The sequence below is a fragment of the Polaromonas sp. JS666 genome (genome assembly GCF_900103405.1).
In the GTDB taxonomy this organism is placed as follows: Bacteria; Pseudomonadota; Gammaproteobacteria; order Burkholderiales; family Burkholderiaceae_C; genus Polaromonas.
Genome location: NZ_FNHX01000001.1, coordinates 1 through 56379, shown reverse-complemented (window position 1 = coordinate 56379; position 56379 = coordinate 1). Strand labels below are relative to the sequence as shown.

The window sequence follows — 56379 nt, the reverse complement described above, 5'->3', positions numbered from 1 at the left end:
GCGGCTCAGCTGGTTGGCGCCGGCTTTTTCGTCCAGGCCGACATTGCGGATGTACTCGCTGGGCTGGGTGATGCGCCAGCGCACGTACCAGTCGATCACGACACGCTGCTTTTCGGCCGTCAGCATAGGTTCGGCGTCGACGCTGTCGAGCACCAGCAGGCGCTTGTCGATGTACGAGACGTTCTGGAAAGGCGGCGGCATCTTGAAGTGCAGGCCGGGCTCGGTGACCACGTCCTTGATCTGCCCCAGGGCATAGACCACGCCGAACTGGCGCTGGTCGACCACGAACAGCGTGGAACTGAGCAAAGCCAGGACGACCAGCAGCGAGGAAACAATAAATCCAACTCTATTCACGATCGTCTTCCTTAGCGTGTTTCACGGTCGCGCGAGCGGGCGGAATCGCGTGAACGGGCATCGATGGGTGGCAGGCTGGAGGTGGGCGCGGGCACCGTGGACGACGAAGCCGAGCCGGGAGGAATCAGCGGGGTGTCGCCCGAAACGGCGGCATCGCCCTGGGCCGTCATCTGCATGATCTTGTCCAGCGGCAGGTACAGCAGGTTGCTGCCCTGGCGCGATTCGACCAGCACCTTGGTGACGTTGGTGTACACCTGCTGCATGGCATCGGTGTACATGCGGTCGCGCGTGACCTGGGGCGCCTTCTGGTATTCGGCCAGCACGGAACGAAAGCGCTGCGCGTCACCCTGGGCCTGCGCCACGATCTTGGCCTTGTAGGCCTCGGACTCTTCCTTCAGGCGCGAGGCGGAGCCGACCGCGCGCGGGATCACGTTGTTGGCATAGGCCTGGGCCTCGTTCTTGGCGCGCTCGCGCTCCTGGCCGGCCCTGAGCACGTCGTCGAAGGCCGACTGCACCTGCTCGGGCGGGCGCACGCCGCTTTGCTGCAGGTTGATGCCGACCACTTCCACGCCGACCTTGTAGCGGTCCAGGATGGTCTGCATCAGGGTACGCACGCGCGGCCCGATCTGGTCGCGCTCTTCAGCGAGCGCGGAATCCATCTTCATCTTGCCGACCACTTCGCGCACAGCGGTCTCGGCGGCCTGCACCACCGCGGCGGCCGGGTCCTTGCTTTCAAACAGGTAGGCGCGCGCGTCATTGAGACGGTACTGCACGGCGAACTTGATCTCGACGATGTTTTCGTCCTCGGTCAGCATGGCCGAGTCGCGCAGGCCGGTGGCCTTGATGATGACGTCGCGGCCGACATCCACGGAGCGGATCTGCGTGACGACGACGATCTCGTGGCGCTGGACGGGATAAGGCAGGCGCCAGTTAAAACCCGCGCCCACGGTGGAGTGGTATTTGCCGAACTGGGTGATGACGGCCTGCTGGCCTTCCTGGACGATAAAAAAGCCGGTGCCCAGCCAGATCAGCACGGCGACGCTGGCGATCAGGCCGACGCCTATGCCGGCGCTTTTCATGTCGGGCTGGAAGCCGCCGTTGTTTCCGCCGCCGCCATTGCCGCGGCCGAAACCGCCGCGGTTGGGGTTGTTGTTTTTGCCGCCGCCGAAAAGCCCGCCGAGTTTGCGGTTGAAGTCGCGCCAGAGTTCGTCAAGGTCGGGCGGGCCCTGGTTGGGACCCTGCCCTTGCGGACGGTTGGGCGGACGCTGCGGCTGCTTGTCGTCCCGAGGCGCCTCCGGCTTGCTGTCGTCGGACGAGGCTTTGTCGTCGTCCCGGCCCCAGCGCGGATCATTGAGGTTGAACATGCCTTGGGCGCGTTGCCTGAGCCGGCCCGGCAAGGTCGTCAAAGTCTGCAGCACGGGGTTCAGATTCATGGGATCAAACTCACTTTTTTTCATTACACCGACATTGTGCCTAATGAATTCGCCATATCAGACAAGGTCCTCGGCGGCCAGGGGGATTTCCTCGGCCGGCGGGTTGGCCGCGCAGGCAGCCAGCAAGGCACGCAAAAGCGGCAGGCCCTCGCCTGTCCGGGCGCTCACAAACACCCGTTCAGCGCTGCGGCTGGAACCCTCAAACGCATCCCTGAGCTCGAACATGTCCTGCAGTTGCAGGGGCAAGCTGTCCTTTTCAATGGCGTCCAGCTTGTTGAAGACAAGTATTTGCGGCACGTCGGCCGCACCTATCTCTGAAAGCACGCGCTGCACCTGCTCGATCTGTTCAAGGTAGTCGGGATTGGCGCCGTCCACCACATGCAGCAGCAAATCGGCGTCGGCGGCTTCCTGCAGGGTGGCCGCGAAGGCGTCTATCAGGCCGTGCGGCAGGTCGCGGATAAAACCCACGGTATCCGACAGCGAGACCGAGCGCCCGGCGTCGCCCAGGTAGAGCTGGCGCGTGGTGGTGTCCAGCGTGGCGAACAGCTGGTCGGCGGCATAGGCGCGCGCCTTGACCAGCGCATTGAAGAGCGTGGACTTGCCGGCGTTGGTATAGCCCACCAGGGAGATGGTGAAGGAATTGCGGCGCTCGCGCTGCTTGCGCTGGGTTTGCCGCTGCTTTTTGACCTTGGCCAGGCGCTCCTTGGTGCGCTTGATGGCGTCGCCGATCATGCGTTTGTCGAGCTCGATCTGCTTTTCGCCGGGGCCGCCGCGCACGCCGGCGCCGCCGGTTTGCCGCTCCAGGTGGGACCAGCGGCGCACCAGGCGCGTGGACATGTATTGCAGCCGGGCCAGCTCGACCTGCAGCTTGCCCTCGTGGCTGCGCGCCCGCTGGGCGAAGATTTCCAGGATCAGCAGGGTCCGGTCGTTGACCGGCATATCGAGGTGGCGTTCAAGGTTGCGCTGCTGGGCCGGGCTCAGGGACTGGTCGAACAGCACTTCGGTGGCGCCGGTGTCCAGCGCCAGCAGCTTGATTTCGTCGGCCTTGCCGCTGCCGATAAAAAGCGCGGCGTCGGGCGCCTTGCGCCTGCAGGTGACGCGCGCAACCGGTTGCAGGCCCGCTGTTTGCGCGAGCAAACCCAGTTCCTGCAGATCAGCATCAAAGTTCGGGAAACCGAGGTCCACCCCCACGAGAAGCACAAGGGGTTTCGGTTTCACCGGAGCATCGGACGAACTCAGCTGGCGGGGCTTTCTTCAGACTCGCTGGTCGCGAAATTCACCGCGCGGCCGGGAACGATGGTGGAAATCGCATGCTTGTAGACCATTTGGGTCACGGTGTTGCGAAGCAGAACCACATATTGATCGAAAGACTCGATCTGGCCCTGCAATTTGATCCCGTTGACGAGATAGATGGAGACAGGAACATGCTCGCGACGCAAGGTGTTGAGAAATGGGTCCTGCAAGAGCTGGCCTTTGTTATTGCTCACGATATTTTCCGTGTTCAAAAGTTAATAGAACCTGACCTTACCACAGCGCTAGCGCCGGGTCATGTAGTCCTAGGCCGATTCCTTGTCCTTAAAGGGGTTGTGCGAACTTTTCATCTGGATGCGCAAGGGGGTGCCGACCAGGTCGAACTCCTTGCGAAAACGCCCTTCCAGGTAGCGTTTATAGGACTCGGTGACATGTTCCAGCGAGTTGCCGTGAATGATGATGATGGGCGGGTTCATGCCGCCCTGGTGGGCGTAGCGCAGCTTGGGGCGGAACACACCGGAACGCTGGGGCTGCTGGAACTGCACCGCCTCGAGCAGCAGCCGTGTCAGCACCGGGGTGGACATCTTGCGGTTGGCCGAAGCATGGGCCTGCACGATGGACTTCCAGACCGGGCCCAGGCCCTGGCGCTTGATGGCCGAAATCGCGTGGATGGAGGCGAACTTCAGAAAACCCAGCCGGGTTTCGATGGAGCGCTCCAGCAGCTCGCGCTGGTAGGAGTCCACCGCATCCGACTTGTTGACGGCCACCACCACGGAGCGGCCGCTTTCCAGGATGTAGCCGGCGATGTGGGCATCCTGGTCGGTCACGCCCTGGGTGGCGTCCAGCAGCAACAGCACCACATTGGCGTTTTCAATGGCCTGCAGGGTCTTGACGACGGAAAACTTCTCAATCGCCTCAAAAACCTTGCCTTTGCGGCGCAGCCCGGCGGTGTCTATGAGCTCGTACTTCTGCCCTGCCCGCTCAAACGGCACCGAAATGGTGTCGCGGGTGGTGCCGGGCAGGTCAAAGGCCACCAGGCGTTCTTCGCCCAGCCAGGTGTTGATCAGCGTGGATTTCCCCACATTGGGGCGTCCCGCCACGGCCAGGCGGATGACGGAGGGATCCTGCGGCTCAGGCTCTTCTTCCGGGTCGGGCAGGTTGAGCGGCGCCAGCGCCGTGTCGACCAGCGTACGCATGCCCTGGCCGTGCGAGGCGGAAACCGGCAGCACCTCGCCTAGGCCCAGCTCGAAGAACTCGGACAGCTGCACGCCTTCGGTCATGCCTTCGGCTTTGTTGGCCGTCAGCACCGTGGGCTTGCCCAGCTTGCGCAGGTATTTGGCGATGTCGTGGTCCTGCGCGTTGAGTCCGGCGCGGGCATCGACCACAAAAACCACCACATCGGCCTCGGCGACCGCCTGCCGCGTCTGCTTGGCCATTTCCTTGTAGATACCGGAGGCGGCGTCGGGTTCAAAGCCGCCGGTGTCGATCACGATGTACTCGTGAGGCCCCAGCTTGCCGTTACCGTAATGACGATCCCGCGTCAGGCCGGCAAAGTCGGCCACGATCGCATCCCGCGTCTTGGTCAGCCGGTTGAAAAGCGTCGACTTGCCCACATTGGGGCGGCCGACTAGCGCAATGACAGGTTTCATCAATCAGTTTCAGGCGGGGCCGCACGGCCCCTTATTGGGGCTGGAAGCCGTAAACGCCGCCGCCCTGGGTCACGGCAATCAGCGTATTGCCCACCAGCACGGGGGTGGCGGCGATGGCTGTGCCGTCGGTGGGCAGGCGGTTGAGCAGGGAGCCGTCTTCACGCGACAGCAGATGCAGGTAACCGGTGAAGTCGCCGATGGCGATGGAACGCCCCACCACCAGCGGCGCGGTCAGGCCGCGGTAACGCAGGCGGTCCGTGGTCCAGGCGCGCTCGCCGTCGGTGCGGCGCCAGGCAATTACGTTGCCGTCGGCTTCGGTGCCGAACACAAAGCGGTCGTCGCCGTCCAGGCCCTGCACGCCATTGGCGGGCTTGGTCCAGAGCAGGTTGCCGCGCGCGGCATTGACGCAGCCGACGCTGGCCTGGAAGGCGCGCGCGCAGACAACGTCACCCTGCCGGCTGACGTGCCCGACCAGGTCGACCAGGCGCTCCACGTCATTGATGCCGCGCGGCGTCGCGATCGGGGCTTCCCAGCGGATGCTGCCGGTGGAAGGATTCAGGCCCGCCAGGCGGCCAGCCAGGCCCACCACCAAGGTGTCGCCGACGGCCAGCATCACACCGGACTGGCGCAGGATGAGGGGCTCATTGGGGCGCTGCTGGGCCCAGAGCTTGCGCCCGGTCTGCCCGTCAAAGGCGCTGACCGAGCGGTCCGCCGCCAGCACAAACACGCGCGCACCGGCCACAAAAGGCGCGGTGAAGGCCTGGGCGCCCAGCTTCTGGCGCCACATTTCACGGCCGTCCTGCAGGGCGACGATTTCATTGGCCTTGGTGACCACGGCCACGACCTTGCCGTCGTTGCCGGCACCCGCCGCCAGCGGCGTGTTGAGCGCAAGGCGCCACACGTCACGGCCGGTCTGGGCGTCGATCAGGGCGACGGTGCCGTCACCGCTGGCCACCGCCACGCTGTTGCCGGCAACGCCGGTATCCAGCGGGAAATTCACCTGCCCGACGCGCGTGGTCCAGGTCTGGCGGGCCGACACCAGGGCCGTTACCGGCTGGAGTTCTGCGGGCTGCGGCTTGGCGGGGCCGCTGCCGAACATCGAGCAGCCACCCACGGCGGCGGCCAGCAGGATGAGGGCCGGCACTCGCACGGCATGGGCCAGGGGCCTGAAAGACGGACGGATCATTTCTTCACCTCGGTAGTCGATGCTGCGGTTGCGGATTTGGCCTGTGCGGCCGGGTCTACACCCAGCGCATTGAGTTTGACTTCGACGAGACGGCGGTATTCGGCGCGCTCGTCGAGCTCCTTGTAGGCCTTCTCATACTCCGCCTTGGCTTCGGCCTTTTTGCCCTGGGCGGCGAAGATGTCGCCGCGGCGGTCGGCGGCCAGCGCCGTGAAACCCTTGGGGAAGCTGCCCGAAACCTGCTGGAGCGCCTCGTCGTAGGCCTTCTTCTCAAGCAGCAGGCCCGCCAGGCGCAGGCGCGCAATGGCCTGGTAGCCTTCGTCGGAGGCTTTTTCAGCCACCCAGTTCAGGGCGGCACGCGAAGCGTCGACATTGCCCTTGTCGTAGTACGCCCGGGCAGCCAGCAGGCCGGCCTGCTGGGCATAGGCGGTTCCGCTGAAACGCTCTTTCATGTCGGCCAGGGAACGGTCAATCCGGGCGACATCGCCCGACTGCACGGAACGCTCGACCTCTTCATACATGACCGCGGCCTGCGCCGCCTTGTTGCGCTGCCAGTACTGGTAGCCGTTCCAGGCCGCGAAGGCGCCCAACACGACAATCAGCGCCCAGGTGATCATGTCACCGTACTGTTTCCAGAAGTGCTTGAGCTCGTCAAGCTGTTCCTGTTCTTCCAAATCGAGGTGTTTTGCCATAAAAGTCTTCTTGTTCTGCCCGGTGACGGCGCGGATTGAGTTGGGGTGATTGTAGAGGCCAGCGAGAGGCGCCCCGCCGGGCGCGGCAGGCCGGTTCAGCCGCGCAGGGTGTGGGCCCAGGCCGCCACATCGTCCAGCTGCTGGAGCGCCTGGGCCTGCAGAGCCTGGTCTTTTTCGCCGCGCAGGTGCTTGACGGCGACCCGGCCCTGGGCCAGTTCGTCGTCGCCGAAAATCAGCGCATAACGCGCGCCGCTGCCGTCGGCTTTCTTGAACTGGGATTTCATGCTGCCCATGCCCTCGGCCGTGCCGCCGTGCATCTGCACCTTGATGCCGGCGCCGCGCAGGGCCTCGCAGGCCGCCATGGCGGCGGGCAAGGCCAGTGCCGACGGCAGGATGGCGTAGGCGTCGGGCGCGTTGTCGGGCGGCAGCACGCCGACCGCCTCCAGCAGCAGCAGCATGCGCTCCACGCCCATGCCCCAGCCGACTGCCGGCGTGGGCTTGCCGCCCAGCTGCTCGAACAGGCCGTCGTAGCGCCCGCCGCCGCAGACCGTGCCCTGCGAGCCGAGCTTGTCGGTGATCCACTCGAACACGGTGAGGTTGTAGTAGTCCATACCGCGTACCAGGCGCGGGTTGATGCGGTAGGCCAGCCCTGCAGCGTCGAGCACCGCGCGCACTGCGTTCAGGTGGGCTAGCGAGGCTTCGCCGAGGAAGTCCATCAGCTGCGGCGCCGCTTCGACGATGGCCTGCATGGCGGGATTCTTGGTGTCCAGGATGCGCAGCGGATTGCTGTGCAGCCGGCGCCTGGCGTCTTCGTCGAGCACGTCGGCATGCGCCTCGAAGTGCGCAATCAGCGCGGCGCGATGCGCCATGCGCTCGGCCGGCTGGCCCAGGCTGTTGAGCTCAAGCCGCACGTGCTCCATGGGAATGCCCAGGTCGCGCAGCAGCGCCCGGCACATCAGGATCTGCTCGGCGTCCACATCGGGCCCGGCAAAGCCCAGGGCCTCGACGTCGATCTGGTGGAACTGGCGATAGCGCCCCTTTTGCGGCCTTTCGTGGCGGAACAGCGGCACCGCCGACCAGACCCGCATGGGCCCGTTGTACAGCGCGTTGTGCTCGACCATGGCGCGCACGATGCCGGCCGTGGCCTCGGGGCGCAGCGTGAGCCTGTCGCCGTTCATCGAGTCCACGAAGGAATACATCTCCTTTTCGACGATGTCGGTGACCTCGCCGAGGCCGCGCACAAACAGCGCCGTCGGCTCGACGATGGGAGTGCGCACATTGGCGTAGGCATAACGCGCCATCAGCGCGCGCACCTTGGCCTCGAACCATTCCCAGCGCGCTGATTCGGGCGGCAGGATGTCGTTCATGCCTTTGACGGCCAGTAGTTTTTCCGTCTTCGCCAAAGCGGGCTTCTCCGCCGCGGCGGCAACTGTTTTTTCAGCCATGGGTGTCAGACAGCTTCAGCGACGGCGTGCGTGCCAAAGCGTTTTTCAATGTAGTTTTCAACGATGACCTGGAACTCCTGCGCGATGTTGTCGCCGCGCAGGGTCAGCTTTTTCTCGCCGTCGATGAACACCGGCGCGGCCGGTGCTTCGCCGGAGCCCGGCAGGCTGATGCCGATGTCGGCATGCTTGCTCTCGCCCGGGCCGTTGACGATGCAGCCCATCACCGCGACCTTGAGCCCTTCGACGCCGGGGTATTGCTCGCGCCAGACGGGCATCTGGGCGCGCAGGAAGTCGTCGATCTGCTTGGCCAGTTCCTGGAAGGTGGTGCTGGTGGTGCGGCCGCATCCGGGGCAGGCCGTCACGCTGGGGACAAAAGTACGCAGGCCCAGCGCCTGGAGGATCTCGGAAGCGATCACCACTTCCTGGGTGCGGGCCTCGCCCGGCTGCGGGGTCAGGGAGACGCGTATGGTGTCGCCCACGCCCTCCTGCAGCAGAACCGACAGCGCCGTGGCCGAGGCCACCGTGCCCTTGGTGCCCATGCCCGCTTCGGTCAGGCCCAGGTGGAGCGCGTGGTCCGTGCGCCGGGCCAGTTCGCGGTAGACCGAGATCAGGTCCTGCACGCCGCTGACCTTGCAGGACAGGATGATCTGGCTGCGCGGCATGCCCATTTCCTCGGCGCGCTGGGCCGATTCCACCGCGGAGGTGATCAAGGCCTCGTACATCACCTGCTTCGCATCCCAGGGCACCGCGCGCGCGCTGTTTTCGTCCATCAGGCTGGCCAGCAATTCCTGGTCCAGGCTGCCCCAGTTCACGCCTATGCGCACGACCTTGTTCCAGCGCATGGCGACTTCTATCATCTGGCCGAACTGGCGGTCGCGCTTGTCGCCTTTGCCGACATTGCCGGGGTTGATGCGGTATTTGGACAAGGCCTGGGCGCAGTCCGGATAGTCGGTGAGCAGGCGGTGGCCGTTGTAATGGAAGTCGCCGATCAGGGGCACGTCTATGCCCATGCGATCGAGCTGCTCGCGCACATAAGGCACGGCCTGGGCAGCTTCGGGCGTGTTGACGGTGATGCGGACCATCTCGGAGCCCGCCAGGGCGAGCTCCTTGACCTGGATCGCGGTGCCTATGGCGTCCACCGTGTCGGTGTTGGTCATGGACTGCACGCGCACCGGCGCGTCGCCGCCCACGGTGACGATGCGCGAACCCCAGGCGACCTGCGCCTGGAGGGAGCGCCGCGCCTTGGGAAAGGCGGACTCAATGGGAAGGCTGGCCTGCGGCACTATTTCACCTCGAAGCGGGCAACGTTATCCCTGGCGACGGCATTCAGGTCGAAGGCCTTTCCGCGCACCTGGACCTGCGTCAGATCGGCCTTTCCGACCACGGCGGCCAGCGGCAATACACCGGATGCGCCGGCGACCTCGCCGGCCGTCAGTGTGCGGCGCAGCACGACCGTGCCCCTGGCATCGGTCACCTCCACCCAGGATTCGCCCTTGGCGCTGAAGGTCACAATGCCCGCTGGCATGGGCTGCGAGGCGGCGGCGACGGGAGCCGGAGCGGCTGGCGCTGCCGGAGCCACAGGCGCCGCCGAAGCCGCAGGGGCGGCGGCAGGCGCGGAAACGCTGGCGGCTGGTGGCGCGGGATTGACCACCGCCGGGGGAAGTGCCGCGATGGACAAAGAAGCCGCCGGCGCAGCGGTGCCGGCAGCGGCATCGGACGCATTGGAGGGCTCGGCCGGGGCGGCGGGCTTGGCAAGGCCGGAGCCGGCAATGGCCACAGGCAAGGGCTTGCCCGCGTCAGCACTGCCCGGCGACAGGGTCGCGTCGGCGGTTTCGGCTTTGCCGTTGCTGCCGTCCTGCTTGACGGCCGGCAGGAAAATCAGGACCAGGGCCGCCAGCAGCAGGAGCAGGCCCGCCAGAACGGCCGGCCTGGAAACCTGGGTCCAGATCGAAGGCCCGGGGCCTTCACCCGGCGAGCGGAACGGGGCATTGATGCTCGTTCCCTGGTAGATCAGCTTGGGTGCGCTGGTCTGGGGCAGAAGGCCCAGCACCGGGGCTGCGTCGAGTTTGAGGGTACGGCACACGCTGGAGGCCAGTGCCCGCACAAAAACCGCATCGGGCAAAAGGTCGAAGCGGTCCTGTTCGAGCGCCTCGAGTTTCTTCACGGGAACCTTGAGCGACACCGCAAGCGCGGCAATGTGTATGCCCGCAGTCTCCCTGGCCTCGCGCAGCAGGCTACCCGCCGTCGCACCGGGAGCCGGCATGCCGCTGTGGCTGAAGCCGGAGGGCGCCGCTTCGTTGCTCGAAGGCCCCAGGGGTACCGGGTCAAGCTCACTCATTGAAAGCGCCCTTCTCGTAGGCCGCCGCTTCGCGGGACTGCGCAAAACGTTTTTTCAGCTGGTCGCCCAGCTGCAGCACTGCGCTCCGGTTGTTCAGCTTTTGTTCGGTCCTGATGCCCAGCCACAGGCTTTCGGCGTTGGCCAGGTCGCTGTTGTTGATCCGGCGAATGTAGAACTGGGCGCGGGTCAGTTCACCGCGCTCATACAAAAGATGGGCCAGGTTGTAGCCGGTGACGGGATTGCCCGCGTCCAGCTCGTAGGACTGCATGAGGCTTTGCTCGGCTTCGGCGCGCTGCCCCGCGCGAACCTGGCAGACCCCTTGCGTCATCAGCGTCTTGGCCCGGCCCCCGTAGTTGGGATTGGAGGACGCCTGGCCGAACATGCGCAGGGCATCGTTGTAGCGCCCTTGCTGGCACATCAGCCAGCCGTAGTTGTGCGCCGCGTCCGCATCGCGCGCATTCAGCGCGAGTGCTCGGCGAAAGCTGTCCTCGGCCATGGGCATGTCATTGAGGCGCATGTACACCAGGCCGCGCAGGTTATAGGCATCCCCGAAACTCGGGTCGGCCTGCAGCGATTGTTTGATTTCATCGAGCGCCACATTGGTCTGGCCCTGCTCGAAATAGCCTGAGGCCAGTTCAAGCCTGAGCCGCGCGCGCCGGCGGCCGTCGGGCTCGTCCGATTCGGTAACGATGTCGCTACGGCTGCTGGAAGCCCCGGCCGCACCGGCAGCGCCCTGCTGGTTGGCGCATCCCGCCAGCATCAAGACCAGCGCACACGCCGGCAACCAGATCACATTGGAGAAAAACCTCATACACCCATCCCCTTGGCCACAACGACTTTAATTCCCCCGAGCATACCTTGCCGCTGGGCGGCCATGCGCTGTTCCACACCCGTGCGGTCCTGCACGTCGCCCGCGAGTTGCCCGCAAGCCGCATCGATATCGTCTCCCCGGGTTTTGCGCACCGTGGTCACAATGCCCGCGTCCATCAGGATTTTCGCAAATGCGGCAACCTGCGGCATGTCGGAACGCTTCAGGCCCGAGGCCGGAAAGGGGTTGAAGGGAATCAGGTTGAATTTGCAGGACAGGCCGCGCGCCGCGTGCGCCTGGACCAACGCCACCAGCTGGCGCGCATGCGCGGGCTGGTCGTTCACGCCGTCCAGCATGCAGTATTCAAAGGTGATGAAGTCCCGGGGGGCCGAGGCCTGGTAGCGGGTGCAGGCCTCCAGCAACTCCGCGATGGGGTACTTTTTATTCAACGGCACGAGGTTGTCGCGCAGCGCGTCTTCGGGCGCATGCAGCGAGACGGCCAGGGCCACCGGGCAGTCGCCCGCAAGGCGGTCAATCATGGGCACCACGCCGGAGGTGGACACCGTCACGCGGCGCCGCGACAGGCCGTAGCCGTGGTCGTCCAGCATGACCTTGAGGGCCGGAACCAGTTGTCCGTAATTTTGCAGCGGCTCGCCCATGCCCATCATGACCACATTGGAGATCACGCGCTCTTCGCGGCCCAGGTGCTGGCGCAGGAAGTGCTCGGCAAACCACAGCTGGGAGATGATTTCCCCGGTGGTCAGGTTGCGGCTGAAGCCCTGGTGGCCCGTTGAGCAGAAACGGCAGCCCACAGCGCAGCCGGCCTGTGAGGAAATGCACAGGGTGCCGCGGTCGGTTTCCGGGATGAAAACGGTTTCAATGACATCGCCTGCGCCGACGTCAAACAGCCATTTGACGGTGCCGTCGGCGGAATCGTGGCGGGAGACCACTTTGGGTCCCTGGATATGGGCCGAACCGGTGAGCTTTTCGCGCAGGGACTTCGCAAGGTCCGTCATCTGCGTGAAATCGGTCGCCCCTTTTTGATGGATCCAGCGAAAAAGCTGGGTGGCGCGAAAGCGTTTTTCACCGAGCCGCTCGCAAAAGGCGGCCAAACCATCGAGATCGAAGTCAAGGAGGTTGGCCGTCATCGCAGCAAGCAAGCGGCTGAACCGCCCCAGGCAAGCGACAGCCCCGGCAAAGGGTAGCGAAGCATGGGGTCGGACATGGGTTTAACGCGAGTAGACGTTCATGCCGGGGAAAAAGAAGGCGATTTCCACCTTGGCGGTTTCCGCGGCGTCGGAGCCGTGCACGGCATTGGCATCAATGCTGTCAGCGAAGTCGGCGCGAATGGTGCCGGGAGCGGCCTTCTTCGGGTCGGTGGCGCCCATCAGGTCGCGGTTCTTCAGGATGGCGCCCTCGCCTTCCAGCGCCTGGATCATGACCGGGCCGGAAATCATGAAGGACACCAGGTCCTTGAAGAAGGGACGCTCTTTGTGCACGGCGTAGAAAGCCTCGGCTTCGCCTTGCGACAGGTGGGCCATGCGGGCTGCCACAACCTTCAGGCCGGCGGCTTCAAAACGCGCGTAGATCTGGCCGATCACGTTTTTGGCCACTGCGTCGGGTTTGATGATGGAGAGGGTGCGTTCGATAGCCATGAAAGTTCCTTAACTGAGATTTTTTGGATTTTTAAATTATTCAAAAATTGAATAAAGCCCATGATTTTAACCTGCGGGCTTTCTACCGCAGATCAACCCTGTGATTCAAAGTGCTTCTGCGGTGCTCAGCGGTTTCCGCCACGGTTTCCACCGCCGCGATTGCCGCCACCCCGGTTTCCGCCCCCGCCCCCTCGGCGCTGGCCGCCGGCATTGCCGCCGCCGCCCATGCCAGAGCCGCCGCGGCGCTGCTGGCCTTGACCCTGGCGTTGCCGCGTAAAGGTGTCCGCGCCTATATAGCCGAACGAGGTTTTCATGGGATCAGGCTGGGCGCCGCCGGGAAGCTTGTCGCCGCGGTCACCGCGGTCGTCACGCCGTTTTTGCCCCTGCATGCCATTGCCGGGGGGCGGCCCGTTGCGGGGGCCGGGACCGGCATTGCCGCCCTGGCCGCGGCCTTTTCCGCCACGGCGCCGGTTACCGCGAGGCGCGGAATCGTTTCGCGGTAGCGGCGGCTGCGAGTCGTCGGGCTCCTGGTCGGCACCGCCCTGCGCGGCGGCCCCGGAAGAAAGCTCCGCCGGTGGCGACGCAAAGCGGTCGCGCCCGCCGCGCGGCCGCTCGTTCCTGCGCGGGCCCCGCCCCTGGCGCGGCTCGCCGCCTTCGCCGCCCGGCGCGCCCGCCTGGGGGCCCGCAGTGGCTGCACGCGGATCGGCGCGGGACTCGGAACGCGCCACGGCATTGGTCAGGGCCCAGATGTCGCGCTCGTCCAGCTCAACAAACGCACCGCGCTTGAGGCCGCGCGGCAGCACCATGGCCCCGTAACGGATGCGGATCAGGCGGCTCACGGCGTGGCCGACCGCCTCAAACATGCGCCGCACTTCGCGGTTGCGCCCTTCGGAAATCGTGACCCGGTACCAGCAGTTGGCGCCTTCGCCACCGCCAGCCTCGATGGAGCCGAACTGGGCGACGCCGTCGTCCAGCGTCACGCCGTCGAGCAGGCGGTTTTTCTCTTCGTTGTTCAGGGCGCCCAGCACGCGGACCGCGTACTCGCGCTCCAGGCCGAAGCGCGGGTGCATCAGCTTGTTGGCGAGCTCGCCGGAGCTGGTCAGCAGCAGCAGGCCTTCGGTATTCAAGTCAAGCCGCCCCACCGACTGCCATTTACCCTGGAACAGCTTGGGCAGGCGCCGGAAAACCGTTGGGCGATTCTGCGGGTCGTCGTGCGTGACGACTTCGCCCGTGGGCTTGTGATAGGCGATCACGCGCGGCGGAGGCGGGTCTATGCGCACGCGGATGGGCTTGCCGTTGACTTTCACGGTGTCGCCGAACTGGATGCGTTGGCCGATGTGGGCCGGCTCGGCATTGACGGAAATCCGCCCTTCCAGAATCAGCTGCTCCATCTCCAGGCGCGAACCCAGGCCGGCCTGCGCCAGCACCTTGTGCAGCTTGGGGGTTTCGGGCTGCGGTGACAACACGCGCTTGGGCGGTGCGAGGGCGACGTCCTCCTCGTCGGCGTCAAACTGCCCCGTCACCACGTCTTCAAAGCGTATCGCGCCGGCGGCGGGAGCAGGGGCGGCGTTGCGTCCCCTGGCAGGCCGCGCGGGCGGCGGCGCATCGGTTTGCGCCGGCGTGATCAGCTCGGGAGCCTCCTGCGCGGGCTGCTCCTGGGGCAGCGTCTTGGCCTGGTCTTCACCAGTGGGCACGTCCACGGGTTGCGAGACGGGAGGATCTTGTTGGGTCATTTTTTACATTCGTACGGGGAAATCGACGTCATCCTGCCCGGAAGCCTCAGCATCACCGTCACCGGGAGCCTGGGTCTGCGAGGCCTCGGCCGCCGCTTCCACGGGTTCGGGCACTTCAATGTCAGCCGCCTCGGCGTCGCCGGCCGGTTCATGGGCTTCGCTCACAGCGTCCGGTTCCGGGGATTCGCTCACGTCGGCTGGGTCCTCCACAAAGGCGGGATCCTGCGCCTGCGCGGCAAGCTCCAGGCCTTCCAGCTGCGCCTCGCCGTCCGCGCCCCCGGCCATTCCAAATTCGATCTGCTCGAGCATCGCGGCCGGCGTTGCGCCGCTGCTTTCCATGACGGGAAGCTGGTCCAGCGACTCGACGCCCAGGTCGTCCAGGAATTGCCGGGTGGTCGCGTACAGCGCGGGCCGCCCGACGGTCTCGCGGTGGCCTATGACCTCGACCCAGCCGCGGTCCTCCAGCTGCTTGAGAATCATGCTGTTGATCGTCACGCCGCGAATGTCTTCCATGTCGCCGCGCGTTACGGGCTGGCGGTAGGCGATGATGGCCAGCGTTTCCAGCGTCGCACGGCTGTAGCGAGGCGGTTTTTCCGGGTGCAGCCGGTCCAGGTACTCGCGCATCTGGGGCCGGCTTTGGAAGCGCCAGCCGGTCGCGACGTGCACCAGTTCCACGCCGCGGCCCGACCAGTCATTCTGCAATTCTTCAAGTACCAGCTTGAGGCTGTCGGCAGTCAGTACCCCGTTGAACAGCACACCCATTTCACGCAGTGGCAGCGGTTGCTGCGCGCAAATAAGTGCTGTTTCGAGGACGCGCTTTGCATCCGTCGTATTCATGATTGTGGTCGTTCCGAAAAAGGGCGGAAAAAAAGGCCGGGAAAACGTGGGTTCGGCGCTTGTTCGCGCATGCATCCATGCGCAATCTCCTGGTCAGGAGCCATGGTGCAGGTAGCTGGAGACTACTGAATTTGATTGTATATCAGGCCCAAACCGGCAATGGCGGCCTGAAGGTCGGCGGGCGGCTCGGCCCGGAATTCCATGGCCCTGCCTGTGACGGGGTGGCTGAAGGCCAGGCGCCAGGCATGAAGGCCCTGGCGGCCCAGGCCCGCGGCGGGTGTCCCGCCATAGAGTTCGTCGGACACCAGCGGATGGCCCAGAAGCGCCATGTGGACCCGGATCTGGTGGGTGCGCCCCGTATGCAGCTTGCACTTGACCAGGCAGTGCTTGCCGGCGTTTTGCAGCAGCGACACCACCGTGGAAGCCGTCTTGCCGGCGTTTTTCTCCAGGTCCACCACCGCCATGCGCAGCCGGTTGCGCGGGTCACGGCCTATGGGGGCGTCAACCTGGCGGGTCTTTGCGCCCTGCCAGGCACCGTGGGCCAGGGCCACGTACTCCCGGCTTACCTCGCGGGCGGCGATCAGGCCGACCAGCTGGTCCATCACCGTTCGCTGGCGGGCGACCACCATCAGGCCGCTGGTGTCCTTGTCGAGGCGGTGGACGATGCCGGCGCGCGGCAGGAACACGGCCTGGGGGTCATGCGCCAGCAGGCCGTTGAGCAGGGTTCCGCTCCAGTTGCCCGGTGCGGGGTGCACCACCAGCCCTGCCGGTTTGTTGACCACCATCAGGTAAGCGTCTTCAAACACGATGTCCAGCGCCATGGCCTCGGGCTTGAAAGCCTGGCTTTGCGGCGTGGGGCGCAATTCGATCAGGAGCGCATCCCCGGCCTTGACCTTGGCCGAAGCCTTGGTCGCCGGCGCACCGGCCAGCTTCACCATGCCGCCTTCGATCAATTGCTGGAGATAAGTGCGCGAGAACTCGGGCACAATGGCGGCCAAAGCGCGGTCAAGCCGGCTGCCGTGACTCTCCGCGGGCACCGTCACCTGCCGCAACTCCATCTCGGCTGCTGTATCCCCCTCCTCCTGGGCCTCGTCCGGGACGCTTTCGGGCGCAGCAGCGGCCGATATAATCAATTTGCTTTGTTCTGAATCAGTCATCAAGAAGGTCGATTGCAATGTTTTCCACCAAATTATCGGTCGTTCCCAATGCAATGCCGCTTCTTGCAGCCGTTTGCGCACTGTCCTTTGTGATCGGCGGCTGCTCCAGCACACCAGCCGCCGACAAGACGGCCACCTGGAGCCCCAACAAGATCTACGCCGAAGCCAAGGATGAAGCGAGCTCGGGTGCCTACGACAAGGCGATTCCCCTGTATGAAAAGCTCGAAGGCCGCGCGGCGGGCACCCCGCTGGCCCAGCAGGCCCAGCTTGAAAAAGCCTATGCCCAGTACAAGGGCAGCGAACAGGCCCAGGCCATCGCGACGCTGGACCGCTTCATGAAGCTGCATCCCGCCAGCCCCGCCTTCGACTATGCGCTTTACCTCAAGGGCCTGGTCAATTTCAACGACAACCTGGGCATTTTCGGTTTTATCTCGCGCCAGGATCTGTCCGAACGCGACCAGAAGGCCGCCAAGGAATCGTTTGAATCATTCCGGGAGCTGGTGACCCGCTTCCCCGAGTCCAAGTACACGCCCGATGCCCGCCTGCGCATGAGCTATATCGTGAACTCGCTGGCGCAATCGGAAGTGCATGTGGCGCGCTACTACTATTCCCGTGGCGCCTATGTGGCCGCCATCAACCGCGCCCAGACCGCGATCGCCGACTACCGCGACGTGCCAGCGCTGGAAGAAGCCGTCTACATCCTCTACAAATCCTATGATGCCCTGGGCATGGCCGAGCTGCGCGACGACACCCGCCGCATCATGGAAAAGAACTATCCGCAGAGCCAGTTCCTCACCAAGGGCTTCAAGGCTGCAGACAATCCCTGGTACAAGTTCTGGTAAGGCTGTCCAGCCTGTCCGTCAGCTCCTGCTCTGACGCCAGGCGCCGCATGGGCGGCAGCGCCCTCAGCAGCCGCTTGCCGTAGCCCATAGATGCCAGGCGGCTGTCGCACACCACCAGCACGCCCTCGTCGGTTTCACGGCGTATCAGCCGGCCGGCGCCCTGCTTGAGCGCCACGGCCGCCTCAGGCAGAAAATAATCATTAAAGGCGCTGCGCCCCTGTGACTCCAGCAGCTTGGAGCGGGCCTCGGCCAGCGGGTCATTGGGCGGCGGAAAAGGCAGCTTGTCGATGATGACCAGTTGCAGCGCGTCGCCCGGCACATCGATACCCTCCCAGAACGAGGCCGAGGCCACCAGCACGCAGCCTTTGCCGCCGTTGGCGTTGCCCTCGCGGAAGCGCTCGATCAGCACGCGCTTGGGCATGGCGCCCTGCACCAGCACCTCCATGTCGGGTGACTCCCGGAAAACATCCCTGAGCGCGTCACCAATGGTGCGCAAGGCCCGCAGCGTGGTGGTCAGCACCATGGTGCGGCCGCCCAGGCGCCGTGACCACCTGACTGCGGATTCGGCCACCTTCACCGTATGGGCGGGATCGCCCGGCTTGGGAAAGGCCGGCGGCACATAGAGCGCCGCCTGGCGTGCATAGTCAAAAGGGCTGCCCACGCGCAAAACCTCGGCCTCCTCCAGCCCGCAAGGCTGGGTGAACCAGCTGAGCTTGTCGTCGTCGCCCAGCGTGGCCGAGGTGAATACCCAGGTTTTTTCGGCGCCGCCGCCCGCGCCCAGCACCTTGCTTTTGACGGCCTTGGAAATGTCCAGAGGCGACTCGACCAGCCGCAGTTGGGTGCCCACGTCGGCCCAGCGCACACAGCCTGGCTCACAGGCATGGACAAAGCGCCGGGCGCGTTCGGCCAGTTCCGCGGCACGTTCATGCAAGCGAACAAAGTCGGGGGCGATTTCACTGACCGTGTCCAGGGCCGCGCAGGCCTGCTCGCAGGAAGCGTGAACGGCCTGCAACGCGGCGTTCCATTCGTCCGCATCCAGGCCTTCAGGGGATTCGTCCACCCACCTGAGCTTGGTTCCGGGGTATTGCTTGCCAGCGCACAGGCGCAGCTCGCGTGCGGCGTGCTCGACGGCGGACACCACCTCCTGCCAATCGACCAGGCCGCGGGCCAGTTGCAGGCCGGTGGCCAGCATGTCCCTGGCGAAATCCAGCAACTGGCCGGTGGTCAGGTTGGTGCCCAGGAACTGCACGCCGGTTTCGTTGAGCTGGTGCGCCTCGTCGAAGATGGCGATGCGCACCGAAGGCAGCAGCTCGGCCACGCCGGATTCACGCACCGCCAAGTCGGCGAAAAAAAGGTGGTGGTTGATTACCACCACGTCGGCCGCCATGGCCTCCCTGCGGGCCAGGTTCACGTGGCAAGCCCGAAAACGCGGGCATGGGGCACCCAGGCAATTTTCGCGCGTGGAGGTCACCAGCGGGATCATGGGGGAGCGCTCATCCAGCCCCGGCAGCTCGGCCAGGTCGCCGGTGCGCGTCACCTTGGACCATTCTTCAATCCTGGCCAGGGCGCGCACGGAAACGCCGTCGGGCAGGTAAGCCTCCTGGCGGGCCATCTCCATGCGATGCAGGCACAGGTAGCTGGCCCGCCCCTTGAGCAGGGCCGTGCTGACGGGAAGCCCCAGCGCCTCGACCAGGCGCGGCAGGTCGCGACCGAACAGCTGGTCCTGCAAGGCCTTGGTCGCGGTCGACAGCAGCACGCGCTCGCCGCTCAGCAGCGCCGGGACCAGGTAGGAAAAAGTTTTACCCACACCGGTGCTGGCTTCGACCACCAGGGGGTAAGCCCCCTCAATGGCGCGTGCCACGGCCAGGGCCATCTCGGTCTGCCCGCTGCGCGGCGTGAAGTGCTCGGCCGCCCGCGACAGCACACCGCCGGGCGCAAAAGCCTCTTCGACTTCAAGCGCAAGCGTCATCAGGCGGGCTCGGGAGGGTCCAGCGACAACTCGAGTTGAGCGATCTGGTCACGCAGCTGCAGGCGCCGTTTTTTAAGGCGCCTGAGCAGCAGTTCGTCGATGGGCATGGTGTGCGCCGCGATGTCCACCAGCGCGTTGAGGTCCGCATGCTCCATCCTGAGTTCAATCAGCTGCCGTTCCGGGGAATGTAAATTTAAGTCCAAGGTTTTTTATCCGTACGCGCCGCTTCGCTTGATAATACGTCGATTGCGACCATAAATCGAGCCTCGCGCCCGAACGACCACACAATGTCCAAAGGTTATCGAATCACAGCTTCCACCGGTATCCACAAAGGGGACCGGGACTACCAGCAAGACCAGGTCAACCTGTTCAGCCACTCGCGGATTCCCGGCTGCATGCTGGGCATCGTGGCTGACGGCATGGGAGGCCGCAGCGGCGGGCGCAAGGCTTCCGACCAGGTCATGCTGACCGCCAAGCAGCTCTTTGACCGCTATTCGCCGGAGAGCGATGACGCCCCCGCCATGCTCAAGCAGATCGTCGAGGAAGCGCACATCGTGATCAAGCTCACGGCGATCTCGGCCGAACAGGAGCCCCACAGCACGCTGGCGGCCTTCCTGATCAACCCGGGCGGCGACTGCCACTGGGTGCACACCGGCGACTCCCGCATCTACCACTACCAGGGCAGCAAGCTGGTTCACAGGACAGTGGACCATTCCTACGTGCAGACGCTGGTCGACAAGGGCGAGATCACCGAGGAGGAAGCCAACGTCCATCCCCAGTCCAACATCCTGATGGGCTGCCTGGGCACCGAAGACGCTCCGCCCATCACGCACCACTTCATCCCCCAGCTACGCCCGGAAGACGTGCTGCTGGCCTGCAGCGACGGCGTCTGGCACTACTTCAGCGCCAGCGAAATGGGCTCGGCCCTGTCCATGCTGTCACCGCGCGAAGCCACCGAGTTCCTGATCCAGAAAGCCCGTTCACGAGCACGCGGCGGCGGCGACAACCTCTCGCTGGTGATCGTCAAGCTCGAACCCTTGGCCCCTGAGCCACCGCCCCGCTTAGTCCTGGGGTAATGGCAGGGACTTGGCCGGCGGCTTGGTCTGCTTGAGCCGGTCGCTTTCGTGCTGGGCCTTGCGCTCCTGCGCTTCCTTCTGGCGGTCGGCGAATTTTTTAGCCTCCGCTGCCGCGGTGGCTTGCTTGTCAGCCTTCGTCTGGGATTTCTCCTGGCTGCCCTTGAGCCTGGCTGCGCTGGCATCGCTGTTACCCTGCTCACCGGCCTTGGCGGCGGCACGGTCCTCGTTCTTTTTCTTTTCCCGCTCCAGGCGTGACTGGTAGTCGCCTGCGGCTTTGGCCCGGCGGTCGGCGGCTTCCTGCTGGTTTTCGGGTGAAGCCTTTTCCTCGGTCTTGCGGATCTGCTCGGCACCGCGGTTGCGCCGCTCTTCATCATTGAGCAGGATTTCCTGGCGGCGCAGGTCGCCCATCACTTCGCGGCGGCGTTCGTTGACCTTGCCCAGGCAGCTGTTGACGGCGAATTTTTTATAGCACTCGGCGTCTTCAGCGAGGAAACCCGCTTCCAGGCGACTGCGTTCGGCGCTGATCCTGGCCCGCTCAGCATCGATGCTGCGGGGAGCCTCGGCGGGCGCGGCCGGCTGTTGCGCCGCGGGTTGCGCGCCCGCAAGCACGCCCAGGGTGGCGAGAAAGCATGCGGCGGCGAATTTTTTCATGTGAGGGTGGTATCCACGTTGCGGCGGTCAAGCGCCAGGAATTCCTTGGACTGCATTTCATTGAGCCGGGAGACGGTGCGGGGGAACTCGTGCACCAGCGGTCCCTCGGTGTACAACGCCTCGGGCGGAACTTCTGCCGACATGATGAGCTTGACCCGCCGGTCGTACAGCACATCCACCAGCCAGGTAAAGCGCCTGGCTTCGGAGGCCATTCGTAAGGGCATGTAAGGCACGTCACTCAAGAGCACGGTATGGAACTGGGTCGCGATCTCCAGGTAGTCATTTTGCGAACGCGGCCCGCCGCACAGCGTCTTGAAGTCGAACCAGACCACCCCGCCCGCCTTGCGCCTGGCCTGGATCTGCCTGGACTCGATCTGCAGCACCGGGTTTTCATCCTGGGATTCCGCCAGCGCATTGAAAGTTTCCGTCATTTCAGCGTCGGCCTGGGGGCCCAGCGGCGTGTGATAGAGCCTGGCCTGCTCCAGGGTACGCCTGCGGTAGTCGGTGCCGTTGTCGACGCTGAGGACCTCCAGATTCGCCTTGAGCAGCTCAATGGCCGGCAGCACGCGGTCCCGGTGCATGCCGTTGGGGTAGAGCTCGTCGGGGTGGAAGTTGGAGGTGGTGACAAAACCGACGCCGTTCTCGAACAGGGCCGAGAGCAGGCGATGAAGAATCATCGCATCGGTGATGTCGGCCACGTGGAACTCATCAAAGCAGATCAGCCGATAGCGTTTGGCAATGCGCCGGCCCAGCTCATCCAGCGGGTTGGCCGTGCCCTGCAGGTCTTGCAGTTCGCGGTGCACCTCGCGCATGAACTCGTGAAAATGCAGCCGGACCTTGCGCCGCAGCGGGACCGCCCCGAAAAAGCAGTCCATCAAAAAGCTTTTGCCGCGCCCGACACCCCCGTACATGTACACGCCGCGGGGAATGTCGGGCCGGTTGATCAGCTTCTTGAAGGCGTTGGAGCGCTGCTCCTTGAACTCGGCCCATTCAGAGGCGCAGCGTTCCAGCGCCTCGACGGCGCGCAGCTGCGCGGGGTCGCTGACGTAACCCCGCGCCGCCAGTTCAGCGTCATACGCCGCGCGTACCGGTTGAGTCACGGACTCCGTGCCCGCTGGATCAGAAATTCAGCGTGCGCTTGTCCACCGCCAGCGCGGCTTCCTTGGTCGCCTCGCTGAGCGACGGGTGCGCGTGGCAGATGCGCGCGATGTCCTCGCTGCTGGCGCGGAACTCCATGGCCACCACGCATTCGGCGATCAGCTCGCTGGCGAAAGGCCCGACGATGTGCACGCCCAGGATTTCGTCCGTGGCGGCATCGGCCAGCATCTTGACCATGCCGGTGGTGTCGCCCAGCGCGCGCGCGCGGCCGTTGGCCATGAAAGGGAAGGTGCCGGCCTTGTAGGCGCGGCCGGCGGCCTTGAGCTGCTCTTCCGTCTGCCCCACCCAGGCGATCTCGGGGTTGGTGTAAATCACCCAGGGAATGGTGTTGAAGTTGACGTGGCCGTGCTGGCCGGCGATTCGCTCGGCAACGGCAACGCCCTCTTCCTCGGCCTTGTGCGCCAGCATGGGGCCGCGCACCACGTCGCCGATGGCCCAGACATTGGGCAGGTTGGTTTTACACGCGTCGTCGACCACCACCGCGCCGCGCTCGTCGAGCTTGAGGCCCACGGCTTCGGGTGCCAGCCCTATGGTGTTGGCCACGCGGCCGATGGAGACAATCAGCTTGTCGACTTCCAGCGTTTGCGCCTGTCCCTTGGCATCGACATAAGCGACCGACACGCCCTTCTTGGCAGACTTGACCTCGCCGACCTTGACGCCGAGCTCGATCTTCAGGCCTTGCTTGGTGAAAGCCTTGTGGGCTTCTTTGGCGATCTGTTGGTCCACCGCGCCCAGGAAGGTTGGCAGGCCTTCGAGCACCGTCACGTCGGCGCCCAGGCGGCGCCAGACCGAGCCCATTTCCAGGCCGATCACGCCGGAGCCGATCAGGCCCAGCTTCTTGGGCACGGCGCCTATGCGCAGTGCGCCGTCGTTGGAGAGGATGTTTTCCTCGTCAAACGGCGCGCCGGGCAAGGCGCGGGCATTCGAGCCCGTGGCCACGATGATGTGCTTGCCGGCGATGGTTTCCTCGGCGGCGCCGGCGACCTTGATCTCATACAGGCCGTTCTTGGCCGCCGCAAAGGAACCGCGGCCGTGGAAGAAGGCGACCTTGTTTTTCTTGAACAGGTAGACGATACCGTCGTTGTTCTGCTTGACGACGGTGTCCTTGCGGCCCAGCATCTTGGCGACGTCCAGGCCCAGGCCCTTGACCTCAATACCGTGGTCGGCGAAGTGATGGCCGGCCTGCTCGTAGTGCTCGGACGACTGCAGCAGCGCCTTGGAGGGAATGCAGCCCACGTTGGTGCAGGTGCCGCCCAGGGCGGGACCGCCCTTGGCGTTTTTCCACTCGTCGATGCAGGCGGTGTTAAAACCCAGCTGCGCTGCGCGAATGGCGGCGATGTAGCCGCCAGGGCCGCCGCCGATGACGATCACGTCAAATTGTTTACTCATTTCAAATAGCTTTCTTTAATCAATTTTGCGATGGCAAAAAGGCTCTAGCTTGCAAATTTCAATGTCTTCACAGCGTCGGCGCCCGTAACCGGGTCAACTTCCTCGACAAGAAAATTCCATGTGCCCATCGTTCCGGCATAGGCTCCTGTCATCGTCGTGAAGTTGCTCACTCGCCCTGTGCTGAGTCGCACACGCACAAATTTCCGCTCATTTTTTGCAACGGTCACCGACACAGTATTGGCGTTCACCTTTGAGCCTGGATGGAAGGGTGGAAGCTTGACCGTAAAAGTATGGCTGCCCACGGACACAGGGACGATAGTGACGCTTCCAGCGGTCAGCGAGTCCTTGATGACCGTGTCATCAACCTCGCCCTGAAAGTACATTCCGCCCTTGTCCATTTCGCGGTAGATCACCAAGTGCTGCCCCTCGAAGGTGTTGCTCAAGGTTCCTACTGGTTTTCCCATGGGAATAGAAATGCATCCCGCAAGTAACCCGACGCTGAACAGAAGAGCAAGGGCGGCAAAAATTCGGGACAATTTCATGGTGACTCCACGGTGGCGACGATGAGCAGGCTGCCCGGTAAAGGCCGATTGCAATGGCAATCGGCCTTTTGCATCAAATATCAAATATCAAACAGCAGGCGGGCGGGGTCTTCCAGCGCTTCCTTCATCGCCACCAGGCCCAGCACGGCTTCACGGCCGTCCACGATGCGGTGGTCGTAACTCATGGCGAGGTAGTTCATCGGACGCACCACGATCTGGCCGTTTTCGACCACAGCGCGGTCCTTGGTGGCATGCACACCCAGGATGGCCGACTGGGGCGGGTTGATGATGGGGGTGGACAGCATGGAGCCGAACACACCGCCGTTGGAGATCGAGAAGGTGCCGCCGCTCATTTCTTCAATGCCCAGCTTGCCGTCGCGCGCCTTGGCGCCGTATTCGGCAATCTTCTTTTCGATGTCCGCAAAGCTCATCTGGTCGGCATTGCGCAGGATGGGTACCACCAGGCCGCGCGGCGAACCGACCGCGATACCGATGTCGAAATAGCCGTGGTAGACGATGTCATTGCCGTCGACCGAGGCGTTGAGCACGGGGTATTTCTTCAGGGCATGCACAGCCGCCTTGACGAAGAAGCTCATGAAGCCGATCTTCACGCCGTGCTCTTTCTCGAACTTTTCCTGGAAGCGCTTGCGCATTTCCATGACGGGGGCCATGTTGACTTCGTTGAAGGTGGTCAGGATGGCGTTGGTAGCCTGAGACTGCAGCAGACGCTCGGCAATGCGCGCGCGCAGGCGGCTCATGGGCACACGCTGCTCGGGGCGCTCGCCCAGGTCGGCGGGCTTGGCCGAAGCCGCGACCTGCGGCAAAGCCGTGGTCGGCGCGCCTGTGGGAATCGCGGCAGCGGCGGGCTTGGCGCCGCCGGCGGTCGCGCCCAGGACGTCGCCCTTGGTGACGCGGCCGTCCTTGCCGGTGCCCGGCACGGAGCCGGCGGCCAGGTTGTTGTCGGCCATCAGCTTGGCGGCGGCGGGCATGGCAACGCCGGCCATGGAGCCACCCGCCGCGGCGGGGGCGGCGGCGGGAGCCGGTGCCGAAGCTGCCGCGGCAGCCGGTGCGGCCGCCGCAGCGGCGGCGGGTGCACCAGCGCCCGCCTTGCCTTCGGTGTCAATTTTGGCGATCACCTGGTCGGACACCACGGTGCCGCCGTCGGCAACCACCAGCTCGGTCAGCACGCCGGCCGAAGGCGCGGGCACTTCGAGCACGACCTTGTCGGTTTCAATTTCGATCAGGATTTCATCGACGGCGATTGCTTCACCGACTTTTTTCTTCCACTGCAGCATGGTGGCCTCGGCCACGGACTCGGACAGCTGGGGGACTTTGACTTCTACGATAGCCATGTTGTTTCTTTCGTGTGCGTTCTTGTGTTCTGTATGGTGAAGTGGCCGGCCTTACTTGGACAGCACAAAGCCCTTGAGCTTGCCGAAGGCGCCGTCCACCAGCGCCTTTTGCTGCTCCTGGTGCAGGTGCGAGTAGCCCACGGCCGGCGACGCGGAGGCGGCACGGCCTGAGTAGCCCAGCTTCTGGCCATCGAGCATGTTTTCGTGGATGTAGTGCTGCACGAAGAACCAGGCGCCCTGGTTTTGCGGCTCGTCCTGGCACCACACGATGTCGGTGGCGTTCGGATAGCGCTTGAGTTCAGTGGCGAAGGCCTTGTGCGGGAAGGGATAGAGCTGCTCGACACGCAGGATGACGGTGTCGTCCGCGCCCTTTTCCTCGCGCTTCTTGGCCAGGTCGTAATAGACCTTGCCCGAGCAGGCGATGATGCGCTTGACCTTGTCGGCCTTCTTGTTGATCTCTTCCTTGTTCTCGGGGATCACGGTCTGGAAAGCGCCCTTGGTGAACTCGGACAGCGGCGAGGTCGCATCCTTGTTGCGCAGCAGCGACTTGGGCGTCATGATGACCAGCGGCTTGCGCAGGTTGCGCACCATCTGGCGGCGCAGCACATGGAAGATCTGGCTGGCCGTGGTGGGCTGCACCACCTGCATGTTGAGGTCGGCCGACAGCTGCATGAAGCGCTCCAGGCGCGCCGAGCTGTGCTCCGGACCCTGGCCCTCGTAGCCGTGCGGCAGCATCAGCGTGATGCCGTTGACGCGGCCCCACTTCACTTCGCCCGAGGCGATGAACTGGTCGATCACGACCTGCGCGCCGTTGGCGAAATCGCCGAACTGGGCTTCCCAGATCACCAGCGTGTTGGGGTCGTTGGAGGCGTAGCCGTATTCAAACGCCAGCACCGCCTCTTCGGACAGGATGGAGTCGATGACGACGAAGGGGGCCTGGTTGTCGGCCACGTTCTGCAGCGGCACATAGGTGCCGGTGTCGAATTTTTCGCGGTTCTGGTCGTGGATCACGGCATGGCGGTGCGTGAAAGTGCCGCGGCCGCAGTCTTCACCGGACAAGCGCACCGGGTAGCCGCTGGCCACCAGCGAGGCGAAAGCCATGTGCTCGCCCATGCCCCAGTCCACGGGGATGTCGCCGCGGCCCATGGCGGCGCGGTCGTCGTACACCTTCTTGACCAGCTGGTGCGGGGTCACGGTGGACGGGATGGCGGTGATCCTGTCGGCCAGGCGCTTCCACTCGGCCATGGGGATGGCGGTGTCGCCCGCGTCGGTCCACTTCTTGCCAAGGTATGGGGTCCAGTCGACCGCGTACTTGCTCTTGAAGTTGGTCAACACCGGGTCGAAGGTGCTTTTGCCGGCGTCCAGCGCCGCGCGCGTGGCCTTGACCAGGTCGTCGCCCAGCGTGTCGCCCATGCCCTGGGCCGCCAGCTTGTCGGCGTACAGCTTGCGCGTGCCGGGGTGCTGCGCGATCTTTTTGTACATCAGCGGCTGGGTCAGCGCGGGGGTGTCCTGCTCGTTGTGGCCCAGTTTGCGAAAGCAGATGATGTCGACCACAACATCCTTGTGGAACTCCATGCGGAACTCGAGCGCCAGCTGGGTGGCCAGCACGACGGCTTCGGGGTCGTCGCCGTTGACGTGCAGCACCGGTGCCTCGATCATCTTGACGACGTCGGAGCAGTACAGCGTCGAGCGGCTGTCGCGCGGGTCGCTGGTGGTGAAGCCGATCTGGTTGTTGATCACGATGTGCACCGTGCCACCCGTGAAGTAACCACGGGTTTCGGCCAGCGCCAGCGTTTCCATGACCACGCCCTGCCCCGCGAAAGCGGCATCGCCGTGCACCAGCACGGGCAGCACCTGCTTGCCTTGCGGGTCGGCGCGGCGGTCCATGCGGGCGCGCACGGAGCCTTCCACCACAGGGTTGACGATTTCCAGGTGCGAGGGGTTGAAGGCCAAGGTCAGGTGGACCGGGCCGCCGGGGGTGGTCACGTCCGAGCTGAAGCCCTGGTGGTATTTGACGTCGCCGCTGGGCAGGTCTTCGGGGGCGGTATGGTCGAATTCTGCGAACAGGTCGGCCGGGACCTTGCCCAGGGAGTTGACCAGCACGTTGAGGCGTCCGCGGTGCGCCATGCCAATCACGATTTCCTGCACGCCCTTGATGCCGCCCTGCTGGATCAGCTCATCCATGCTGGCGATAAAGCTTTCGCCGCCTTCCAGCGAGAAACGCTTCTGGCCGACGTATTTGGTGTGGAGGAAACGCTCCAGGCCTTCAGCAGCCGTCAGGCGGTCCAGGATGTGGAGCTTTTTTTCCTTGGCGAAATTGGGCTTGCTGCGGATCGATTCGAGCTTTTGCTGCCACCAGCGCTTGTGGTTCTGGTCGGTGGCGTACATGTATTCGGCGCCTATGGTGCCGCAATAGGTTTCGCGCAGCGCGTTCATGAGCTCGCGCAGGCTCATGGTGTCCTTGCCGAAGAAGGTGTTGCTGGTGTTGAACACGGTTTCCTGGTCGGCGTCGCTGAAGCCGTAGAACGAGGGCTCCAGTTCGGGAATCTTGTCGCGTTCGGCGCGCTTGAGCGGGTCCAGGTCGGCCCAGCGTGCGCCGACGTTGCGGTAGGCGGCGATCAGTTGCTGGACGGCCGTGCGCTTGCGGCCCATTTCGGAGTCGGCGCCGCTGGCGACCACGACCTTGGTCTGGCCTTGCTTGGCGCGCTCGGCGAAGGCATTGACGACCGGCAGGTGCGGAACGTCCTTGGCATTGCTGCCGTCCACGGCGGGAACATGCTGGAGTGCGTCGAAATACTCGCGCCAGTTGTCGGGCACGCTGCCGGGGTTGGCGAGGTAGTTTTCGTACATCTCTTCGACATAGGGCGCGTTGCCGCCGAAGAGGTAGGTATTGCCTTGATAGGCTGAATAGACGGACGATGCCGTCGGGCTGGAACTCATATCCGCTGACCTCCGTTTCCCTTAGGGAAACATTAGCTGGTTAAAGCTGGTTGATTAACCTTCCGCAACACGGCTGGACCGATTAGCGGATGCGACTGTGGCAGGAAGGGCCTTCAGAAACAACCCAGATTGTGCCACCGAACTGTGACAGCGGAAAGACCAGGCCATGCCCATTTCGAATAGGCCATGACTTTTACATGCCTCACATGCCCTCACACGCCGTCACATGCCCCGCATTGACAGCTGTTTGACAGATTGGGGCAAAAACTCAGGCAGCAAGGCCCGGGTCGCCGGCCACGCCCCGCAATTTTGGCGTGTTGGGCTTGACGGGCTTGATGACTTTTTGCGCCTTGAGGTAGCTCTCCACCACCTCCCAGGCCGGCGGGCCGGCGTTTTTGCTGGCCTCGGCCACCGGCGCCCAGCCAGCCACCTTGTAGGTCTTGCCGGCTTCGATGAGCTTGCCGCCCAGGCGCATGTCCTGGATGCGTTCGCCCATCTTGGCGCCAGGCTCGCAGGTGTAGGTCAGGCCGCCCACGCGCACCATGTCGCCGCCCTGCTGGTAATACGGATCGGGGTTGAACAGGTTGTCGCCCACGTCTTCCAGGATGGTCTTGATCATGTCGCCGCGCATGTCGGTCAGCGTGGTCCAGGGATAGCTGATGGCGGTCTGGTCCATCACATGCTCGCGCGTGATGGCCTGGCCGGGCAATAAAGAAGTGCCCCAGCGGAATCCCGGCGAGAACGCGATCTCGGCGCCGCGCACTTTCATGAGCGCATCGAGGATGAGCTGGTCGAAGCTGCCGTTGAAATTGCCGCGGCGGTAGAGCGTTCCTTCGGTCACAGCGAGCTTTTCCGCCAATTTGCCGGAATAAGGCGCCCTCACCTTCGCGATCAACTCGTTCATGGCCGCGTCCGCCGGCAACAGCTTGGCGAACACCGGCAGCAGCCGGTAGTTGAAGCTCGCCACCTTGCCGTCCTTCACGTCAAGGTCCAGCACGCCCAGGAACTTGCCGTTGCTGCCGGCATTGGTGACGATGGTCTGGCCGCCCGGGTTTTTGACGATGACGGGCACCGGCACGCCGTCGTGGGTGTGGCCGCCCAGGATCGCGTCTATGCCGCTCACGCGCGAAGCCATCTTGAGGTCCACGTCCATGCCGTTGTGGCTCAGCAGCACCACGGCCTGCGCCCCCTTGGCGCGCGCCTCGTTGACGGTCTCCTGCATCTCGCTTTCGCGTATGCCGAAGGTCCAGTTGGGCGTCAGCCAGCCCGGGTTGGCGATCGGCGTGTAGGGAAAGGCCTGGCCGACGATGGCCACCGGCACGCCGTTCATTTCCTTGATCACATAGGGCTTGAACACCGGATCGCCGAAGTCGCTGGTCTTGACGTTCTGCGCGATGAAGTCGATCTTGCCGGCGAAGTCCTGCTCGACGATTTTTTTGATGCGCTCCTCGCCATAGGTGAAGTCCCAATGGCCGGTCATCACGTCCACGCCTAGCAGCTTGGCCGCGTCCACCATGTCCTGGCCCTGCGTCCAGAGCGCCGTAGCGCTGCCCTGCCAGGTGTCGCCGCCGTCCAGCAGCAAGGCGCCGGGGCGCCCGGCCTTGAGCTGTTTGACGAGCGTGGCCAGGTGCGCAAAACCGCCCACCTTGCCGTACTGGCGCGCGGCCCGCTCGAAGTCGAGGAAAGTCAGCGCATGGGCCTGGGGCGTGCCCGACTTGAGGCCGGCCGCCTTGAGCAGATGCTCGCCCACCAGGTGCGGCGCCTGCCCGCGCATGGTGCCCACGCCCAGGTTGACGGAGGGTTCGCGGAAATAAATCGGCAGCAGTTGGGCATGGCAGTCGGTCATGTGCAGCAGGTGCACATTGCCGCTGCGCGGCAACTCGTACAGGCCCGCGGCCTGGGCGGCGCCGGCCTCGCGCTGCAGGGGGAAACCGGCGGCCAGGGCGGCCGCCATGACACTTGCGAATTCGCGGCGGGAGAGGTTCATGGCGTTGGTCATCCTGCCCGGCGCACCAGGCATGCTTTCAGGTTGCGGTCGACCCGGGCGCGCAAGCGCCGCGGATCACTTATTGACGGGTGAGTTCGGGTCCAGCAGCAATGCCATCACGTCGCGGATCTGCTGCTCGCTCAGGATGGACGCGTGGCCGAAGCGCGGCATGTCGGAGCAGGCGTTGTAGGCCTTGGCGTTCCAGAGCTTGCCCCAGGTGTAGTCCACGATAGGCTTGCTTTCGGGCGAAGCCGGGTTGCTCACGCCGCGCAGCTTGCCGTAGTTGTAAAGGCTGGGGCCTATGGAGCCGAAGGACAGCTCGGCCTTGCTGATCTGGTGGCAGTTGTAGCAGCTGCCGCCGTTGGCCTCGCCGGGTTTGTCGCTCCAGGTCAGGCCGCGGCCGTTCTGCGCGATTTTTTCGCCCTCGCTCCAGTTGCCCAGGTACTTGCCGTCCGAAGGCGGCTTCACGGTTTGCAGGTTGGCCTCTTCAATGGACTTGGCGAGTTTTTCGTCCAGCGGCTTGCCGGCTGCTTCCGAGCAGGCCTGGTTGGAGGCGTCCAGCGTCAGCCGGTCCATCTTGGCGATGCCCTGCTCGCGGAAGGAGCTTTTGAGCACCTGCTGCGTGGCTTCATCGACCTGCTGGGCCGTGGGCGCGGTGGCGCAACTGGACAGTAAAAAAGCGGCGAGTGCCAGGCCCGCCGCGGACAGCGCTGCTTGTGTGTAGGAGGTGTTCATGAGGATGTCCTGCCGGATTAACGTTTCAGGGCGGGCGCAATCGAAACGCCGCCCTTGCTGTTGACGCCCATGTACACGCCCAGGGCGATGGTGGCATCGGAGGCGTAGCCCGGGAAGGGAAAGCGCTGCTGCCGGTAGCAGTCGTTCAGGCGGCGCTGCATGCTCCACAGGTCGCCGCTGGAGACGCGATAGGCCGGCCAGGCGCCAAAGCCGTTGCCGGCGCCGGGCTGTTTGGTCAGGTTGGGCAGGTCCTGCAGGCGCACGCGCTTGTTGTCCTCGCCGTGGCAGGAGGCGCAGGAAAAGTCATAGGGGCCGCCGCGAAGGTAAAACACCTTCTTGCCGACTTCGTACATCAGCTTTTCCTTGGCATGCGACTGCGGCACATTGAAAGCCATGTCGCGCGACTCTGCCGAGATATAGGCCACCAGCGATTCAATCGATTTCTGCTCGCCCGCGCCAAAGGGGGTCTTGGCGATCTCGGCGGCGCTAAAGCCCTGCAGTTGCTCCATGCAGGTCAGCAGGCGCGACTCCAGGTCCTGCACACGCTGGGTGTCGGCGAAGAAACGCGGCAGCTCGACAAAAGCGCCCTTGACCACGCCCGGCCCTTTGCCGAGGTCGCATTTTTCCAGCGAGGCGTTTTTCGGGCCGCGCGCCTGTTTCCAGAGAGCCTCGCCCTTGGCCTCGTAGAGCTCGGCCGGGTTGCCGTCAGCCAGCATGGCGCGGTATTCGGCAATGCCTTCGGCCGTGCTCTTCTGCGCCGCCGCCGGCAGCGGCAAGGCGGATAGGGCGGCCAGGGCCGCCAGCCCAAACAGGCTCAATTTCATCGTGCTCTCTCCTCAAATATCGTTGTGGGCGGCCGGGGCCGCGGCGCGAAAACCGGTGGGAACCTCAGGAAATGACGGCCTCGTCGGTGCGCTTGTCGCCGTGGTTGTCGGTCCAGCTGACCGCGATCTTGTCGCCGGCCTTGCCGCCCTTGAAGCTGAACTGCACAAAGGGGTTTTTGGACACGGCCGTGCCCCATTGGGCGCTCATGACGGTCTTGCCGTTCCAGGTGGCGCTGATGTTCTGGATGAACCAGGCCGGCACGGTCTTGCCGGCGGCATCCTTGCGCTGGCCGCTTTCCATTTCATGGCTCACGAGCACGCGCACCGTGGTTTTATCGCCTTGGGCCTGAGCCCGGATTCGCATGGGATCTGACATTTTTTTCTCCTGATTTCAAGCTGGGGTGAAGACGGGGTCGGCGCGAATCAACCGCCGCAACCGCCCAAAGTGACTTTCACTTCCTTCACCGCATAGAAGTACTTGTCGCCGGCCTTGGCCAGCGCGTAGACATTGGAGGACTGGCCCATCTTGATATTGGTCGAGACATTGGCGTCGGTGCCGGCCGGAATCTCGAACATGGCGGCCAGCGCGCTGGGGTTCTTTTCGACGACCAGCGCGATCTGCGTGGTGCCCGCGATATTGCTCTGTGCGCCGACGCGCACCACGTTGCCGTTTTCGGCGATTTCGGGCGCCTGGAGCAGCAGGTCCTTGCTTTCGACAGGCGCGCTGGTGGCGCCCATGGCCTTGGCCGCGTCGGCCAGGGATTTGCTCTCAAAAGCGGCCTTGTTCCAGCCCGGCGCGTTTTGCGCGTAGGCCGGGCTCAGGCCCGAAGCGGCTGCCAGCGCCAGTGCCGTGGCACCGGAACCGCTGGCCAAAAAATCACGACGTTCCATGGTTGAACTCCTCTTTTATATAACTTGAATGTCTTAAAAACTTAGCCCGATTGGACACCAAAAACCCAAAAATCCGGGAGGGTACTTCTCCCAAGCATGCCTCAAAAAAAAACGCTGCCGGCCTGCGCACCTACTTCGCCGCGCCCTGCGCCAGCCATTGGGAAATCTGCGCCAACTCCGCCGCGCTCAAAGCCTGCGGGGGCATCGGAATCGCACCCCAGACGCCCTGCCCGCCCGCCTTGATTTTGCCCGAGAGGTAATTCACCGCGTCAGCACGGTCCTTATATTTGTTGGCTATATCCTTGAAGGACGGCCCCACCAGTTTGTTGTCCATGCCGTGGCAGGCCACGCAGGTATTTTTCTGCAGCAGCGGCATCACCGACGCGGCGCCGGAGGCGGCCGTCTTCACCACGGCAGCCACCGGAATCCCGGCGGGCGCGCGCTCCGCCTGCGCCACGGCGCTGCCCGATTGTGCCGCCGCGGCCGAAGCCGGCCGTGTCGTGTCCACCCCACGGCTTTCGCCCACCCCGCGGGACTGCTCGGCCAGGTTGCCATGGGCGTTGCGCGCATAGTCGGGCAAAAAGCTTTTGACCACCACTTCAGCCTTGCAGTTCACCATGCAGTTCGAGCCCTGCACATCGGGCCTGGCCGTGCCGCCCAGTTCCTTGCCCGGCCACATCGCGTGCGCGGTGGTCATGCCTTTGCGATTGGGCAGGCGGTCCTGCACCTCACGGATGTTGGCGTCCGACAGCGTGAAGTCTTCCGGCAGCACATTGCCCAGGAACAGGATGTAGGCCGTCGCGGCATAGACCTCGTCGGGTGTCAGCGTCTTGGGCGCGGTCCAGGGCATGGCGCGGTTGATGTAGTCCCACAACGTCGACAGCGTCGACACCTTCATCAGCGTGGTGCGGTTGGGCTGGTTGGCGCCCGGCATCAGGCCGTCGACCCGGCCGCTTTTCACGTCCTGCGCCGTGGTGCCGCCGGCAATCGGCGTGAACACTTCGGACGACTCGGCAAAACTGCCGTGGCAGGAAGCACATTGCGCTTCCCATAAAACTTCACCCTGGCGCACCGAGCCCTGCCCCTTGGGCAGGCCCTTGAAATCGGGGCGCACGTCGATGTCCCAGGCCTTCACTTCGGCGGGCGTGGCGGTCCGGCCGATATTGGCCAGCGCCGCCTGTCGCGCGGCGGCTTGCGTTTGCGCGAATGCCGTGCCCATGGTGCCGAGGCAGGCGAGCACCAGCAACGAGCACCGGACACGTTTAAACCTGGACATTTTTCACCTCGCCGTTTTCTTCCAGCGCCCACGACTGGATGGCGTTGTTGTGATAGATGCTGCGCGAGGCGCGCACCTTGCGCAATTCGTTGTAGCTCGGCTGGATCTGCCCGGTTTCGTCCACCGCGCGGCTCTGGAAAATCGCCGGTTTGCCGTCCCAGACGAAGTCGGCGTTAAAACGCGTGAGGCACTTGGCCAGCACCGGCCCTTCGAGCCGCGCCTGCGTCCAGTTGCGGCCGCCGTCGACCGAAACATCGACCCGGCGTATCTTGCCGCGACCGCTCCAGGCCAGGCCCGTGATGTTGTGAAAGCCTTTTTGCAGCAGCACCTGGCCGCCGCTGGGCGAGGTCACCACGCTTTTGACTTCCTGGATGCTGGTGTACTGCCGGTGCAGGCCGCTGGGCTGCAGGTCCACATAGTGGATGGTTTCGTCCTTGGCGCCGTAGGGCATGTCGCCCACTTCGATGCGGCGCAGGTATTTGACCCAGCTCACGCCCTGCACGCCGGGCACGATGAGCCGCAGGGGGTAGCCGTTTTCGGGCCGCAGCATTTCGCCGTTTTGCCCGTAGGCGACCAGCACCTCACCGCTCATCACCAGGCTCATGGGAATGGTGCGCGTCATGCCCGAGCCGTCGGCGCCTTCCGCCAGGATGAATTTGGCGCGCTTGAGGTCGGCGCCGCAAAGCTCCAGCAGGGTGCGCAGTGGCACGCCGGTGAACTCGCTGCAACTGAGCATGCCATGGGTGTACTGCACCGTCGGCACCGCCGCATTGCCCCACTCCATGCCGGTGTTGGCCCCGCATTCGATGAAATGCATGCGGCTCACGCTGGGCAGCCGCATCAGCTCGTCCATGTTGAAGACCATGGGGCGCTTGAGCATGGCCTCGTCGGAGCCGTTGAGCATCAGCCGGTGCTTGGAAGGGTCTATGTCCCACCAACCCTGGTGGTGGCGCTCAAAGTGCAGGCCGCTGGGCGTGATGATGCCGAACAGGCCCTGCAAGGGGCAAAAACTCACGCTGGCCTGGCTCACGCGCGTCAGGCCCGGGCTTTCGCGGCGCTGCAGGTTTTTCTCGAACTCGCTGGGCAGGCCGTAGCCGCGGGCCGCCACCGGCTGGCCCAGGCCTTTGCTGTGTGGCGGAAGGTTCAGGATTTCAGGTTCACCGTCAGCAGGCGTCGCCGCGCCCTGCGCGACGGCCCGGCCCGCGGCCACCGTGCCGGCCGCCGCGGCAAAGGCGCCGGCCAGAAAGCCGCGGCGCCCTGCCCGCACTTCTTGTATCTGCTCGCGCGAAAGAAAGTTTTCGGGCGCGCGCTGTAGGAATCGGTTCAGCATGGGTGGCGTCTTTCGGTTCAGGCGTCCTGCAGGCCGGGGCGCGGCGACAGGCTTTGCCCCGGCGGCAGCGCGCCCGGCTCGTCCAGTTCGATGGCGATCTGGGTGCAGACGCTGCGGCACAGCGCCACGGCTTTTTCGCTTTGCACCCGGTAAATCACCTGGGTGCCTTCCCTGCGCTTGGCCAGCACACCGGTGCGATAAAGCACCGCCAGGTGCTGGGAGAGATTGGGCTGGGTGGTATCGATCTCGGCCAGCAACTCGTTGACGGATTTTTCGCGTTCGCACAGGGCGCTCAGCACGCGCAAACGCATGGGCGTTGCGAGCACGGCGAACAGCTCGGCGGCCAGCTCAAATACCCGGCCCCGTTCCACCTGGGCACTGGTCTGAATCATCTCATCCATAGCGACTTCTTCTTAATATAAGCAATGACTAATATTATTCCGACAAACCAGGGAGGTGTCCCCCGTAAATACCCTTGGCCGCCCCTGAAACTGGTGAATATCACCAAGTCGGTGCCAAAGCCCGAAAAAGGTGTTGCCGCGCCGCACTTCCGCCCTCTGTAGCAGGTGTAATAAACCCCTGAAAGTCATTCCCGCGTGATATAAAACTTTTGTTGCTTACGGGTTGTTACCTGAGACCTTTATAAAATAATACTTATGTATTCAAAAACCAAACTTTTCTCGGGCGGGATCATCATTCTTCTTGCTACCCTGGCCAACGGCCTGGCGCATGCGGAAGTCGACGCGCTGGTCAGCAATGCCCGCACCCTGCTGGACCAAAGCCAGGCGCAAAAAGCCTTCGACCTGCTGGAGCCGCAAGAGGCGGCGCGCGCGGGCGACCCGGACTTCGACACCGTACTGGGCATCGCCGCCAACGAGACCGGCCAGTACACCCGCGCGGTATTCGCCCTAGAACGCGTGCTGGCCGTGCAGCCCAGCAACTCCCGGGCACGCGCCGAACTCGGCCGCGCGCTGTTCTCCGTCGGTGACACCAAGGCCTCCCGGCAAGTGCTGCTGGAAACCAAGCAGGACAACATCCCGGCCGAAGCCGCCGCCACCATCGACCAGTTCCTGCAGGCCATTGACCGCACCGAAGAAGCCGCCCGCTCGTCGGTCAAGCCCTTCCTGGAAGCCAGCATTGGCTACGACACCAACATCAACAGCGGCCCCGGCAACCCGAACGTGGCCGTACCCGCTTTTGGCGGCCTGATCTTCACGCTCAATCCCGCCGGCGTCGAAACCAAGGACGCGTTCATGAGCCTGGGCGGTGGCCTGTCGGCCCGCTACGTGGTCGACCCGCGCTGGTCGCTGATCGGCAACGTCTACGGTAACGGGCGCGTCAACGCCAAGTACAACGACTTCAACACCGGCCAGGTCGATGTCAATTTCGGCGCCAGCTACCGCTACGACAAACACGAGTTCTCGGGCGTGGTGCAGGCCGGGACCTACACCGTGGCCGGCTCGCGCGCCCGCGACCAGCAGGGCCTGGTCGGTGAATGGACCTACCGCATCGACGGCTTTCGCCAGTGGAGCACCTACATCCAGTGGGGCGACCTGAGTTACCCCGGCCAGTCGCTGCGCGACGCGACCCGCACGGTGGTCGGGACCTCCTATGCCCACGCCTTCCGCGACAGCAACATCGTGGTCTTCGCGGGCGGCTATATCGGCACGGAAAAGGAGCGCGCCGCGGGCGTTCCGCACCTGGGCCATGACCTCGTCGGCCTGCGCACCGGCATCCAGAAAACGCTTTCGGACACGCTGGCGCTGTTCGGCAGCCTTGCTTACGAAGACCGCAAATACGGCGGCGCCGATCCGCTCTTCCTCGTCACCCGCCATGACAAGCAGTGGAACCTGAACATGGGCCTGAACTGGGTGCCCGCCAAACTGTGGCGCGTCACGCCCCAACTGGCCCTGACCTCGGTGAAATCCAACGTCGCGATTTCCGACTACAAGCGCAGCCTGTTCTCGGTCACGGTACGCCGCGACTTCTGAACCCGCGATGCCGACTGAACATGCTCGCCCCTGCCCAGACAGCCCCATGAAAACCCGGCGGGAATTCCCCCTCAAACGCGCCGCCCTGTCGGTCGTGGTTGCGGCGGCCTTCCCCGCGCAATCCTTTGCCGCCGGCTCGGCCGGTGTGGCCCAGTTCATCGCCGGCGACGTCAACGTGCTGCGCGCCAGCGGCAAGGCCGAGCCCCTGGCCAAGGGCAAGCCGCTGGAGAGCGGCGAATCCATCCTGACGGGCGCCGCCGGCCGCGCCCAGGTCCGGTTTTCCGACGGCGGCCTGGTATCCCTGCAGCCCAACACCGAATTCAAGATCGCCAACTATGTCGACGAGGCCGACCCCAAGCAGGACCGTTTCCTGGTCGACCTGCTGCGCGGCAGCATGCGGGCCATCACCGGCCTGATCGGCAAGCGCAACCGCGAGAACTACAAGGTCACCACCACCACCGCCACCATAGGCATACGCGGCTCCGGTTTCAGCGTGGGCTACAACCCCGATGGATCCCTGGGCATCACGACCGAGCTGGACGCCATCGAGGTCTGCAACGCCGGCGGCTGCGTGGGCCTGACGGCCGGTGAGTCGGTGCGGGTCATCAACAGTTCCGAAGCGCCGGTGCGCACCAACGTGCGGGCCAATGTGCCGACGCCGCCGCCCACCCAGGAGGTGGTCGTTGCGGGCAACCAGACAACGTCGGACGGCAAACCCGCCATCGTCCCGCCCGCGCCGGCGCCCGTCAAGCAGGTGTTCACCGACCTGGCCGCCGCTGTCGCATTCACCGACCCCGCAGCGTCCAGCTCGGTGGTCGAAAGCTACTACCCCGAGGCCGGCATCGCCGTGCTGACCAGCTTCCTGAGCGGCAAGCCGATCGACTTCGACAGCCTGGACAGCCGCAATGTCCTGACCCAGTTCCGCAGCACGCCCGGCCTCACCACCATGGAAAAAGGCGCGCTGGGCGTGCCGTCCGATCCCGACTTCGTCGGCTGGGGCAGTTGGGTGACGGGGCAAAAAATCGTGGCGGGCTCGACCACCGCGATTGAATCCGTTCATTTTGTGATGGGCCGGCCGACGCCGACGGCCCAGATGCCGGCCGACAACATGCAGGGCACTTACCAGCTGGCCGGCGGCACCGCTTTCTCCAGCCTGCTGGGCGCGGGCCAGCTCGTCAGCGGTTCGCTGGTCGCCAACTTCGGCGTCTACAGCCCGGGCCAGGGCTATGGCAGTCTGGATCTCACCACGCGCTTCGGCGGCAACGACTACGGCATCAGCAGCAACGTCAACATCAACAACTCGAAAATCACCAACACCTCGGGCACCAATGTCACCGGCTTTTTCACCGGTAACAATGCCAGCCGCGCCGCGCTGGTCTACAGCGCGCCGTCGGTGACCGGCACAGGCCCCAGCACCGGCCAGGTTTCGGGCGCTGCCGTTTTCCAGCAGACCAACCTGGTCCTGAGACCGCCCCTCTAAGCAAGGCAAGGCCGCCCCGTAGCCCCCATACCAGCCCAGCGCGCACCGCTTCAATAAAAATACCCGGAGAACCCACCATGACCCCGCACATCAAGCTCCAGCAAACCATCCTGGCCATGGCGCTGGCCGCCATTTACCCCTTGCAGGCGTCCGCCGCGCCTTCCGCGGGCGTGGCCCAGTTCATCGCCGGCGACGTCAACGTCCGCCGCGCGGACGGCGCCACCACGGCCTTGGTCAAGGGCAAGGACATCGAAAGCGGCCAGGCCATACTGACCGGCGCCAGCGGGCGCGCGCAAGTGCGCTTTACCGACGGCGGCCTGGTGTCCCTGCAGCCCAACACCGAGTTCAAGGTCGCCAACTATGTCGACAAGGCCGACCCCAAGGAAGACCGCTTTCTGGTCGACCTGCTGCGCGGCAGCATGCGGGCCATCACCGGCCTGATCGGCAAGCGCAACCGCGAGAACTACAAGGTCACCACCACCACCGCCACCATAGGCATACGCGGTTCCGGCTTCAATGTGGGCTACAACCCCGACGGCTCGCTGGGCGTGACGACCGAGCTGGACGCCATCGAGGTCTGCAATGCCGGCGGCTGCGTGGGCCTGACGGCCGGCGAATCGGTGCGGGTCATCAACAACACGGATGCGCCGGTGCGCACCAATGTGCGGGCCAATGTGCCGACGCCGCCGCCGGAACGCGAACCGGTCAACGTAGGCGACAAGGTCAACAGCACCGGTGGGGCTGCCATCGTCCAAACACCGACGACACCCGTACCCGATCCAAACACCGGCACCTTCACCAACCTGACGGCCGTCGCCCATTACCACATCCCTCCGGTCAATTTAGACCCCGGTGGCAACTTCGCCGGCCCGGTGACCTCCGCCTCCGTCGTGATGAACACCGGCAAAGTCAGCGAATTCGAGTCCTCGGGCAACGTCTTCAAACCCACCGTCAACACCGCGGCGGGCTTCTTCGGCTCCATGGCCACCAACGACTTCATCGGCTGGGGCAATTGGGCCGGCGCCACCAAGAACGGCGCCACCACCCTCGCCGAGCTGCACTACATCGTGGGCCAGGCCACGCCGGTCCTGCCCACCACCGTGGGCGTCGCTACATACACCCTGATAGGTGGCTCAGCACCCACGTCCTATACCGGGACTAGCGGAACGCTGTTTAACACCTCGAATCTTTCGGTCAATTTTGACCCCAGCGGGCTGGGGCCGCAGCTCACCGCGACCATCAACACCTCATTCGGCAACATTTCGGAATCGGTTTATTTCTCCAGCTCCAGCTTTACCGGATCCCAGGTAAGGGGGATCTTCACGGGCCTAAATGCCAATCGCGCCGGCCTGATCTACAACGGCAACATATCCCCCGCGGGCACGTTCTCCGGTACCGCCATCTTCCAGGCGCCTTAAGAAGCCGAAGCCGCTGCGGATCCCAGGTAAAAAGCCATCTCGCGCTGCGTGGCCTCCGGGCCATGCACGGCCAGCGCCCGCACCCTGCCCGCCTCGCCCATCCGCCGGCACAGCCCGGCGTCGCCCGCCAGCCGCATCACCGCGTCATACGCCTCCTCCTGGGACTGCACCAGCAGGCCGGACACCTCATGCTCCATGACTTCGGCATAACCGCCGCGGGCATGGGCCGCCACCGGCAGCCCGGCCGCCATGGCCTCCACCACCACCCGGCCGTAGGCCTCCGTGGAAGCGCCCGTGCGGTAGAAAAAGGCGTCAAGCGAACGGTAAAAATCGGCCGCGCTTTCGGCGCCGGCCGGCAGCAGTTCCACACCCTCGACGCCTTGCAGCGCGGCCGCCAGGCAGGTTCCCCCCATGATGCGCACCTTGAGGCCGCGGCTGGCCAGCATGCGGTAGAGCGCCGGGTCCTCCGGGTGGTGTTTGTCCGGCGCGTCGCGGCTGACGCGGCCCACGGTAAAAGGCCGGCCCGCTGCCCGCGCAAAGCGCTCATCCGCCACCGCGAGAAAGGGCTGCAAGTCCATCAGGCTGCGCGCAATGCGGCCGGGCAGGCCCACGCTGAGCTGCAGCATTCTGGAGACGAACACCAGTTCCGGGTCCAGGCCCGTGCTGTCGCGCAAGGCTTCCATCGCGGCAAACAGCTGCCCATGGTTGGCCAGGTTGTAGAACAGGATGATTTTTTCGAAGCCGGCGTACTTGAGCCAGATGCCGGGCCGCATGTGCACGCCGGCGATCAGCAGGGTGCCGCCGCGGGGGAACTGCTGGGCAAAAGGCTGTATGGTCGCGATGCCCAGCCCCGCGTAGCTGGGATGCGGCGGCACGTCGGACCAGAGCTTGACCGGCCGGCGCCCCTCCAGCAGGCGGCGTATGTCCAGCAGCTCGCGTTCCGCGCCGGTAAAGGCCTCGCTGAAACGCCCGAGCAGGTGCAGGGTGGTGGGCTGTGCGGGGGGAGCATTCATGCTGCGCCGATTATCCCTGCGATCCCCCGTTGATATGAGGCCGCTGCCACATAATCCGGGCTATGCACAACACGCCCCCGGACATTCCGCAGGACAGCCCAGGCTGGATGCAGCGCGGCGCGCAGCTGCATGCCGAGGGCCGGCTCGAGCAGGCCCTGATCGCCTTTGAACACGCCCTGGCGCTGGCGCCCGAGGACGTCAACGCCGCCTCGGCCTGCGCCACGCTGCTGTCCGCGCTTTCCAGGCCCGTGGCCGCCTACAAGGCGCTGCTCTCGGTGGAAGCCGCGCTGCTGCAGACCGCCGACGGCGCGGCCAACCTGGCCATCGCCGCCGAAAGCTGCGGTGACCTGGCGCGCGCCGGCATGGCCTACCAGCGCGCACTGGCGCTGGACCCATCGCATGCGCGCGCCCTCAACAACGTCGGGCTGATGGCCGCCGCGCAGGGCCAGTGGGAGGCAGCGATCGACTGCGCCCGCAAATGCCTGGCGCAGGACCCCGGCCACGCGCCCTACCACGTCAACCTCAGCGACTACCTGTGCGGCGCCCGGCGCTACACCGAGGCGGTGGCCGCGCTCGAAGCGGCGGCCCTGCGCTTTCCGCACGACCTGGACATACGCATACGCGGCGCGGCCGTGCTGGCCTTCAATGGCGACTTCGACCAATCCCGCGAAGCCAGCCTGCGCTTTGACGCCGACACGCTGGCCTACTTCCGCGACTTCCTGGGCCGAACCATCGCGCCAGCCTACCTGGACCACAAGCTGCGCCTGCCGCAGGACGAACTTCCCGACGCCCGGCAGCTTTACTGCGGCCAGGTCTACGAGGCCATGACGGTTTGCGACTGGCGGGAGAACGAACGCCTCACTGCCACGCTGCGGCAGATGCTGGACGAATGCCTGCGCACCGGCCGGCGCCGCGACTGGCGTGACGCGCAGTTCTACGGCCTGATGCTGGACATGGACGAGAACGAACTCGCCCAGGTGCGCAATGTCTCGGTCGCGAAAATCAGCGAAGGCCTGAAAACAGCCCTGCCGCCCTTCACGCGCCGCGCCGCGCGGGTGGGCCGGCACGATGGGCGCATCCAGGTCGGCATGGCGGTGCAAAGCCTGCGCGACGAGCGCCATGCCCATGCGCTCAAACGCCAGCTCGCGCTGCACGACGGCGGCCGCTTTGCCATCCATATCTATTCGCCCACGCGGCACCCCGAGCCCGAACACGCCGAGATACTCAAGCCGCATGCCGCCAGCGTCACCGAAATCGCCCATATGTCGGACGTGGAAGCGGCCGGCCGCATGCGCCTGGACCAGCTCGACGTGTTTGTCGACATGAGCTTCGACACCGCCTGGTGCCGGCCCGAGATACCCGAACTGCGCGTTGCGCCCGTGCAGCTGCGCCAGCTCACCTGGCACCGCCACAATCCGCCGCGGCCCTGCGACTACAACATGTCCGACCGTTTTGTGCACCCCGACGGGCTGGACCTCGCGCCCTACGGCGCCGTCGTGCGCCTGCCGCACAGCTGCTGGCTGGCCGCCCATGACGAAACGCCGGAACCCGGCTGGGACAGCCGCGAGCAGGCCGGCCTGCCGGCCGACGCGCTGGTGCTGTGCGCCACCGTGCCCTCGGTCATGCTGGACCCTGCCAGCTTCGCCGCCTGGATGAAAATCCTGCGCTCGCTGCCCGACGCGGTGCTGTGGCTGCCCGCCTACAGCCTGGCCATCGCCGCCAACCTGGTGCGCGAGGCCAATGCCGCCGGCGTGCATGAAAGCCGCCTCATCTTTACCCACAGGCTCACACGCGCCCAGTCCCTGGCCTGCCTCCGGCACGCCGACCTGTTCCTGGACACCCTGCGCTTTAACGCCAACCTGGGCCTGGAAGACGCCTTGCGCATGGGGGTTCCGGCCCTGAGCTGCGCCGGCGAGAGCATGGCTTCGCGCCTGGGCGGCAGCATCATTCGCGCGGCCGGTTTGCCGCAATGCGTGATGGAAAGCCGGCCGGCTTATGTGGCCGAAGCCCTGCGCCTGGGGCGCGACCCGCAAGCCCTGCAACAGCTGCGGCAACACCTGCAGGCGGGCAAGGCTGTGGCGCCGCTGTTTGACCTGCCGGCTCGCGTTCGGGAATGGGAATCGGCCTGGGCCGTGATGGCCGAGCGCTCACGCGCCGGGCTGCCGCCCGCGGCCTTTGACGTGGCCGCCGCTTAGGGCTTAGGCGTCAGGCTTGCCGGCCGGCACGGGCAGTTCACACACCTCGCCCGTGGGCACCAGGCCGGCTTGCGCCTTGGCCTCAGCGATGCCCACAGCGCGCGGCAAGGCCACCTGGTTCTTCACCGCCGTGAGTTCGGCCAGGATGGAAATCGCGATCTCGGGCGGCGTCTTGCTGCCGATGTAAAGGCCTATGGGGCCGTGCAGCCTGGCCAGTTCTTGCGGCGTCATGTCAAAGTGCTCGGCCAGGCGTTCGCGGCGCCGCTGGTTATTCAGCCGCGAGCCGATCGCCCCGACATAAAAAGCCGGCGAGCGCAGCGCCTCCATCAACGCCAGGTCGTCCAGCTTGGGGTCGTGCGTGAGCGCGATCACCGCACAGCGCGCGTCCAGCTTCATGGCCTGCACCACGTCGTCGGGCATGCCGGTGGCCAGCTCCACGCCGTCGACCTGCCAGCTGTCACGGTATTCCTCGCGCGGGTCGCAGACCGTCACGGCGTAGTCCATGCCCTGGGCAATCTGGGCCACAAAACGCGACAGCTGCCCCGCGCCAATGATCAGCAAACGCCAGCGCGGGCCGTGCAGGGTCACCAGCGCGGCTTCGGACACCTGCATGGACTGGCTGGGCTGGGCCGTGCCCAGCGTGACGGCGCCGCTGTGCAAATCCAGCCGGCGCGCCACCAGCTCGCCGGCCTGCAGGCGCCGCAGCAGCTCGTCCACCTGGCTGGCCGCCGACAGCGGCTCCATGGCCAGCTCTATGGTGCCGCCGCAAGGCAGGCCGAAACGGCGTGCCTCGTCGGCCGAGACGCCATAGGTCACGATGGCCGGCCGCGCGCGGTCCAGGCCTTCGCGGCGCGCCCGGTCAATCATGTCGTCTTCAATGCAGCCGCCCGAAACCGAACCCACCACCCGGCCGTCTTCGCAGATCGCCAGCATGGAGCCTTCGGGCCGCGGGCTGGAGCCCCAGGTCTTGAGCACGGTGACCAGCTCGCAGCGCAGGCCCGCGGCCAGCCACTGCGAGGAGGTTTTCAGAACTTCGAGGTCTATGTTGTCCATGCGGCAAATGCTAGCAGCCCGGGGCATTTCCCGCTGCGGCCTGGGCTTTTTCTCATCAGCGCCTCAGGCCTTGGCCAGGTTGTCGTTCAGCGGCAGCGTGCGCACCCGCTTGCCGGTGGCCGCGAACACCGCGTTGGCCACTGCGGGAGCCACCAGCGCGGTCGCCGGCTCGCCGATGCCGCCGGGCTTTTCGGTGCTGGGCACCACGGTGATGTCCATCACCGGCGACTCGTTCATGCGCAGCACCGGGTAGTCACCAAAATTGGTCTGCTGCACCCGGCCCTTGTCCAGCGTGATCTGGTTGTTCAGCGCCGCCGACAGGCCGAAGATGACGCTGGACTGGATCTGCGCCTGCACCGTGTCGGGGTTGACCATGCGGCCCAGGTCGGCCACCACCGTGATCTTGTGCACCGTGACCTGGTTGTCCTTGACCGACACCTCGGCCACCTGGGCCATATAGGTGTCGTAGCCCTCCATCAGCGCGATGCCGCGGCTGCGGCCGGCTGGCGCCGGCGTGCCCCAGCCGGACTTGTCGGCCGCGAGTTTGAGCACATTGGCAAAACGCGGCTGCTTTTCCAGCAGCGACATGCGGTAGGCATACGGGTCCTTGCCTGCGGCCAGCGCCATTTCGTCGACAAAACTCTCGTTGGCAAAGGCATTGAGCGCATGGCTCACCGAGCGCCAGTAGCCCACGCGCAGCCCGCTGTCGTGGATCACCAGGTCGTACTGCGTGTTCGGGATGTCGTAAGGCATGACGCCGGCCTCGGCCATAAACGGGTCCAGCGTGTCCTTGGGCAGGCCGAAGGCGCGCTGCGTGATGGACTGCGAGGTCACCTTGAAATTGAGCGCCACCGGCTTGCCGTCGGCCCCCAGGCCGGCCGAGAGCTGGTTGACCGCCATGGGCCGGTAGAAGTCGTGTGTGGTGTCGTCCTCGCGGCTCCATAGCAGCTTGACCGGCTTGCCCACGGCCTTGGAAATCTGCGCCGCCTGCACGATGAAGTCCAGCTCCAGCCGCCGGCCGAAGCCGCCGCCCAGGAAGGTGGTTTTCAGCGTGATGTCCTCGGGCTTGATGCCCAGCGCCGCGGCCACACTGCCTTCGGCGCCCTGCTGGAACTGCGTCGGGCCTATCAGCAGGATTTTGCCGTTCCTGTAGTCGGCCGTGAAGTTCATGGGCTCCAGCGTGGCATGCGCCAGCAGCGGCGAGACATACTCGGCCTTCAGTGTCTTGGCCGCGCCTTTCATGGCGCCGGCGGCGTCACCCTTGGGCGCCACGATGGGAATCGCCTTGCCGCTGTCGGCCGCCTTGCGTATGCCGTCGAGCATGCTGGCATTGCTGATGGCCGCGACCGGGCCCTCGTCCCACTGCACTGCCAGCGCCTGGCGCGCCTTGAAAGCATGCCAGTAGCTGTCGGCGACCACCGCCACGCCGTCGGGAATCTGCACCACGTCAATCACGCCAGGCATGGCCTTGGCCTTGGCGGCGTCAAAGCTGGTGACCTTGCCGCCAATCACCGGGCATTGCTGCAGGCTGGCATACACCATGCCGGGCAGCTTCACGTCGATGCCGAACTCGGCCGTGCCGTTGACCTTCATCGGCGTGTCCAGCCGCCTGGTGGGCTTGCCGATCACGGTGAAGTCCTTCGGGTCCTTGAGCGCCACTTTCTCGGGCACCGGCAGCTTGGAAGCCGCCTCGGCCAGCGAACCATAAGTGGCCTTCTTGCCATTCGGGCCTATGACCATGCCGTTTTCGGCCTTGAGCGTGGCGGCATCGACATTCCATTTGGCCGCCGCCGCGGAGACCAGCATGCTGCGCACCTGGGCACCGGCAATGCGCAGCTTTTCCCAGCCGTCGCGCACCGAGGTCGAGCCACCGGTGATTTGCGCGCCCAGCAGGGCATTGGTGTAGACCTTGCCCGGCGGCGCGATCGCGACCTTGACCTTGCGGATGTCGACATTGAGCTCCTCGGCGATCAGCATGGGCATGGAGGTGTAGACGCCCTGCCCCATCTCGGAGCGCGCCGAGATCAGGGTGATGGTGTTGTCGTCGGCGATGTGCACCCAGGCATTCGGGGTGTAAAGCGTGCCCGCCGCCTGCGCGGCCGAGGGGACGCCCAGCGTGACGCCCAGCATCAGCCCGCTGCCTGCGACGGTCAGGGCCGACGAGGTCTTGAGGAAAGTGCGGCGGTTCGGAGAAATCAGTGAGGTGGTGGTCATGATGGTTCTCCTCAGGCTTTGCGCAGGCTGGAAGCGGCATCCTTGATCGCCGCCTTGATGCGCGGGTAGGTGCCGCAGCGGCAGATGTTGCCGCTCATCGCGGCGTCGATGTCGGCGTCGCTCGGGTTCTTGTTGGCCGTGAGCAGGGCCGCCGCGCTCATCAGCTGGCCCGACTGGCAGTAGCCGCACTGCGGCACGTCATGCTTGATCCACGCCACCTGCAAGGGGTGCGTGTTGTTGCGCGACAGGCTTTCAATCGTCGCCACCTTCTGCCCCGCCGCCGCCGACAGCGGCGTCTGGCAGGAGCGCACCGGCTGGCCGTTGAGGTGCACGGTGCAGGCGCCGCACAGCGCCGCGCCGCAGCCGAACTTGGTGCCGGTCATGCCCAGCTCATCGCGTATCACCCACAGCAGGGGTGTGTCGGGTTCGGCATTGACGGAAACGGCCCGGCCGTTCACGTTGAGTTTGGTTGTCATCTGGAGTCCCCTTTGTTGGAATATGGCAGGGCCCCCAAAAGTCAGTCAGCTACTACCCCAAGGCCTTGCGCGAGTCATGCTACGACCGGGCGCAAGGGGGTATCCCGGTAAAAACCCTTGGCTGAAACAAAGTGTCGAGAAGTTTTCTCAAGATGAGACAAAGCGGCCGGAATGACACGCCACGGCTTGTCCCGATCAGTTTCCCGGATGACAGGTACAGTCATTGAGCCCCAGCCACCCGGCATGGTGCAGCAGGTCGCGTGACCGCACCCATGCCCATCGCGCCAGCACCTGTGCGGGCGGCCCGTAAAACCCGCCAAACAGGATGCAAGGGGTCAGGTTGAGCACCTCGTGCCACCAGCGGGCTGGTATGTACAGCACGTCCCCGGGTTCCAGGTCGACCGCCAGAAAATCGCCTTGCGGGGCGACCTGGGCAGCAAGTTCAAGCGCGCCTATCCTGGACAGCCTTGCCCACGAATCGTATTTGGCCGCTACCGCCCCCAATCGCTCCACCGTCCCGGGACGCACAAGGTGGAAACGCTTCCTGCCCACAACCTGAACCGCGAGGTTGTCGAGGTAGTCATGGTGGAGCCCCGTGCGCGCCCCGGCCGGTCCAATCCAGCTTTGCAGCGAGCGAATGGACCGGGGCGGGAATATTTCTGAATGCATGAGGTCAAGCCGTAGCCGCGGCATGGCATCGAGCAGGTCAAACTCTTTCAGGTACAGAGACTGGTTTTCGCGGCCTGCGCCTTCCTGCAGGGATTCGAGATAGAGACGCAGCGTGGACTCCACAAACTTTGTGCTCCCTCGCTCCCGATCGCCGGAAACGAGTTGCACCGGCATATCGGGTGCCAGCCCGGCAAGGCCCGTGAAGGTCCAATGTTTCACCGCAGGCCAGTTGGCGGCGAGGCCCCTGAACACGGCGGGAGTCCGATGGCGGCATAACTGACCGGCGCCACCAAATGCGGCGTCAGCAAGAGGTGTCATGAAGGTATCCATCTTCATCTCGCCGGTGCGGCCATATAGCGCAGGCCACCCCAGCCCATTCTCAGCACGCCGGGCGTGGCACGGATGGCAAACCCGCAGCCTTGCACGACCAGGCGCCAAACGCCAATACGACCCGACCGGACATCATGCCGGCAGAACGCAGCAAGACAGGCGGTCAAGTCCATCGCCAGGTAGAGCACCGCGGCGAGCATGGCCAGCACGCGCCGGCCGTGGCTCACCTGGGCCGCGGTCAACACATCAAGCGCGACATGGCGGTGGCCAATTTCTTCCGCGCAATGCCACCGCCAGAGGCGAAGCTGCGGCGCCGCTCCATGTCCCAGCCACGGGCTGCGTGCGCGCAGAATTTCGTCGGACAGCAAGGCCGTCAATTGCTCAAACGCCGCGGCGAAGGCCAGCCTCGTGGCCAGGCTCCTGGATGCGATTTCACCGACTGCCGACGCAATGCGCTCCTCCAGGCGTTGCGCCGGCGCGTGCTCGGCCAGCCGGTCGTTATAAAGCCGGTGGGCGCGTTGGTGGGCCGCTTCCTCGCGAACAAACCGATTCACTTCATCCCGCAGTGCCGGCGACACGGCGGGCTTTTGCGCCTGCCGCAGCCAATCCGACACGGCATCCACGACAAACTGCTCTCCGCTGGGAAGCAGGAGCGAGACGCCGTCAAAGAGCCTTGAACGAAAGGCGTCACCATCGTTCCACCACAAGCCCGTGAACGCTGTATCGGCAGGAGCTGATGCCAGCGTCACGTGCCGGCCCCGCCGCGCACTGCCGGCCGGCTCGGCACTTTTTTGTCTATGCCGGCTATCCACCCCAGCACCCACTGCAGCAATCCGAAAGGCATGACTTTCCACAGAAGGCCAAGCCGCGACAGCGGCACCTTGCCCCGCAGCAAGACGCCGTAATCAAGCGACTGCGGATGGGGAAAATAATTCGGGAGCACCGCCACGATCTCACGAAAACCCTTTTGGTAGTAATAGCGAAGCTGCGCATCGCGCGGCCACTGCTCGCGGCGCGAATACACGTAGTCCTCGACACCAAGGGTTGGGTCATCGGCCAACGCACGCTTGAGGCCGGGTATGGGAGATCCAAGGTAGATCTCCCGATACCCTTGTTTCAACGCATAAGGCCAAAAGAACTCGAACACCGACGCTGCGGCGCGTGGATCAACACTGGTCAGGCTGATGCCAAAGAGGCGGCTTGGTGCAGCGGGCGCGCTGCCGCGGCTTGGCGCAGAACAATCAGCCCACGAACTGGCGTTCCGGATGTCCTTGAGGTCCACCGGTTTCATGAACAGGGAGGCAAGTGCTTCACCGGTGCCAGGGCAAAAAGCACCCACGCAGAGCCCGGCGTGGTTGTCTATCCGCTGGCGCAAGACTTCTTCATCAGCGGCTTGTTGCTCACTCCACTGGCGCCGCTCCAATCGCATCAGCGCGGCAAGGTCGTCGGGACGAAGAAATCGGGTGCATGGTGATGGGGTCATTACGAGGGAAATTGCGAAAAGTTCACTGTGAACATCGCGCGTGACGCAGCAATGACATGCGAACCTCGCCCCCTCGGGAATTCGTATCCAGTTGTTGTGGGCTACCCCGCCACCCGATCCCGAATCTGCTGCAGCGCCGCCGGGTCATCCATGGTCGTCAAATCCCCCGGGTCCCTGCCCTCGCACACAGCCTGAATCGCCCGGCGCAGCATCTTTCCGCTACGGGTCTTGGGCAGGGCCGATACAAAATGCACACGCGCCGGCCGCGCGACGGCGCCCAGGTCGCCGTCCACGCGCTTCATGATTTCGCCTTCGAGCTTGAGCGCCGCCGCGTTGTCGGTGAGCACACTCGAATCCTTGGGCACGGCAAACGCCATGGCGACCTGGCCCTTGAGCGGGTCCGCCACGCCGATCACCGCCACCTCGGCGACGCCGCTATGGCCTGAAATGCTTTCCTCGATCTCGCGCGTGCCCAGGCGGTGGCCGGCGACGTTGATGACGTCGTCGGTGCGGCCCAGGATAAAAAAGTAGCCGTCCTCGTCGCGTATGCCCCAGTCGAAGGTGGAATACACCATCTTGCCCGGCACGCTTTTCCAGTAGGTGTTGACGAAGCGCGCGTCGTCCTTCCAGATGGTTTGCATGAAACCGGGCGGCGTCGGGCCTTCGATGACGACCACGCCTTTTTCATTCGGCTGGGTCAGTTCCTCACCGGTGGACTCGTGCAGTATCTTGACCTTGTAGCCGTACATGGGCACGCCGGGGCTGCCGAAGCGGCTGGGCTTTTTTTCGACGGCGTTGGCGATGGTGATGATGGGCCAGCCCGATTCGGTCTGCCAGTAGTTGTCGATGATGGGTACATTCAGGCCCTCGCTGATCCAGCGCGCCGTGGGTTCGTCCAGCGGCTCGCCGGCCAGGTAGAAGGCGCGCAGGCTGGAGAGGTCGTGCTTTTTGAGCAGGCCCGGGTCCTGTTTTTTGAGCACGCGCACCGCGGTGGGCGCGCTGAACATGCCGGTGACCTTGTATTTCTCGACCAGGCTCCACCAGATCGCGGCGTTGGGCTGCTGGTCCATGCCTTGCGTGGGCAGGCCTTCGTACATGATGGTCGCCATGCCGGCGATCAGCGGACCGTAGACGATGTAGCTATGGCCCACCACCCAGCCGATGTCGCTGGTGGAGAAATAGGTTTCGCCGGCTCGGCCGTCAAAGATGTGTTTCATGCTGGCGGCCAGGGCCACCGCGTAGCCGCCGGTATCGCGCTGCACGCCCTTGGGCTTGCCGGTGGTGCCGCTGGTGTAAATGGTGTAGCTGATGGCGCTGGCGTCCAGCCATTCGCAGTGCACCTGGGCATGCATGTACTTGGCGCGCAGGGTTTCCCAATGCAGGTCGCGCCCGGCCGCCATGGGCATGGGTGCCAGGCCGCGGTCCACCAGCAGCACGGCCTCGGGCTGGTGTTTGGCCAGGCGTATGGCTTCGTCGAGCAGGGGTTTGTAGGCCACGACTTTGCCGCCGCGCGAACCGGCGTCGGCGCTGATGATGACGCGCGGCGTCGCATCGTCAATGCGCGAGGCCAGCGAGCCGCTGGCAAAACCGCCGAACACCACGCAGTGGATGGCGCCTATGCGCGCGCAGGCCAGCATGGCAAAGGCGGCTTCCGGGATCATGGGCATGTAAATCAGCACCCGGTCGCCCTTGACCACGCCCATGGCCAGCAGGCTGGCGGCCATGCGCTGCACTTCGGCATGCAGCTCGCGGAAACTGTAGGTTTTTTCGGCACCGGTTTCGCTGGAAACGTAAATCAGCGCGGCCTGGTCGGGCCGGTCTTTAAGGTGCCTGTCGACCGCGTTGTGGCACAGATTGGTTTGCCCACCTTCAAACCATTGCACAAAGGGCGGTTTGTCGTCGTTGCAGACGCGGGTGAAAGGCTTGTGCCAATCAATGAGTTTGGCCTGCTCGGTCCAGAAGGCGTCGGGCTGGTCTATGGACTGGCGGTAGAAGTCTGCGTAGCGCGTCATTTCGTCTCCTTTTTTCTTTTGAAATTCATCCCGAATTTTGACGGCTCCAAGGCTAGAGGCTCGCCATGGCCGCTACCGACAATCGGTGTCTTCTATGGCTTTGGACCCTTCGTGCGGCTCAAATATTCATTCATCTCACTCGGCAGCACCACCAGAGGCGTGAAAACGTCCTTCCTGGTCGGTATGACCGACACCATATTGGAAACTGGAATATCCGTACGAGTTCTTTGAAGAATCTCAAGATCCCGGCCCAGCTGATCTGAGACCAGCCAGACGCCCCCGGCGGGTACTGTCATTCCGAAAAAATTACGTCCCTTCAAGGCATCCAGTTTGATCTCGCCCACGTAATTGACGGTATCTGGCTGGACCTCGAAGGGAATCGAATAATCATTCTTCGACGACCAGTTTTGCTGGAAGGCTCCATTGGCCTGATACAGCCGAAAGTTGTGAAAGGTGTATGGCCCCGCAGGAAGGCTGAACACAAAAACCGCACCAGCACTGCTTTCCGTGCTGAAATCATCCGGAGTCTTTCCGGTGTAGAGGTTAAACGTCGGCTGGGCTTTTATCTGGTGGACTTCACCCGTCTTCACGTTTTTGAAATAGAAGGTTTGGCTGTAGTAAACCGGCCCATCCGGACTCCTTGCAAAACTGCCGACCAGGATGCCATTGGTCGACGTCAGACTCGATGCGGAGACACCGTCAGGTTTTAAATGCTTGCTTGCGCACGCGCCCAGGGCAAAGCACAACAAAAGTGTAGAAAAAATTCGAAGCCGCATGTGAATTCCTGATTGTTAACTTTTAACTGGCAGTGGGTGAGCGAGGTTTCGGCCCCCTATCGCCACGGCCGGGCGCTCGTTTCACCGGAGTGTCGCACGTCAATTAATGATTTTGCCCATACCATTCTCCACACGGGTTCTCAGTTGTTGAACGAACTCCGGGTCATACAGTTCCCAGCTTTCGAGTTCGCCAAGCACTCTTAAAGGCAGCTTGCTTCGATAGGACCGCGTCGGGTTGCCTGGAAATTTCTTGTCCGTCACGTTGGGATCGTTCTCAAATTCCCCCGTGGGCTCCACGATGTAGACGCGCGGCCTGCCGCTGCCTTTGGCTATTTCCGCGGCAAGCCCGGCGCCTTTGGCGATGGCCGTGAAATAAATGTGATTCATCACGACGCTTTCGTCGTAATTCGAGGTGAAGCCCGACCTCAGTAGATCGCCTGGCTGCAATTGGGCTTTCGTGCCATGGAAAAAAGGGCCGGAGTCTAAAGCTGCCATGGGTTGTTAAGTGAAAAATGACTGAACCATCAACACTTGCGGCGAAGCCGCCAGCTGCCGTTGTGGATCCGCGCCGATCGACACGTCAAGGGTTGCGCCCATATTGTCCGACGGCCTTCAGCCGGTCGCGTGGCACCCAAGCGAAGGTATCCTCGCCGTCCTTAGAGATGAACATGACTCCAGACCAGGCAGAGGACATCGGGCCGGCGATGTTCATTTCTTGCCAAACGAAAGCGCGAACTGCAGCAAGGCAGCGGCGCCGGCGAGCAAGGGCAAGAGCTCAAGAGGCAACCGTCGAGCTGACAGGACCATGGCTGCGACCACAACAAACATTACGGCACATAGCGTGACCAGTGCGGTTCGGTTTCGGACCCTTGCGAGTTCCTCCGGCGGCAGAGCTTCATGCTGGCTCTGCCACCAACGCGAATAGGCTTCCCCCGCCACGGCGGCCGCAAAGAGCGCTGCGAAAAGAGCTGCCGCTGTAAGGCCGATTCGTTCGCGCGTTGGAGATGTGAAGTGCAAGGCCAGGCAGAGCACGGAAACGGCAAGGAGCACGCCTTGCAGGGAGCGGCGAAAAATCTTGCTCACGCGTGACATCGTAGGTTCCCTGGCATCTGCCGTGAAGATGACCGGACCACCACTGTTTGCGGCAAAGCCGCCTCCTGCTGTTGCGGGCCCGTGTCGATTGACATGTTATGTGCCATTGTCGCTCCGGTCTTGCTCCAGTTTATGCGCCGGCCGGAAACCGGATCAGCGGATAGACCAGCAAGACCGCGGCAAGCAACGCCGCCAGCGTGCGCACATGGTTCCACGTCGTCCAGACGGCCACATAGCCGCGCCAGAAGCCGTCGGCCTCGGCGCTGGCCGCATCCTGCCGTGCCAGTGCGTTGTTGAGGGGGACATTAAAGGCCATGGTCACGCCGAAGGTGCCCAGCAAATAAAGAATGCTGCCCGCCCCCAGGCAGAAAGCGCCGGGCGCCTGCCAGTGCCAGACGGCGACCAGCACCAGCACGGCGCACACCAGGGCCGTGCCCATGAACAGCCCCAGGAAACCGGGATTGAGTACCACTACATTGATGGACTGCATGGCCGCGATGCCCGAGGCCGGCGCCACCCGGGCCAGCGCCCCCATCACGAAGTTGGAAAACGCCAGGAAGATGCCGGCAATCAGCGCACTGCCCAAGGCCGCGAGCAAGGTCAGCGCAAACAGCAGGACGTGGGTGGATGGCATGGGGGCCTCGCAGGTCGGTGCGGAATTGGAGGGCTTACTTTAATGCAGCGTCCCCCCCGCCGCAATCAGTTGCACTTCACGGTCCCAAACAGCGATATAAGGCTTCGCGAAGTCTACTTGGGGTCACTTACCCCGAGCCGCTGCCCGTTGAATTTTCTCGCGAAGAACCTTGTCTTGTTGCGACCTCATTGTGAGCAGCTCGTCGTTCATCCGATTGAACGCAGTCTGCCAACCAGCGAATTCGCGACTCTTGGCGCGGTCGGCAGTGGCCCCTGAGGTCTTTATGTCCACTTTTCGCGCCGCGTATTCAATACGTGTATCCCTGAAGAGAACGGCGGGATGCGCAAAGTGCCCAGGCTTCGTGAAAACGTAATACGCGGCTTCTTCATACTGGTCGTCGCCACGTTCGAACGCAAGCAGAATCGTGTCTTTCTCGTCGGTGCGGCGAACAGTTGTCGTTTCAATCAAGCCTTTGTAGAGAGCTTCAATATCCTGGGACGTCGTGTCCTTGCCAATCGAGGGCGGAGGATCAAACTGCGCCCATGCCGGCACTGCGCACAACCACGCTGACAAGAGAAAAAGAACTTTCTGCATGAAAACTCCTCTTCTGGCTAATGTAAAGATGACTCGACCGTCATCCTGCTCGGCGAAGACACCTGCTTGTTGTTGAAACCCATCGCCTTACGATATCCAGTTGAATCGCTCATTTCAAGACGTACTGGATGGGCAAGGTTACCCACGAATCCACGGCGCGACCCGAGCGGGTCCGTGCGGGGTTGAATTTGAATTGCTTTACGGCAGCGAGCGCTGCCGCGTCCAGCCTGTCGAAGCCTGAACTTTTGTGAAGCTGCACCTCGCCGGGTTCACCGCTCGCCAGCACCCGCACTCGCACCATCACGCGGCCCTCTTCGAAAAGGCGCCTGGACATCATGGGGTATGCAGGGCTGGGCGAGCTCGCCTGGCTCGCGAACTGCACAACTTCATCCGGAGAGGCGCAGCCCGCAACAAGCGTCAAAAGGAGAAGCCAGAGTATGCGCAGGGCATAGGCAGGCTGGAAGCCGGTCCGCCTCACTTCACCAACCCCAGCACATCCTTGAACGCCTCATGCTCGGCCGTGCGCAGCCATTCAAACGCCACCATCTCGGTGGTCACCAGTTCGGCACCGTTGCCGGCCAGGCGGTCAAAGGCGGCGTCGCGGTTGCGCTCGCTGCGCGAGCTGCAGGCGTCGGTCACCACCCAGACCTCGAACTCTTCCTCGAGCAGGTCAAGCGCGGTCTGCAGCAGGCAGACATGGGCTTCGCAGCCGGCGATGACGATGGTGCTTCTGCCCTCTTCCGGTTCGGGCGCGGGTTTTTGCAGATGCTTGGGCAGGCTGCGCGCATTGCGGCCCTGGCTGGGCTGGCGCACCGGCGGGCGCAGCAGGTCGGACAGGCCGTCGGCCACAGCGCTGAAGGACATCTTGTCCAGCACACGGCCGCCGGCGGCGGCAATCGCGGCCTGGACCTCGGGCACCAGCGGACCCAGGCCGCCGGAGTTTTCAGCCGTGCCCCAGACCGGCACCTCCAGCAGCCTGGCCATGCGAGCCAGCTTGACGGCATTGGCCAGCACTAGGCTGTTTTCAAAAATGGCGGGCATGAGGCGTGACTGGTAGTCCACCAGCACCAGTTGGGAGTCGTCGGCATCGAGCAGCATGGAGGGGGTTCCTGGAAATAATTGAGGAGCGGATGGTTAAATGTAAGGGCAAGGTTTGGATGGCCGGGTCTTGCTCCGGCGGGTGCGCTCTTCCTTTTCATCCTCCTCCTTCCTCTTCTTCGTTCTGCTGGCCGGGGGTTGCCCGGCGGCAACTCACTTTTCTTTTGCTTCGCCAAAAGAAAAGTAAGCAAAAGAAAAGGCGACCCTGGTGTCTGCGTCCCTTCGCTTCGCTACGGGCAACCTGCGGTGCTCGGTCCAGCCGGGGTCTGGCTAAACTCGCTGCGCTGCGCTTCGCTCAGACAACGCCAGCCCTGATCCGTCTGGACCTCCGCTCCTCGGCGCATACACAAGGGG

At 64.4% G+C, this 56379-nt stretch carries 53 protein-coding genes (1 of these 53 only partly in view); 6 read left to right on the top strand and 47 right to left on the bottom strand.

Features of this window, described 5'->3' with window-relative positions; translation table 11 throughout:
- The 16 genes from hflC to BLQ85_RS00190 form a co-directional block, all read right to left on the bottom strand.
- Positions 1 to 354, bottom strand: the 5' portion of a protein-coding gene (gene hflC, locus BLQ85_RS00265; protein ID WP_007871219.1) for a protease modulator HflC. 549 nt of this gene lie to the left of the window's left edge; only the first 354 of its 903 coding nucleotides appear in the window; the start codon lies at positions 352 to 354; the stop codon falls past the left edge of the window.
- An 11-nt stretch (positions 355 to 365) separates the two neighbouring features.
- Complete coding sequence (gene hflK, locus BLQ85_RS00260; RefSeq protein ID WP_074575070.1) at positions 366 to 1787, bottom strand: FtsH protease activity modulator HflK; 1422 nt, start codon at positions 1785 to 1787, stop codon at positions 366 to 368.
- A gap of 57 nt (positions 1788 to 1844) precedes the next feature.
- Complete coding sequence (gene hflX / locus BLQ85_RS00255; protein WP_254779688.1) at positions 1845 to 2978, bottom strand: GTPase HflX; 1134 nt, start codon at positions 2976 to 2978, stop codon at positions 1845 to 1847.
- Positions 2979 to 3022: 44 nt separating this feature from the next.
- Complete coding sequence (hfq, locus tag BLQ85_RS00250; protein WP_074574082.1) at positions 3023 to 3292, bottom strand: RNA chaperone Hfq; 270 nt, start codon at positions 3290 to 3292, stop codon at positions 3023 to 3025.
- Between the two features lie 51 nt (positions 3293 to 3343).
- Complete coding sequence (gene der, locus BLQ85_RS00245) at positions 3344 to 4687, bottom strand: ribosome biogenesis GTPase Der (RefSeq protein ID WP_074574081.1); 1344 nt, start codon at positions 4685 to 4687, stop codon at positions 3344 to 3346.
- A gap of 31 nt (positions 4688 to 4718) precedes the next feature.
- Positions 4719 to 5873, bottom strand: a complete 1155-nt coding sequence (gene bamB / locus BLQ85_RS00240; RefSeq protein ID WP_074574080.1) for an outer membrane protein assembly factor BamB — start codon at positions 5871 to 5873, stop codon at positions 4719 to 4721.
- Positions 5870 to 6562: a YfgM family protein gene (locus tag BLQ85_RS00235; RefSeq protein ID WP_074574079.1), complete on the bottom strand. Its 693-nt coding sequence runs from the start codon at positions 6560 to 6562 to the stop codon at positions 5870 to 5872. Before BLQ85_RS00235 ends, bamB begins: the two co-directional genes overlap by 4 nt.
- Before the next feature lie 95 nt (positions 6563 to 6657).
- Positions 6658 to 8007: a histidine--tRNA ligase gene (gene hisS, locus BLQ85_RS00230; RefSeq protein ID WP_074574078.1), complete on the bottom strand. Its 1350-nt coding sequence runs from the start codon at positions 8005 to 8007 to the stop codon at positions 6658 to 6660.
- Between the two features lie 5 nt (positions 8008 to 8012).
- A complete protein-coding gene (gene ispG, locus BLQ85_RS00225; RefSeq protein ID WP_007871203.1) occupies positions 8013 to 9290 on the bottom strand; it encodes a flavodoxin-dependent (E)-4-hydroxy-3-methylbut-2-enyl-diphosphate synthase in 1278 nt (425 codons plus the stop codon).
- Entirely contained in the window at positions 9290 to 10345 is a 1056-nt protein-coding gene (locus BLQ85_RS00220) for a helix-turn-helix domain-containing protein (RefSeq protein ID WP_083336675.1), read from the bottom strand. Before BLQ85_RS00220 ends, ispG begins: the two co-directional genes overlap by 1 nt.
- Entirely contained in the window at positions 10338 to 11156 is an 819-nt protein-coding gene (gene pilW, locus BLQ85_RS00215; RefSeq protein ID WP_074574077.1) for a type IV pilus biogenesis/stability protein PilW, read from the bottom strand. Before pilW ends, BLQ85_RS00220 begins: the two co-directional genes overlap by 8 nt.
- Complete coding sequence (gene rlmN / locus BLQ85_RS00210; RefSeq protein ID WP_007871198.1) at positions 11153 to 12301, bottom strand: dual-specificity RNA methyltransferase RlmN; 1149 nt, start codon at positions 12299 to 12301, stop codon at positions 11153 to 11155. Before rlmN ends, pilW begins: the two co-directional genes overlap by 4 nt.
- Before the next feature lie 81 nt (positions 12302 to 12382).
- A complete protein-coding gene (gene ndk / locus BLQ85_RS00205; protein ID WP_007871196.1) occupies positions 12383 to 12808 on the bottom strand; it encodes a nucleoside-diphosphate kinase in 426 nt (141 codons plus the stop codon).
- Positions 12809 to 12933: 125 nt separating this feature from the next.
- Positions 12934 to 14541, bottom strand: coding sequence for a pseudouridine synthase (locus tag BLQ85_RS00200; protein ID WP_074574076.1), 1608 nt, complete (start codon positions 14539 to 14541; stop codon positions 12934 to 12936).
- Positions 14542 to 14544: 3 nt separating this feature from the next.
- Positions 14545 to 15378 (bottom strand): SMC-Scp complex subunit ScpB, encoded by an 834-nt coding sequence (gene scpB, locus BLQ85_RS00195; RefSeq protein WP_074574075.1) that lies wholly within the window; start codon positions 15376 to 15378, stop codon positions 14545 to 14547.
- A 122-nt stretch (positions 15379 to 15500) separates the two neighbouring features.
- Positions 15501 to 16535, bottom strand: a complete 1035-nt coding sequence (locus tag BLQ85_RS00190; RefSeq protein ID WP_074574074.1) for an RluA family pseudouridine synthase — start codon at positions 16533 to 16535, stop codon at positions 15501 to 15503.
- Positions 16536 to 16552: 17 nt separating this feature from the next.
- On the opposite strand from BLQ85_RS00190, the gene BLQ85_RS00185 reads away from it, so the two are divergent.
- Positions 16553 to 17377, top strand: coding sequence for an outer membrane protein assembly factor BamD (locus BLQ85_RS00185; protein WP_074574073.1), 825 nt, complete (start codon positions 16553 to 16555; stop codon positions 17375 to 17377).
- Here BLQ85_RS00185 and BLQ85_RS00180 read toward each other — a convergent pair.
- Positions 17340 to 19346 carry an ATP-dependent DNA helicase gene (locus BLQ85_RS00180; RefSeq protein WP_074574072.1) on the bottom strand — a complete coding sequence of 669 codons (2007 nt, stop codon included), beginning with the start codon at positions 19344 to 19346 and terminating at the stop codon, positions 17340 to 17342. The genes BLQ85_RS00185 and BLQ85_RS00180 overlap by 38 nt on opposite strands.
- Complete coding sequence (locus BLQ85_RS00175) at positions 19346 to 19549, bottom strand: DUF465 domain-containing protein (protein ID WP_007871178.1); 204 nt, start codon at positions 19547 to 19549, stop codon at positions 19346 to 19348. The genes BLQ85_RS00180 and BLQ85_RS00175 overlap by 1 nt, the downstream gene beginning before the upstream one ends.
- A gap of 84 nt (positions 19550 to 19633) precedes the next feature.
- On the opposite strand from BLQ85_RS00175, the gene BLQ85_RS00170 reads away from it, so the two are divergent.
- The gene (locus BLQ85_RS00170) at positions 19634 to 20422 is read left to right on the top strand and encodes a PP2C family protein-serine/threonine phosphatase (RefSeq protein ID WP_074574071.1); all 789 of its coding nucleotides are present in this window, start codon (positions 19634 to 19636) and stop codon (positions 20420 to 20422) included.
- On the opposite strand, the gene BLQ85_RS00165 is transcribed toward BLQ85_RS00170, so the two are convergent.
- The 14 genes from BLQ85_RS00165 to BLQ85_RS00100 all read right to left on the bottom strand — a co-directional run bounded on the left by BLQ85_RS00165 (position 20408) and on the right by BLQ85_RS00100 (position 35898).
- Positions 20408 to 21073: a hypothetical protein gene (locus BLQ85_RS00165; RefSeq protein WP_074574070.1), complete on the bottom strand. Its 666-nt coding sequence runs from the start codon at positions 21071 to 21073 to the stop codon at positions 20408 to 20410. The genes BLQ85_RS00170 and BLQ85_RS00165 overlap by 15 nt on opposite strands.
- Complete coding sequence (gene zapE, locus BLQ85_RS00160; RefSeq protein ID WP_074574069.1) at positions 21070 to 22173, bottom strand: cell division protein ZapE; 1104 nt, start codon at positions 22171 to 22173, stop codon at positions 21070 to 21072. The genes BLQ85_RS00165 and zapE overlap by 4 nt, the downstream gene beginning before the upstream one ends.
- Before the next feature lie 19 nt (positions 22174 to 22192).
- Positions 22193 to 23620 (bottom strand): dihydrolipoyl dehydrogenase, encoded by a 1428-nt coding sequence (gene lpdA, locus BLQ85_RS00155; RefSeq protein WP_074574068.1) that lies wholly within the window; start codon positions 23618 to 23620, stop codon positions 22193 to 22195.
- Between the two features lie 44 nt (positions 23621 to 23664).
- Positions 23665 to 24162, bottom strand: coding sequence for a hypothetical protein (locus tag BLQ85_RS00150; RefSeq protein ID WP_139200837.1), 498 nt, complete (start codon positions 24160 to 24162; stop codon positions 23665 to 23667).
- A gap of 80 nt (positions 24163 to 24242) precedes the next feature.
- Complete coding sequence (gene odhB, locus BLQ85_RS00145) at positions 24243 to 25514, bottom strand: 2-oxoglutarate dehydrogenase complex dihydrolipoyllysine-residue succinyltransferase (protein ID WP_074574066.1); 1272 nt, start codon at positions 25512 to 25514, stop codon at positions 24243 to 24245.
- Positions 25515 to 25565: 51 nt separating this feature from the next.
- Positions 25566 to 28454: a 2-oxoglutarate dehydrogenase E1 component gene (locus tag BLQ85_RS00140; protein WP_007871164.1), complete on the bottom strand. Its 2889-nt coding sequence runs from the start codon at positions 28452 to 28454 to the stop codon at positions 25566 to 25568.
- A gap of 268 nt (positions 28455 to 28722) precedes the next feature.
- Positions 28723 to 30441, bottom strand: coding sequence for a thiosulfohydrolase SoxB (soxB, locus tag BLQ85_RS00135; RefSeq protein ID WP_074575068.1), 1719 nt, complete (start codon positions 30439 to 30441; stop codon positions 28723 to 28725).
- Positions 30442 to 30516: 75 nt separating this feature from the next.
- Entirely contained in the window at positions 30517 to 31176 is a 660-nt protein-coding gene (gene soxX, locus BLQ85_RS00130) for a sulfur oxidation c-type cytochrome SoxX (RefSeq protein WP_074574065.1), read from the bottom strand.
- A 17-nt stretch (positions 31177 to 31193) separates the two neighbouring features.
- Positions 31194 to 32000 carry a sulfur oxidation c-type cytochrome SoxA gene (soxA, locus tag BLQ85_RS00125; protein WP_074574064.1) on the bottom strand — a complete coding sequence of 269 codons (807 nt, stop codon included), beginning with the start codon at positions 31998 to 32000 and terminating at the stop codon, positions 31194 to 31196.
- Between the two features lie 64 nt (positions 32001 to 32064).
- On the bottom strand, positions 32065 to 32376 hold the full coding sequence (soxZ, locus tag BLQ85_RS00120) for a thiosulfate oxidation carrier complex protein SoxZ (protein WP_007871154.1): 312 nt from the start codon (positions 32374 to 32376) through the stop codon (positions 32065 to 32067).
- Between the two features lie 47 nt (positions 32377 to 32423).
- Positions 32424 to 32891 carry a thiosulfate oxidation carrier protein SoxY gene (gene soxY / locus BLQ85_RS00115; protein ID WP_074574063.1) on the bottom strand — a complete coding sequence of 156 codons (468 nt, stop codon included), beginning with the start codon at positions 32889 to 32891 and terminating at the stop codon, positions 32424 to 32426.
- Positions 32892 to 33021: 130 nt separating this feature from the next.
- Positions 33022 to 34167 carry a c-type cytochrome gene (locus BLQ85_RS00110; protein ID WP_074574062.1) on the bottom strand — a complete coding sequence of 382 codons (1146 nt, stop codon included), beginning with the start codon at positions 34165 to 34167 and terminating at the stop codon, positions 33022 to 33024.
- Positions 34154 to 35497 carry a sulfite dehydrogenase gene (gene soxC / locus BLQ85_RS00105; protein WP_074574061.1) on the bottom strand — a complete coding sequence of 448 codons (1344 nt, stop codon included), beginning with the start codon at positions 35495 to 35497 and terminating at the stop codon, positions 34154 to 34156. Before soxC ends, BLQ85_RS00110 begins: the two co-directional genes overlap by 14 nt.
- Positions 35498 to 35514: 17 nt before the next feature.
- Positions 35515 to 35898: an ArsR/SmtB family transcription factor gene (locus BLQ85_RS00100; RefSeq protein WP_074574060.1), complete on the bottom strand. Its 384-nt coding sequence runs from the start codon at positions 35896 to 35898 to the stop codon at positions 35515 to 35517.
- A 255-nt stretch (positions 35899 to 36153) separates the two neighbouring features.
- Between BLQ85_RS00100 and BLQ85_RS00095 the strand changes: the two genes are divergently transcribed.
- From BLQ85_RS00095 to BLQ85_RS00085, 3 genes are all read left to right on the top strand, one after another.
- Positions 36154 to 37488, top strand: a complete 1335-nt coding sequence (locus BLQ85_RS00095) for a surface lipoprotein assembly modifier (protein ID WP_074574059.1) — start codon at positions 36154 to 36156, stop codon at positions 37486 to 37488.
- A 46-nt stretch (positions 37489 to 37534) separates the two neighbouring features.
- Positions 37535 to 38968 (top strand): FecR family protein, encoded by a 1434-nt coding sequence (locus tag BLQ85_RS00090; protein WP_074574058.1) that lies wholly within the window; start codon positions 37535 to 37537, stop codon positions 38966 to 38968.
- A gap of 77 nt (positions 38969 to 39045) precedes the next feature.
- A complete protein-coding gene (locus tag BLQ85_RS00085) occupies positions 39046 to 40386 on the top strand; it encodes a FecR family protein (RefSeq protein WP_074574057.1) in 1341 nt (446 codons plus the stop codon).
- On the opposite strand, the gene BLQ85_RS00080 is transcribed toward BLQ85_RS00085, so the two are convergent.
- Positions 40383 to 41399 (bottom strand): glycosyltransferase, encoded by a 1017-nt coding sequence (locus BLQ85_RS00080; protein ID WP_074574056.1) that lies wholly within the window; start codon positions 41397 to 41399, stop codon positions 40383 to 40385. The two genes, BLQ85_RS00085 and BLQ85_RS00080, sit on opposite strands and share 4 nt — an antisense overlap.
- A gap of 62 nt (positions 41400 to 41461) precedes the next feature.
- Here BLQ85_RS00080 and BLQ85_RS00075 point away from each other — a divergent pair, with 62 nt between their 5' ends.
- Complete coding sequence (locus BLQ85_RS00075; protein WP_074574055.1) at positions 41462 to 43594, top strand: O-linked N-acetylglucosamine transferase, SPINDLY family protein; 2133 nt, start codon at positions 41462 to 41464, stop codon at positions 43592 to 43594.
- A gap of 3 nt (positions 43595 to 43597) precedes the next feature.
- On the opposite strand, the gene BLQ85_RS00070 is transcribed toward BLQ85_RS00075, so the two are convergent.
- The 14 genes from BLQ85_RS00070 to BLQ85_RS00005 all read right to left on the bottom strand — a co-directional run bounded on the left by BLQ85_RS00070 (position 43598) and on the right by BLQ85_RS00005 (position 56025).
- Positions 43598 to 44647 carry an XdhC family protein gene (locus BLQ85_RS00070; protein WP_074574054.1) on the bottom strand — a complete coding sequence of 350 codons (1050 nt, stop codon included), beginning with the start codon at positions 44645 to 44647 and terminating at the stop codon, positions 43598 to 43600.
- Positions 44648 to 44710: 63 nt separating this feature from the next.
- A complete protein-coding gene (locus tag BLQ85_RS00065) occupies positions 44711 to 46861 on the bottom strand; it encodes a xanthine dehydrogenase family protein molybdopterin-binding subunit (protein ID WP_074574053.1) in 2151 nt (716 codons plus the stop codon).
- A gap of 11 nt (positions 46862 to 46872) precedes the next feature.
- The gene (locus BLQ85_RS00060) at positions 46873 to 47337 is read right to left on the bottom strand and encodes a (2Fe-2S)-binding protein (protein ID WP_074574052.1); all 465 of its coding nucleotides are present in this window, start codon (positions 47335 to 47337) and stop codon (positions 46873 to 46875) included.
- A gap of 195 nt (positions 47338 to 47532) precedes the next feature.
- Positions 47533 to 48336, bottom strand: a complete 804-nt coding sequence (locus BLQ85_RS00055) for a cupin-like domain-containing protein (RefSeq protein WP_175456020.1) — start codon at positions 48334 to 48336, stop codon at positions 47533 to 47535.
- A 2-nt stretch (positions 48337 to 48338) separates the two neighbouring features.
- Entirely contained in the window at positions 48339 to 49085 is a 747-nt protein-coding gene (locus BLQ85_RS00050; RefSeq protein WP_175456019.1) for a metal-dependent hydrolase, read from the bottom strand.
- Positions 49082 to 49819, bottom strand: coding sequence for a hypothetical protein (locus BLQ85_RS00045; protein ID WP_175456018.1), 738 nt, complete (start codon positions 49817 to 49819; stop codon positions 49082 to 49084). Before BLQ85_RS00045 ends, BLQ85_RS00050 begins: the two co-directional genes overlap by 4 nt.
- A 101-nt stretch (positions 49820 to 49920) precedes the next feature.
- Positions 49921 to 51867 carry a propionate--CoA ligase gene (locus BLQ85_RS00040; protein ID WP_256375422.1) on the bottom strand — a complete coding sequence of 649 codons (1947 nt, stop codon included), beginning with the start codon at positions 51865 to 51867 and terminating at the stop codon, positions 49921 to 49923.
- Positions 51868 to 51923: 56 nt separating this feature from the next.
- Entirely contained in the window at positions 51924 to 52607 is a 684-nt protein-coding gene (locus BLQ85_RS00035; protein WP_139200836.1) for a hypothetical protein, read from the bottom strand.
- A gap of 99 nt (positions 52608 to 52706) precedes the next feature.
- Positions 52707 to 53102: an NAD(+)--rifampin ADP-ribosyltransferase gene (gene arr / locus BLQ85_RS00030; RefSeq protein WP_074574047.1), complete on the bottom strand. Its 396-nt coding sequence runs from the start codon at positions 53100 to 53102 to the stop codon at positions 52707 to 52709.
- A 213-nt stretch (positions 53103 to 53315) separates the two neighbouring features.
- Complete coding sequence (locus BLQ85_RS00025; RefSeq protein ID WP_139200835.1) at positions 53316 to 53690, bottom strand: hypothetical protein; 375 nt, start codon at positions 53688 to 53690, stop codon at positions 53316 to 53318.
- A 139-nt stretch (positions 53691 to 53829) separates the two neighbouring features.
- On the bottom strand, positions 53830 to 54333 hold the full coding sequence (locus BLQ85_RS00020; RefSeq protein ID WP_074574045.1) for an anthrone oxygenase family protein: 504 nt from the start codon (positions 54331 to 54333) through the stop codon (positions 53830 to 53832).
- A 123-nt stretch (positions 54334 to 54456) separates the two neighbouring features.
- Complete coding sequence (locus BLQ85_RS00015; RefSeq protein WP_074574044.1) at positions 54457 to 54927, bottom strand: hypothetical protein; 471 nt, start codon at positions 54925 to 54927, stop codon at positions 54457 to 54459.
- 109 nt (positions 54928 to 55036) lie between these two features.
- The gene (locus BLQ85_RS24020; protein WP_256375421.1) at positions 55037 to 55309 is read right to left on the bottom strand and encodes an energy transducer TonB; all 273 of its coding nucleotides are present in this window, start codon (positions 55307 to 55309) and stop codon (positions 55037 to 55039) included.
- A gap of 92 nt (positions 55310 to 55401) precedes the next feature.
- A complete protein-coding gene (locus BLQ85_RS00005) occupies positions 55402 to 56025 on the bottom strand; it encodes an isochorismatase family protein (protein WP_074574042.1) in 624 nt (207 codons plus the stop codon).
- Positions 56026 to 56379 lie beyond the last annotated feature (354 nt).

Excerpts from the sequence above, each read along its gene's own strand:
- der (WP_074574081.1), bottom strand. The coding sequence starts at position 4,687 with ATGAAACCTGTCATTGCGCTAGTCGGCCGCCCCAATGTGGGCAAGTCG.
- BLQ85_RS00085 (WP_074574057.1), top strand. The coding sequence starts at position 39,046 with ATGACCCCGCACATCAAGCTCCAGCAAACCATCCTGGCCATGGCGCTG.
- BLQ85_RS00100 (WP_074574060.1), bottom strand. The coding sequence starts at position 35,898 with ATGGATGAGATGATTCAGACCAGTGCCCAGGTGGAACGGGGCCGGGTA.
- BLQ85_RS00185 (WP_074574073.1), top strand. The coding sequence starts at position 16,553 with ATGTTTTCCACCAAATTATCGGTCGTTCCCAATGCAATGCCGCTTCTT.
- BLQ85_RS00150 (WP_139200837.1), bottom strand. The coding sequence starts at position 24,162 with ATGAAATTGTCCCGAATTTTTGCCGCCCTTGCTCTTCTGTTCAGCGTC.
- BLQ85_RS00140 (WP_007871164.1), bottom strand. The coding sequence starts at position 28,454 with ATGAGTTCCAGCCCGACGGCATCGTCCGTCTATTCAGCCTATCAAGGC.
- lpdA (WP_074574068.1), bottom strand. The coding sequence starts at position 23,620 with ATGAGTAAACAATTTGACGTGATCGTCATCGGCGGCGGCCCTGGCGGC.
- ndk (WP_007871196.1), bottom strand. The coding sequence starts at position 12,808 with ATGGCTATCGAACGCACCCTCTCCATCATCAAACCCGACGCAGTGGCC.
- BLQ85_RS00220 (WP_083336675.1), bottom strand. The coding sequence starts at position 10,345 with ATGAGTGAGCTTGACCCGGTACCCCTGGGGCCTTCGAGCAACGAAGCG.
- BLQ85_RS00235 (WP_074574079.1), bottom strand. The coding sequence starts at position 6,562 with ATGGCAAAACACCTCGATTTGGAAGAACAGGAACAGCTTGACGAGCTC.
- soxC (WP_074574061.1), bottom strand. The coding sequence starts at position 35,497 with ATGCTGAACCGATTCCTACAGCGCGCGCCCGAAAACTTTCTTTCGCGC.
- soxA (WP_074574064.1), bottom strand. The coding sequence starts at position 32,000 with ATGAAATTGAGCCTGTTTGGGCTGGCGGCCCTGGCCGCCCTATCCGCC.
- soxB (WP_074575068.1), bottom strand. The coding sequence starts at position 30,441 with ATGAACCTCTCCCGCCGCGAATTCGCAAGTGTCATGGCGGCCGCCCTG.
- BLQ85_RS00075 (WP_074574055.1), top strand. The coding sequence starts at position 41,462 with ATGCACAACACGCCCCCGGACATTCCGCAGGACAGCCCAGGCTGGATG.
- BLQ85_RS00065 (WP_074574053.1), bottom strand. The coding sequence starts at position 46,861 with ATGACCACCACCTCACTGATTTCTCCGAACCGCCGCACTTTCCTCAAG.
- BLQ85_RS00015 (WP_074574044.1), bottom strand. The coding sequence starts at position 54,927 with ATGCAGAAAGTTCTTTTTCTCTTGTCAGCGTGGTTGTGCGCAGTGCCG.
- BLQ85_RS00110 (WP_074574062.1), bottom strand. The coding sequence starts at position 34,167 with ATGTCCAGGTTTAAACGTGTCCGGTGCTCGTTGCTGGTGCTCGCCTGC.
- soxZ (WP_007871154.1), bottom strand. The coding sequence starts at position 32,376 with ATGTCAGATCCCATGCGAATCCGGGCTCAGGCCCAAGGCGATAAAACC.
- BLQ85_RS00035 (WP_139200836.1), bottom strand. The coding sequence starts at position 52,607 with ATGCGGCTTCGAATTTTTTCTACACTTTTGTTGTGCTTTGCCCTGGGC.
- scpB (WP_074574075.1), bottom strand. The coding sequence starts at position 15,378 with ATGAATACGACGGATGCAAAGCGCGTCCTCGAAACAGCACTTATTTGC.
- BLQ85_RS00190 (WP_074574074.1), bottom strand. The coding sequence starts at position 16,535 with ATGACTGATTCAGAACAAAGCAAATTGATTATATCGGCCGCTGCTGCG.
- BLQ85_RS00055 (WP_175456020.1), bottom strand. The coding sequence starts at position 48,336 with ATGGATACCTTCATGACACCTCTTGCTGACGCCGCATTTGGTGGCGCC.
- soxY (WP_074574063.1), bottom strand. The coding sequence starts at position 32,891 with ATGGAACGTCGTGATTTTTTGGCCAGCGGTTCCGGTGCCACGGCACTG.
- BLQ85_RS00200 (WP_074574076.1), bottom strand. The coding sequence starts at position 14,541 with ATGACCCAACAAGATCCTCCCGTCTCGCAACCCGTGGACGTGCCCACT.
- BLQ85_RS00045 (WP_175456018.1), bottom strand. The coding sequence starts at position 49,819 with ATGACCCCATCACCATGCACCCGATTTCTTCGTCCCGACGACCTTGCC.
- BLQ85_RS00165 (WP_074574070.1), bottom strand. The coding sequence starts at position 21,073 with ATGAAAAAATTCGCCGCCGCATGCTTTCTCGCCACCCTGGGCGTGCTT.
- BLQ85_RS00070 (WP_074574054.1), bottom strand. The coding sequence starts at position 44,647 with ATGGACAACATAGACCTCGAAGTTCTGAAAACCTCCTCGCAGTGGCTG.
- hisS (WP_074574078.1), bottom strand. The coding sequence starts at position 8,007 with ATGGCTGAAAAAACAGTTGCCGCCGCGGCGGAGAAGCCCGCTTTGGCG.
- hflK (WP_074575070.1), bottom strand. The coding sequence starts at position 1,787 with ATGAATCTGAACCCCGTGCTGCAGACTTTGACGACCTTGCCGGGCCGG.
- BLQ85_RS00080 (WP_074574056.1), bottom strand. The coding sequence starts at position 41,399 with ATGAATGCTCCCCCCGCACAGCCCACCACCCTGCACCTGCTCGGGCGT.
- arr (WP_074574047.1), bottom strand. The coding sequence starts at position 53,102 with ATGGCAGCTTTAGACTCCGGCCCTTTTTTCCATGGCACGAAAGCCCAA.
- BLQ85_RS00095 (WP_074574059.1), top strand. The coding sequence starts at position 36,154 with ATGTATTCAAAAACCAAACTTTTCTCGGGCGGGATCATCATTCTTCTT.
- BLQ85_RS00170 (WP_074574071.1), top strand. The coding sequence starts at position 19,634 with ATGTCCAAAGGTTATCGAATCACAGCTTCCACCGGTATCCACAAAGGG.
- BLQ85_RS00005 (WP_074574042.1), bottom strand. The coding sequence starts at position 56,025 with ATGCTGCTCGATGCCGACGACTCCCAACTGGTGCTGGTGGACTACCAG.
- soxX (WP_074574065.1), bottom strand. The coding sequence starts at position 31,176 with ATGAACACCTCCTACACACAAGCAGCGCTGTCCGCGGCGGGCCTGGCA.
- bamB (WP_074574080.1), bottom strand. The coding sequence starts at position 5,873 with ATGATCCGTCCGTCTTTCAGGCCCCTGGCCCATGCCGTGCGAGTGCCG.
- pilW (WP_074574077.1), bottom strand. The coding sequence starts at position 11,156 with ATGAGGTTTTTCTCCAATGTGATCTGGTTGCCGGCGTGTGCGCTGGTC.
- rlmN (WP_007871198.1), bottom strand. The coding sequence starts at position 12,301 with ATGACGGCCAACCTCCTTGACTTCGATCTCGATGGTTTGGCCGCCTTT.
- BLQ85_RS00020 (WP_074574045.1), bottom strand. The coding sequence starts at position 54,333 with ATGCCATCCACCCACGTCCTGCTGTTTGCGCTGACCTTGCTCGCGGCC.
- odhB (WP_074574066.1), bottom strand. The coding sequence starts at position 25,514 with ATGGCTATCGTAGAAGTCAAAGTCCCCCAGCTGTCCGAGTCCGTGGCC.
- BLQ85_RS00060 (WP_074574052.1), bottom strand. The coding sequence starts at position 47,337 with ATGACAACCAAACTCAACGTGAACGGCCGGGCCGTTTCCGTCAATGCC.
- BLQ85_RS00180 (WP_074574072.1), bottom strand. The coding sequence starts at position 19,346 with ATGACGCTTGCGCTTGAAGTCGAAGAGGCTTTTGCGCCCGGCGGTGTG.
- BLQ85_RS00090 (WP_074574058.1), top strand. The coding sequence starts at position 37,535 with ATGAAAACCCGGCGGGAATTCCCCCTCAAACGCGCCGCCCTGTCGGTC.